The organism is Actinomadura sp. SCN-SB (genome assembly GCF_043906805.1).
Lineage (GTDB): Bacteria > Actinomycetota > Actinomycetes > Streptosporangiales > Streptosporangiaceae > Spirillospora.
Genome location: NZ_JBIMPP010000008.1, coordinates 114062 through 170921, shown reverse-complemented (window position 1 = coordinate 170921; position 56860 = coordinate 114062). Strand labels below are relative to the sequence as shown.

The 56860-nt window shown below is 73.3% G+C and carries 49 protein-coding genes and 1 pseudogene (2 of these 50 cut by a window edge); 27 read left to right on the top strand and 23 right to left on the bottom strand.

Annotated elements, in window-relative coordinates:
* Positions 1-252, top strand: partial view of a hypothetical protein gene (locus ACGWYJ_RS07890; protein WP_395105003.1) — the end only. 1281 nt of this gene lie to the left of the window's left edge; 252 of the gene's 1533 nt are visible here — the last part of the coding sequence; its start codon lies off the left edge, out of view; it ends in the stop codon at positions 250-252.
* A gap of 218 nt (positions 253-470) precedes the next feature.
* Here ACGWYJ_RS07890 and ACGWYJ_RS07885 read toward each other — a convergent pair whose 3' ends face one another.
* A complete protein-coding gene (locus ACGWYJ_RS07885; RefSeq protein WP_395105014.1) occupies positions 471-884 on the bottom strand; it encodes an organic hydroperoxide resistance protein in 414 nt (137 codons plus the stop codon).
* A gap of 135 nt (positions 885-1019) precedes the next feature.
* Between ACGWYJ_RS07885 and ACGWYJ_RS07880 the strand changes: the two genes are divergently transcribed.
* On the top strand, positions 1020-1943 hold the full coding sequence (locus ACGWYJ_RS07880; RefSeq protein ID WP_395105002.1) for an ATP-binding protein: 924 nt from the start codon (positions 1020-1022) through the stop codon (positions 1941-1943).
* A gap of 10 nt (positions 1944-1953) precedes the next feature.
* On the opposite strand, the gene ACGWYJ_RS07875 is transcribed toward ACGWYJ_RS07880, so the two are convergent.
* A complete protein-coding gene (locus ACGWYJ_RS07875; protein ID WP_395105001.1) occupies positions 1954-3024 on the bottom strand; it encodes a mechanosensitive ion channel family protein in 1071 nt (356 codons plus the stop codon).
* A gap of 238 nt (positions 3025-3262) precedes the next feature.
* Between ACGWYJ_RS07875 and ACGWYJ_RS07870 the strand changes: the two genes are divergently transcribed.
* Complete coding sequence (locus ACGWYJ_RS07870; protein ID WP_395105000.1) at positions 3263-4924, top strand: CocE/NonD family hydrolase; 1662 nt, start codon at positions 3263-3265, stop codon at positions 4922-4924.
* On the opposite strand, the gene ACGWYJ_RS07865 is transcribed toward ACGWYJ_RS07870, so the two are convergent.
* Together ACGWYJ_RS07865 and ACGWYJ_RS07860 are read right to left on the bottom strand one after the other, a co-directional pair.
* Positions 4921-5385 carry a peroxiredoxin gene (locus tag ACGWYJ_RS07865; protein ID WP_395104999.1) on the bottom strand — a complete coding sequence of 155 codons (465 nt, stop codon included), beginning with the start codon at positions 5383-5385 and terminating at the stop codon, positions 4921-4923. The two genes, ACGWYJ_RS07870 and ACGWYJ_RS07865, sit on opposite strands and share 4 nt — an antisense overlap.
* Positions 5386-5425: 40 nt before the next feature.
* Entirely contained in the window at positions 5426-6100 is a 675-nt protein-coding gene (locus ACGWYJ_RS07860) for a histone deacetylase (protein ID WP_395104998.1), read from the bottom strand.
* 188 nt (positions 6101-6288) lie between these two features.
* On the opposite strand from ACGWYJ_RS07860, the gene ACGWYJ_RS07855 reads away from it, so the two are divergent.
* Both ACGWYJ_RS07855 and ACGWYJ_RS07850 read left to right on the top strand, forming a co-directional pair.
* Positions 6289-7557, top strand: coding sequence for a glycosyltransferase (locus ACGWYJ_RS07855; protein WP_395104997.1), 1269 nt, complete (start codon positions 6289-6291; stop codon positions 7555-7557).
* A gap of 130 nt (positions 7558-7687) precedes the next feature.
* Positions 7688-10651: a BREX system ATP-binding domain-containing protein gene (locus tag ACGWYJ_RS07850; protein ID WP_395104996.1), complete on the top strand. Its 2964-nt coding sequence runs from the start codon at positions 7688-7690 to the stop codon at positions 10649-10651.
* Here ACGWYJ_RS07850 and ACGWYJ_RS07845 read toward each other — a convergent pair.
* The 5 genes from ACGWYJ_RS07845 to ACGWYJ_RS07825 form a co-directional block, all read right to left on the bottom strand.
* Positions 10623-11690, bottom strand: coding sequence for a dihydrodipicolinate reductase (locus ACGWYJ_RS07845; protein ID WP_395104995.1), 1068 nt, complete (start codon positions 11688-11690; stop codon positions 10623-10625). The genes ACGWYJ_RS07850 and ACGWYJ_RS07845 overlap by 29 nt on opposite strands.
* A 66-nt stretch (positions 11691-11756) precedes the next feature.
* A complete protein-coding gene (locus ACGWYJ_RS07840; protein ID WP_395104994.1) occupies positions 11757-12557 on the bottom strand; it encodes an SDR family oxidoreductase in 801 nt (266 codons plus the stop codon).
* A 91-nt stretch (positions 12558-12648) separates the two neighbouring features.
* Positions 12649-13602 carry an ornithine cyclodeaminase family protein gene (locus tag ACGWYJ_RS07835; RefSeq protein WP_395104993.1) on the bottom strand — a complete coding sequence of 318 codons (954 nt, stop codon included), beginning with the start codon at positions 13600-13602 and terminating at the stop codon, positions 12649-12651.
* Positions 13603-13660: 58 nt separating this feature from the next.
* On the bottom strand, positions 13661-14824 hold the full coding sequence (gene chrA / locus ACGWYJ_RS07830) for a chromate efflux transporter (RefSeq protein ID WP_395104992.1): 1164 nt from the start codon (positions 14822-14824) through the stop codon (positions 13661-13663).
* Between the two features lie 115 nt (positions 14825-14939).
* A complete protein-coding gene (locus tag ACGWYJ_RS07825) occupies positions 14940-15680 on the bottom strand; it encodes a thioesterase II family protein (protein WP_395104991.1) in 741 nt (246 codons plus the stop codon).
* Positions 15681-15761: 81 nt separating this feature from the next.
* Here ACGWYJ_RS07825 and ACGWYJ_RS07820 point away from each other — a divergent pair, with 81 nt between their 5' ends.
* The 4 genes and pseudogenes from ACGWYJ_RS07820 to ACGWYJ_RS07805 all read left to right on the top strand — a co-directional run bounded on the left by ACGWYJ_RS07820 (position 15762) and on the right by ACGWYJ_RS07805 (position 18180).
* Positions 15762-15995, top strand: coding sequence for a hypothetical protein (locus tag ACGWYJ_RS07820; RefSeq protein ID WP_395104990.1), 234 nt, complete (start codon positions 15762-15764; stop codon positions 15993-15995).
* Between the two features lie 45 nt (positions 15996-16040).
* The gene (locus ACGWYJ_RS07815; protein WP_395104989.1) at positions 16041-17153 is read left to right on the top strand and encodes an acyl-CoA dehydrogenase family protein; all 1113 of its coding nucleotides are present in this window, start codon (positions 16041-16043) and stop codon (positions 17151-17153) included.
* A 21-nt stretch (positions 17154-17174) separates the two neighbouring features.
* Positions 17175-17735 (top strand): annotated as a pseudogene (locus ACGWYJ_RS07810) (ADP-ribosylglycohydrolase family protein); the annotation flags it as partial.
* The gene (locus ACGWYJ_RS07805) at positions 17710-18180 is read left to right on the top strand and encodes an ADP-ribosylglycohydrolase family protein (protein ID WP_395104988.1); all 471 of its coding nucleotides are present in this window, start codon (positions 17710-17712) and stop codon (positions 18178-18180) included. The pseudogene ACGWYJ_RS07810 and the gene ACGWYJ_RS07805, both read left to right, overlap by 26 nt.
* Here ACGWYJ_RS07805 and ACGWYJ_RS07800 read toward each other — a convergent pair.
* The 4 genes from ACGWYJ_RS07800 to ACGWYJ_RS07785 all read right to left on the bottom strand — a co-directional run bounded on the left by ACGWYJ_RS07800 (position 18177) and on the right by ACGWYJ_RS07785 (position 21695).
* The gene (locus ACGWYJ_RS07800; protein ID WP_395104987.1) at positions 18177-18596 is read right to left on the bottom strand and encodes a TIGR03668 family PPOX class F420-dependent oxidoreductase; all 420 of its coding nucleotides are present in this window, start codon (positions 18594-18596) and stop codon (positions 18177-18179) included. The genes ACGWYJ_RS07805 and ACGWYJ_RS07800 overlap by 4 nt on opposite strands.
* 9 nt (positions 18597-18605) lie before the next feature.
* Positions 18606-19259: a class II aldolase/adducin family protein gene (locus ACGWYJ_RS07795; RefSeq protein ID WP_395104986.1), complete on the bottom strand. Its 654-nt coding sequence runs from the start codon at positions 19257-19259 to the stop codon at positions 18606-18608.
* Between the two features lie 9 nt (positions 19260-19268).
* Entirely contained in the window at positions 19269-20819 is a 1551-nt protein-coding gene (locus ACGWYJ_RS07790; protein WP_395104985.1) for an AMP-binding protein, read from the bottom strand.
* Between the two features lie 186 nt (positions 20820-21005).
* A complete protein-coding gene (locus ACGWYJ_RS07785) occupies positions 21006-21695 on the bottom strand; it encodes an amino acid-binding protein (protein WP_395104984.1) in 690 nt (229 codons plus the stop codon).
* A gap of 170 nt (positions 21696-21865) precedes the next feature.
* Here ACGWYJ_RS07785 and ACGWYJ_RS07780 point away from each other — a divergent pair, with 170 nt between their 5' ends.
* The 9 genes from ACGWYJ_RS07780 (at position 21866) to ACGWYJ_RS07740 (ending at position 35129) form a co-directional block, all read left to right on the top strand.
* Positions 21866-22564 carry a nucleotide exchange factor GrpE gene (locus tag ACGWYJ_RS07780; RefSeq protein ID WP_395104983.1) on the top strand — a complete coding sequence of 233 codons (699 nt, stop codon included), beginning with the start codon at positions 21866-21868 and terminating at the stop codon, positions 22562-22564.
* A 126-nt stretch (positions 22565-22690) separates the two neighbouring features.
* Positions 22691-24274 (top strand): Hsp70 family protein, encoded by a 1584-nt coding sequence (locus ACGWYJ_RS07775; RefSeq protein WP_395104982.1) that lies wholly within the window; start codon positions 22691-22693, stop codon positions 24272-24274.
* Positions 24275-24286: 12 nt separating this feature from the next.
* Positions 24287-26932, top strand: coding sequence for a hypothetical protein (locus ACGWYJ_RS07770; protein WP_395104981.1), 2646 nt, complete (start codon positions 24287-24289; stop codon positions 26930-26932).
* 28 nt (positions 26933-26960) lie between these two features.
* A complete protein-coding gene (locus ACGWYJ_RS07765; protein ID WP_395104980.1) occupies positions 26961-28271 on the top strand; it encodes a hypothetical protein in 1311 nt (436 codons plus the stop codon).
* A gap of 10 nt (positions 28272-28281) precedes the next feature.
* Positions 28282-30471 carry a hypothetical protein gene (locus tag ACGWYJ_RS07760; protein WP_395104979.1) on the top strand — a complete coding sequence of 730 codons (2190 nt, stop codon included), beginning with the start codon at positions 28282-28284 and terminating at the stop codon, positions 30469-30471.
* Positions 30472-30474: 3 nt separating this feature from the next.
* Positions 30475-32220, top strand: a complete 1746-nt coding sequence (locus ACGWYJ_RS07755; protein WP_395104978.1) for a hypothetical protein — start codon at positions 30475-30477, stop codon at positions 32218-32220.
* A 128-nt stretch (positions 32221-32348) separates the two neighbouring features.
* Positions 32349-32951 (top strand): malonic semialdehyde reductase, encoded by a 603-nt coding sequence (locus tag ACGWYJ_RS07750; protein ID WP_395104977.1) that lies wholly within the window; start codon positions 32349-32351, stop codon positions 32949-32951.
* Complete coding sequence (locus ACGWYJ_RS07745) at positions 32951-34198, top strand: multidrug effflux MFS transporter (RefSeq protein ID WP_395104976.1); 1248 nt, start codon at positions 32951-32953, stop codon at positions 34196-34198. The genes ACGWYJ_RS07750 and ACGWYJ_RS07745 overlap by 1 nt, the downstream gene beginning before the upstream one ends.
* Before the next feature lie 19 nt (positions 34199-34217).
* A complete protein-coding gene (locus ACGWYJ_RS07740; protein ID WP_395104975.1) occupies positions 34218-35129 on the top strand; it encodes an LLM class flavin-dependent oxidoreductase in 912 nt (303 codons plus the stop codon).
* Between the two features lie 9 nt (positions 35130-35138).
* On the opposite strand, the gene ACGWYJ_RS07735 is transcribed toward ACGWYJ_RS07740, so the two are convergent.
* Positions 35139-35774, bottom strand: a complete 636-nt coding sequence (locus ACGWYJ_RS07735; protein ID WP_395104974.1) for a TetR/AcrR family transcriptional regulator — start codon at positions 35772-35774, stop codon at positions 35139-35141.
* Between the two features lie 60 nt (positions 35775-35834).
* Here ACGWYJ_RS07735 and ACGWYJ_RS07730 point away from each other — a divergent pair, with 60 nt between their 5' ends.
* Positions 35835-36812: a phosphotriesterase gene (locus ACGWYJ_RS07730; protein WP_395104973.1), complete on the top strand. Its 978-nt coding sequence runs from the start codon at positions 35835-35837 to the stop codon at positions 36810-36812.
* A gap of 120 nt (positions 36813-36932) precedes the next feature.
* Positions 36933-38063 (top strand): S1C family serine protease, encoded by a 1131-nt coding sequence (locus tag ACGWYJ_RS07725; protein ID WP_395104972.1) that lies wholly within the window; start codon positions 36933-36935, stop codon positions 38061-38063.
* A 4-nt stretch (positions 38064-38067) separates the two neighbouring features.
* Here the strand turns inward: ACGWYJ_RS07725 and ACGWYJ_RS07720 are convergent, their stop codons facing one another.
* Genes ACGWYJ_RS07720 through ACGWYJ_RS07705 form a run of 4 tightly spaced genes read right to left on the bottom strand, consistent with a single transcriptional unit; the run spans position 38068 to position 41909 of the window.
* Positions 38068-38877, bottom strand: coding sequence for an SDR family NAD(P)-dependent oxidoreductase (locus ACGWYJ_RS07720; RefSeq protein ID WP_395104971.1), 810 nt, complete (start codon positions 38875-38877; stop codon positions 38068-38070).
* On the bottom strand, positions 38862-40091 hold the full coding sequence (locus tag ACGWYJ_RS07715) for a cytochrome P450 (RefSeq protein WP_395104970.1): 1230 nt from the start codon (positions 40089-40091) through the stop codon (positions 38862-38864). Before ACGWYJ_RS07715 ends, ACGWYJ_RS07720 begins: the two co-directional genes overlap by 16 nt.
* Positions 40088-41071 carry a phosphotriesterase gene (locus tag ACGWYJ_RS07710; protein ID WP_395104969.1) on the bottom strand — a complete coding sequence of 328 codons (984 nt, stop codon included), beginning with the start codon at positions 41069-41071 and terminating at the stop codon, positions 40088-40090. Before ACGWYJ_RS07710 ends, ACGWYJ_RS07715 begins: the two co-directional genes overlap by 4 nt.
* A gap of 40 nt (positions 41072-41111) precedes the next feature.
* Positions 41112-41909 carry a phytanoyl-CoA dioxygenase family protein gene (locus ACGWYJ_RS07705; protein WP_395104968.1) on the bottom strand — a complete coding sequence of 266 codons (798 nt, stop codon included), beginning with the start codon at positions 41907-41909 and terminating at the stop codon, positions 41112-41114.
* A 149-nt stretch (positions 41910-42058) separates the two neighbouring features.
* On the opposite strand from ACGWYJ_RS07705, the gene ACGWYJ_RS07700 reads away from it, so the two are divergent.
* The gene (locus ACGWYJ_RS07700; RefSeq protein WP_395104967.1) at positions 42059-42745 is read left to right on the top strand and encodes a DUF1707 domain-containing protein; all 687 of its coding nucleotides are present in this window, start codon (positions 42059-42061) and stop codon (positions 42743-42745) included.
* On the opposite strand, the gene ACGWYJ_RS07695 is transcribed toward ACGWYJ_RS07700, so the two are convergent.
* Genes ACGWYJ_RS07695 through ACGWYJ_RS07685 form a run of 3 tightly spaced genes read right to left on the bottom strand, consistent with a single transcriptional unit; the run spans position 42742 to position 46006 of the window.
* Entirely contained in the window at positions 42742-43512 is a 771-nt protein-coding gene (locus tag ACGWYJ_RS07695; RefSeq protein ID WP_395104966.1) for a hypothetical protein, read from the bottom strand. The two genes, ACGWYJ_RS07700 and ACGWYJ_RS07695, sit on opposite strands and share 4 nt — an antisense overlap.
* 57 nt (positions 43513-43569) lie before the next feature.
* Positions 43570-44985, bottom strand: a complete 1416-nt coding sequence (locus ACGWYJ_RS07690; RefSeq protein ID WP_395104965.1) for an amidase — start codon at positions 44983-44985, stop codon at positions 43570-43572.
* 25 nt (positions 44986-45010) lie between these two features.
* On the bottom strand, positions 45011-46006 hold the full coding sequence (locus ACGWYJ_RS07685; protein WP_395104964.1) for a D-2-hydroxyacid dehydrogenase: 996 nt from the start codon (positions 46004-46006) through the stop codon (positions 45011-45013).
* Between the two features lie 269 nt (positions 46007-46275).
* Here ACGWYJ_RS07685 and ACGWYJ_RS07680 point away from each other — a divergent pair, with 269 nt between their 5' ends.
* The 6 genes from ACGWYJ_RS07680 to ACGWYJ_RS07655 all read left to right on the top strand — a co-directional run bounded on the left by ACGWYJ_RS07680 (position 46276) and on the right by ACGWYJ_RS07655 (position 52145).
* Entirely contained in the window at positions 46276-46758 is a 483-nt protein-coding gene (locus ACGWYJ_RS07680) for a DUF3830 family protein (RefSeq protein ID WP_395105013.1), read from the top strand.
* 13 nt (positions 46759-46771) lie between these two features.
* Positions 46772-47533 carry an Asp/Glu racemase gene (locus ACGWYJ_RS07675; protein WP_395104963.1) on the top strand — a complete coding sequence of 254 codons (762 nt, stop codon included), beginning with the start codon at positions 46772-46774 and terminating at the stop codon, positions 47531-47533.
* 35 nt (positions 47534-47568) lie between these two features.
* Positions 47569-48351: a maleate cis-trans isomerase gene (locus ACGWYJ_RS07670; RefSeq protein WP_395104962.1), complete on the top strand. Its 783-nt coding sequence runs from the start codon at positions 47569-47571 to the stop codon at positions 48349-48351.
* Between the two features lie 63 nt (positions 48352-48414).
* Positions 48415-49068 (top strand): GntR family transcriptional regulator, encoded by a 654-nt coding sequence (locus ACGWYJ_RS07665; RefSeq protein ID WP_395104961.1) that lies wholly within the window; start codon positions 48415-48417, stop codon positions 49066-49068.
* 54 nt (positions 49069-49122) lie between these two features.
* Positions 49123-50361 carry an aspartate aminotransferase family protein gene (locus ACGWYJ_RS07660; protein WP_395104960.1) on the top strand — a complete coding sequence of 413 codons (1239 nt, stop codon included), beginning with the start codon at positions 49123-49125 and terminating at the stop codon, positions 50359-50361.
* Between the two features lie 644 nt (positions 50362-51005).
* Positions 51006-52145, top strand: coding sequence for an acyl-CoA dehydrogenase family protein (locus ACGWYJ_RS07655; protein ID WP_395104959.1), 1140 nt, complete (start codon positions 51006-51008; stop codon positions 52143-52145).
* On the opposite strand, the gene ACGWYJ_RS07650 is transcribed toward ACGWYJ_RS07655, so the two are convergent.
* Together ACGWYJ_RS07650 and ACGWYJ_RS07645 are read right to left on the bottom strand one after the other, a co-directional pair.
* Positions 52142-56689, bottom strand: a complete 4548-nt coding sequence (locus ACGWYJ_RS07650; RefSeq protein WP_395104958.1) for an HAD-IC family P-type ATPase — start codon at positions 56687-56689, stop codon at positions 52142-52144. The genes ACGWYJ_RS07655 and ACGWYJ_RS07650 overlap by 4 nt on opposite strands.
* A 107-nt stretch (positions 56690-56796) precedes the next feature.
* Positions 56797-56860, bottom strand: partial view of a CaiB/BaiF CoA transferase family protein gene (locus ACGWYJ_RS07645; protein ID WP_395104957.1) — the end only. Its footprint extends 1097 nt past the window's final position; the window shows 64 of its 1161 coding nt (coding positions 1098-1161); its start codon lies beyond the right edge, outside the window; its stop codon occupies positions 56797-56799.

Here is a 56860-nt window from a genome sequence, read left to right as displayed (position 1 = left end):
CACACCTGCCTCGACTTCCTCCTGCCCGAGCTGGGCAAGTGGCCGGGACGCGGCGTACCGCTGGTGCTGGCCGGGCTGGCGAGCCCGGTCGTCCGCAACCGCAACATGGCCATCCGCGCGCTGGACGGATGGGGCCGCGACGCCTGGCCCGCCGAGATCCGGGAGGCGGTCGCCACCGCCCTGACCCGCGAGCCGGACGACGACGTCCGCACCCGCCTCCAAGCCCTCCTGGACGGCCACAGCTTGGACTGACCTGCCTATTGCAAGCAAGAGCTGCGCTCCTCGCCTGGCGGCTCGTCGCTTGTCTCGCTTGCGGCGATCGCTGCATCGCTCCGACTCGCCTTGGCGGCTCGCTACGCGATCAGGTTCCTCGCAAGCTCGGAACCTGCCTTCGGACGCGATCGCAACGCTCGGCCGACCGTTCGTGGCTGAGCAGGGTGGCTGAGTTGTGGGGGGCGGCCCGCGCTCAGCTACTCAAGGACTAGTTCGACGGGGATGTTGCCTCGGGTGGCGTTGGAGTACGGGCACACCTTGTGGGCCTGTTCGACCAGGTCGCGTCCGAGGTCGCCGAACAGGGCGTCGGGCAGTTCGATGCGCAGCACGACGCTGAGGCCGAAGCCGGATTCCAGGTCGCCGCCGATGCCGACCTCGGCGGTGACCGACACGTCCTTGACGTCGTGCTTGCCCGCGCGTGCCACGGCGCCCAGGGCGCTGGCGAAACAGGCCGCGTAGCCGGCGGCGAACAACTGCTCGGGGTTGGTGCCCTCGCCGGTGCCGCCCATCTCGCGCGGCACCGCCAGGTTCACGTCGATCCGGCCGTCGGAGCTGACCGCCCGCCCGTCCCTGCCGTTGGCCGTCGCGACCGCCGTGTAGTGCGTCGACATCTCCTGCCGCCCTTCTGGCTCGCTCATCGGACGTCAAGTAGCGTACAACTTAGTTGCGCACAACTCAATAGCGGGGTCGCATCTCACCCTGGCGAGGCGATTTGACCGCCCTACAAGGGGCAGACACCGACATAAGTGGACAAGCCGCGCTACGGAGACGATGTGGAGATCAGTATTGATCTTCGATTCCCACGGGACGCCGCCAGCGTGCCGGCGATCCGCCGGCTCCTGGACGCGTCACTGGACGTGCTCGGCGTCGAGGAGCGCACGCGCGGCGACATCCGGCTGATGCTCACCGAGGCATGCGGGAACGTGGTCCAGCACGCCGGCTCGTCCGGCTCCTACACGGTGCGCGTGCTGATCCTGGACGAGCGCTGCGTGATCAAGGTGATCGACCATGGCCGGGGGTTCGACCCGGCCACGATCACCGTCACCCGCGCCGCCGCCACCGAGATCGTCTCCGAGCACGAGCCCGAGCACGGCCGCGGCATCCTGATCATGGAGAGCCTGGCGGACGTGGTACGGCTCAGCTCGCTGCCCGACCACGGCGCCCTGGTCGCCCTGGAGAAGCGGCTGAGCTTCGGCGGCGACACGCTGGGGCGGCGGCTGGCCGACGCCGCCTCGGCGGACGTTCCGCGAGACGGCGTGACACCGCTGACCAGCGACGCCGACGTGGAGCTCAAGCAGTTCGCGGCCACGCTCTTCGAGATGGCCAGGCGGGGGCGGACCGAGCAGCTCGTCACCTACGTCGGCGCGGGCGTCCCGGTCAACCTCAACAACGAGATGGGCGACACGCTGCTCATGCTGGCCGCCGTCCACGGGCACGCGGGCACCGTGCGGGCGCTCGCGGCGCGCGGCGCCGACCCCGGGCGCGAGAACGACGACGGCCGGTGCCCCCTCACCGGCGCCGTCTTCGCGAACGAGCCCGAGGTCGTCCGGGCCCTGCTGGACGCGGGGGCGGACCCGAGGTGCGGGCATCCCTCGCCCTACGAGACGGCCCGGATGCTCGGCCACGCCGAGTACGTGTCCTGGTTCGAGGAGGCCGCGCCGTCCGCCTGAGGGCGCGGGGTCAGCCTTCGAGCTTGGTCAGGTCGGGCGCGCGCCCGTTGTGGCGGGCCGACGGCGGCAGCATCCGCAGGTGGGGGTAGGGGATCTCGATGTTCTCCATTTGGAAGCGCCGGTGCAGGCGCTTGAGGAACTCGTGCTTGATGCGGAACTGCTCACCGAACTCGGTGATCCGCAGGATCACGGTGAACTCGATGCCCGAGTCGGCGAAGGTGTGGAAGCGCACCAGGGTCTCGGCGTCCCGCACCGCCCCCTCGACCTCGCTCATGATCTCGGTGCCGGTCTCGATCAGCACCTTCTCCACGTGCTCCAGGTCGCTGTCGTAGGCGACGCGCCCCTGGATGAGCAGCGACATGTCCTGCGCGGGACGGTGGTAGTTGGTCAGGATCGTGTCGGAGAACCGCTGGTTGGGGATCACCTCGACGTTGCCGGACAGCGTCGTGATCGAGGTGTTGCGCCAGTTGATGTCGACGACGTACCCCTCCTGGCCGCTGCTCAGCTTGATGTAGTCGCCGGGCTCGATGGTCTTGGACGCCAGCACGTGCACGCCCGCGAACAGGTTGGCCAGGGTGTCCTGCAAGGCCAGCGCGACCGCCAGGCCGCCGACGCCCAGGGCGCCCAGCAGCGGCGTGATCGCCACGCCGAGGCTCTGCAGCATGATGAGGATGCCGATGCCCAGCACCACCACCCGGGTGATGTTGGCGAAGATGGTGACGCTGGCCGCCATCCCCTGCTTGGCCGAGGCCACCTGGCTGACGATGCCCGCGAACAGCCGGGCGCAGGCCAGGGAGATGACGATGACCGTGAGCGCGGTCAGCACCCGCCCGGTGATCTCCAGCGGCCGCGGCTTGAGGGACAGCACGTTGGCGGCCACCCAGACGCCGCCGACCAGCGCGAGCGGCACCGCCACGTCGTAGACCAGCCGGGCGGCCAGGTCGTCCCAGGCGGCGCGGGTGTCACCGGCGCGCCGGTGCAGCCGGCCGACCAGCGTGCGCAGGACGAACGCGACCACCAGGGCCGCCACGATCACGATCGCGGCGGTGAGGACCCGGCCCCAGTCCAGCGACTCAGGCATCCGTGAATCTCTCCTTCCGGAACTTTCCGGAGATGACGTGCATGTGAGGTACTCGGCTTATGTCAGCTCTGCTGATCTCATCCCGATCTCGCCCGATCGTAGTGAACGAGCACCGAGCGGGGACCGCTATCGCCCGGACGTCACCGCCCGGCACCCGGGCATGGCCGCGCCGCGAGTGTGACCCGTCCCTCGCGGGCCGGTCCGCGGACCCGCGGCTCCGCCGATTACGATCGATCGAATGGTGGGTCTGAGTCTCCTGCGCCGGCTGGGGACCACGGCGCTCGGGCTTCCCAACGGTCCCCACCGCGTGTCGGTCGAACGCGACCTGAAGGTCCCGGCCGCCGACGGCGTCACGCTGCTGGCGGACCGATACGCCCCCGTGGACGTGGACCGCCCGCCGACCGTGCTGGTCCGCTCCCCCTACGGAAGGCGCGGCCCGTTCGGGCTGATGTGCGGGCAGACCTTCGCCTCGCACGGCTTCCAGGCGGTGGTGCAGAGCGTGCGCGGCGGCTTCGGCTCCGGCGGCGTCTTCGAGGCCCTGGACGAGCGCGAGGACGGCCTGGCCACCATCGCCTGGCTCAAGGAGCAGCCGTGGTTCGGCGGCACCTTCGCGATGCACGGCCCGAGCTACCTGGGCTACGTGCAGTGGGCGGTGGCCGCCGAGGCGGGCCCCGAGCTCAGGGCGCTGTCCATGCAGGTCACCGCCTCGCAGTTCCGGGACGCCATCAACGTGGGCGGTACGTTCGCGCTGGAGTCCACGCTGATCTGGGTGGACCTCACCGCCCGGATGAAGCACCCGCTGTCGGGCCTGACCACCGGGATCATGTCCCCGCGCCGCGCCCGCCGCGCCGCGCTGTCCGGCCGCCCGCCGGCCGAGCTGGACGTGCTGGCGACCGGCGAGCAGCAGCGGTTCTTCCAGGACCTGCTGGTCAACGGCCCCGACACCCCGTTCTGGGACAAGCGCGACTTCAGCCCGACGGTGTCGAAGGTCACCGCGCCGGTGAACATGACCGGCGGCTGGTACGACATCTTCCTGCCCTGGCAGCTCAAGGACTACGCGGCGCTGCGCGCCGCCGGTCGGAGGCCCTACCTCACCATCGGCCCCTGGACGCACGCCGACCAGCGGATGATGCGCGGGTCGATCGGCGAGTCGCTGGCCTGGTTCCGCGCCCACCTCCTGGACGACCCCGGCGGCCTGCGCGACCAGCCCGTCCGGCTGTACGTGACGGGCGCGCCGGGCGCGGCGGGCGGAGAGTGGCGGGAGTTCCCCGAGTGGCCGGTGCCCGGCATGCGGGAGCGCCGCTGGCACCTGCGGCCGGGCGGCGGGCTCGGCCACGACCGCGCCCCCGAGTCCGAGCCCGACGCCTACCGGTACGACCCGGAGCACCCCACGCCGTTCCTGGGCGGGCCGACGCTGATGGGCGACAACAAGCCGGTGACCGACCAGCGGCGGCTGGAGCGGCGCCGCGACGTGCTGACGTACACCTCCGACGAGCTGACCGAGGACCTGGAGATCATCGGGCCGGTCGCCGCCGAGCTGTTCATCCGCTCCGATCGCGAGCACACCGACTTCGTCGTCCGCCTGTGCGACGTGACACCGGACGGCGAGTCGCTCAACCTGTGCGAGGGCATGCGGCGCCTCGTCCCGGGAACGCCCGAGGCCGACCGGGACGGCGTGCGGAAGGTCGCGCTGGAGCTGTGGCCCGCCGGGCACCGGTTCAAGGCGGGGCACCGCATCCGCGTGCAGGTGTGCAGCGGCGCCTACCCGCGGGTGGCCCGCAACCCCGGGACGGGCGAGCCGATCGGCACCGCGTCCCGGATGCTGCCCGCCGCCCAGGAGATCTTCCACGACCCCCGGCGCCCCTCGGCGATCATCCTGCCGGAGATGCCGCCCGCCTAGCCCTTCTCGGTCGCGCGGGCGCGCAGCGCCTCCAGCGCGCGGTCCGCGTGGACGTTCATGCGGATCTCGCTCTTCACCACGGCCAGCACCCGGCGGTCGGTGTCGATGACGAACGTCTGCCGCTTGGTCGGCACAAGCGCCACGCCGCGCTTCACCCCGAAGCGCTCCCGCACCGTTCCCTCCGGGTCCGACAGCAGCGGGAAGCCCAGCCGGTGCGTGTCGGCGAACTCCTTCTGCTTGCCGACCTCGTCCCCGCTGATCCCGACCGGCCGCGCGCCCACCTCGGCCAGCTCACCGGCCAGGTCGCGGAAGTGGCACGCCTCGGCGGTGCAGCCCTTGGTCATCGCGGCCGGGTAGAAGAACAGGACCACCGGCCCCTCTTCCAGGAGCCCGCTCAGCGTGCGCGGGGTTCCCGTCTCGTCCGGCAGTTCGAAGTCGTCCACCACATCGCCCACGTTCATGAGCCGAATCTAAGGGACCGCCCGTCCCCGCGACAGGGGCTCATCCCCGCAAAAGAGCCTCGATCCGCGATGCCGACCACGCCTCGCGTGCCCCGGGACAGGTGCTGAGGTACCCGGCGGCGCGTCCCGCGGTCCAGCCGTGCGCCTCGCGCAGGCCGTTGCCGACCATGGTCAGGTACGGGGCGGAGGGCGCGTTGAGGCCGGCGCCGTCCGAGCCGTCCGGGGAGGTGAACGTGAGCATCGGGTGCCCGCCGTGCTCCCCCACCTTGATCAGCGTCTCGTACCGGCCGGGGCCGATCACCTGGCGTCCGGTGGCCAGGACCCGCGACAGGTCGAGGTCCTCCCCCACCTCCCTGCGCATCTCCTGGGACACCACGTCGCAAAACTGCGCCCGGCTGAGCAGGTACGCGCGGGCGGCGGCGCGCCCTGGCAGGGCCGGATCGTAGAAGGCCATGCCTCCGCCCCACGTCAGCGACTCCAGGGCGAAGTAGATGCCGCCCGGCAGGGTGACCGATCGCACATCCCTGGCGGGACGGGTGTCGCGGCACCCGGTGTAGACGCGCCGCCCGCCCCGCGGCCGGCCACCCGACAGGTAGCAGGCGAATCGCTCGCCGCAGAGGTTCGACCCGTACGCGACGTACCAGACCGCCTGGTCGGCGGCGTTTACCCGGTCGGGCGCCTCACCGCAACCCTGGCGGACATATCGCCCCTCCAAGCTCACCTCCATCGCCGCTTATGGCGGGTCAGTCTAAGTATCAGCGCGGTCAGGTTTCCCCCAGTCGGGCGCCTACTTCCGAAGACGGGTGTTTCAGCGGCGCTCCGCCGGAAACACAAAAGATCGAGCAGGTGTCTACGACGCAGATACCTCCAGGTTTCTCCTTTGCTGAACCCGGAGGTTCTGGTATGGCCCGTCGTTCCCTGCACATCGCTCTGGTATCCGCCTCCAACGTCGAGGGCGAGCACGTCCAGGCGATCCACACCCGAGAGCTCGCCAGGGCTCTCGCCGGGCCCAGGCCCGGCGAGGCCGAAGGCCACCAGGTCACGCTGTACGTGCGCCGCCACGACGACGCGGCGCGCGGGCGCAGCAGGCTGGGGCCCGGCGCGGTCCTGCACCAGCTCGACGCGGGCCCTGCCCGTCCCCTGCCGGAGGCGGAGCTGCTGCGGCATGTGCGCGACTTCGCCGAAGAGCTGCGCGCACGCTGGTCGGGCGCCGGACGCCCCGACATCGTGCACGCCCACGGCTGGATCGGCGGGCTCGCCGCCTGCGCGGTCGCGCGGGAACTGGACATCCCGTTCGTGCAGAGCCCGCACGGCCTCGGCGCCGCCGAGCAGCGCGCCGGCCGCCGCGCGCACCCCGCCCGCCTCCGGCTGGAGAAGGCCATCGGGCGCGAGGCCGCCGCCGTCATCAGCGCCTGCGACGATGAGGTCGGGACGCTGGTCCGGATGGGCGTGCCCCGCCGGAACATCACCGTCGTGCCCTACGGCGTGGACGGCGAGCAGTTCTCGCAGGTCGGCCCGGCGATGCCGCGCGGCGACCGGCACCGTCTCGTCACCATCAGCAAGGACCTGGAGGACGGTGGGGTGGCCACCGCGATCCGCGCGCTCGCCCACGTGCCCCATGCCGAGCTGGCCGTGGCCGGCGGCCCGCCACGCGAGGAGCTGGAGAACGACGGCACCGTCCACCGGCTGCGGCTGCTGGCCAAGGAGCTGCACGTCGCCGACCGCGTGATCTTCCTGGGCCGGATGCCGCGCAAGTCGCTGCCGCGGCTGCTGCGCACCGCCAAGCTCGCGCTGTGCCTGTCCCCGCACCAGCCCTCCCCCATGGTCCCGCTGGAGGCCATGGCCTGCGGCGTCCCCGTGGTCGCGTCCCGGACCGGCGGGAACGTCGAGAGCGTCCTGGACGGGATCACCGGGCTGCACGTGCCCGCCGGCCGTCCGGTCGTGATCGGCCGCACGATCCGGAAGCTGCTCACGGAGGAGACCACCCTGCACGGGTACGCGATCGCCGCCGCCGACCGCGCCCACTCCCGCTACGCCTGGGAACGGATCGCCGCCGAGACCCTCCGCGCGTACGCCAAGGTCCTGCCCCCCGAGCCCGAGCCGGAGCCGGAGCCGGCGCCCGAAGCGGCATCCGCGCCCGAGGAAACGCAGGAGGCCGCCCTCGCGCACTGACCATCAGTGACGCCGTGGCGGACCCGTCCACGTCACGGAAGGGCCCCCGGTTCCCGCCCGGCACGGGACCGGGGGCCCGCGCATGCGCGGCCGTCCGGCGCAGCCCATCGCGGGTGCCATACTCGGCGGTGTGGGGGATGGCGAGCGTTCCGGAATGCTGATCGGCCGCCGGTCCGAGCTGAGCGCGCTCACCGGAGCGCTCGACAGGGCCGCCGCCGGATCGGCCTCCGTCGTGCTGGTCGGCGGCGACGCGGGCGCCGGCAAGTCCCACCTGGTGGGGGCGCTCACCCGGACCGCCCGGGAGCGGGGATGCGCCGTCCTGATCGGGCAGTGCGCCGAGCTCGGCGAGTCCATGCCGTACCTGCCGCTGGCCGACGCGCTGTGGGCCGGGGCCGCCTCGGGCGACCCCGCGCTGCGCTCGGCCCTGGAGAGCCGGCCGGTGCTCCGCCGCCTCCTCCCCGACGGCGACGGGGCCGGTGGCGACCTCACCGGCGAACTCGTCCAGCAGCGGCTCTTCGGCGCGGTGCTCGGGCTGCTCGGCGAGCTGGGACGGGACCAGCCGGTCGTCCTCGTCCTGGAGGACCTGCACTGGGCCGACCGCTCCACCCGCCACCTGCTGACCTTCCTCAGCAGGGTCCTCCAGCGCGAGCGCGTCTGCCTCATCGGCACCTACCGCTCCGACGACCTGCACCGGCGGCACCCCCTCCGGCCCATCATCGCCGAGCTGCTGCGGCTCCCCGACGTGCGCGCCATCGAGGTCGCGCCGTTCGGGCTGAGCGAGACCGCCGAGTTCCTCACCGCGCTGTCCGCCGCGTCCCGCGACGTCCCGCCCACCGCCGAGGAGATCGGGCGGGTCCACCGCCGCTCCGAGGGGAACCCGTTCTACGCCGCCGAGCTCTACACCGCGTCCCGTTCGGGCGAGGACCTGCCGTCCGGGCTCGCCGACCTGCTCCTCGCCCGCGTCGAACGGCTCTCCGAGCCGGCGTCCCTCGTCGTGCGGGCCGCGTCGGTGGCCGGCGACCGCGTCCGCGACGCGCTGCTCCGCCAGGTCTCCGGGCTGGACGAGGCCACCGCCGACGAGGCCCTCCGGGAGGTCGTCTCGCACCGGCTGCTCGTCCCCGACGGCACCGAGGGCTACCGGTTCAGGCACGCGCTGCTCCGCGAGGCCGTCTACGCCGACCTGCTCCCCGGTGAGCGGACCCGGCTGCACGCCACCTACGCCTCGCTGCTGTCCGCCGCCGCGGGGCGCACCAGGGCCGCCGCCGCGCTCGCCCACCACTCCTTCGCCGCCCACGACATCCCCACCGCGTTCGCCGCGTCCGTCGAGGCGGGCCGCGAAGCCGAGCGGATGGGCGCCCCGCACGAGGCCCACGAGCACTACGACCGCGCCCTCTCCCTCTGGGACGCCGTCCCCGACCCCGAGAAGGCCACCGGGACCACCCGGCTACGGCTCCAGCTCGACGCCGTCCGCGCGTCCGGCCGCTCCGGCGACGCCCGCCGCGCCGTCACCCGCCTCCGCCGCCTCCTCGCGGAAGCCGACCCCGCCGACGCCCGCCTGGGCGCCCTGCTGCGGGGCGGCCTGGCCCACTACCTGAGCGACCTGGACCATCTCGAAGAGGCCAAGGCGGTCAGCCGGGAGGCCATCGCCATGCTCCCCGCCGGCCCGCCCACCTACGAGCGCGCGAACGCCCTCGCCACGTACGCGCGCATCCTCCTGGCCGTCGGGGAGGACGAGGGCGTCTCGCTGCCCGCCGTCGCCGAGGAGGCCATCGCCATCGCCCGCGCCGCGGGCGCCACCGAGCCCGAGGCCAGCGCGCTCGTCTCGCTCGGCGTCCACCGCGAGTCCCGCGAGGCCGACCCCGAGGTCGGCGCGCTGTTCGCCCGTGCCGGCGATCTGGCCATCAGCGGGGGCGACTATCAGGTGGGGCTGCGCGCCGCCTTCCACCGCGCCCGCATGCTCTTCGACCACGGCGACCTCCAGGGCGCCGCCGCCTCCGCCGCCGAGAGCGTCCGGTTCACCCTCGCCCACGGCCTCGGCTGGAGCATGTTCGGCGCCACCCTGCGCTGCCTGGAGTTCCTCATCCATTACGCCCTCGGCGACTGGGACAAGGCCGGCCGGCTGTCCGCCGACTTCCCGGTGCAGGTCGTCCGTCCCACCGAGGCGCAGATCTCCGCGTACGCCCTGTTCGTCGAGGTCGCCCGCGGCGAGGACGTCACCGAACGGCGGCGCTGGCTCGAATCCGTCTGGGACGAGGACGCCCTCGTCGCCTACATCGCCCGCGGGCTCCTCGCCGAACGGGCCCTCTGGCACGGCGACACCGAGACCGCGCTCGGCCACACCACCGCCGTCCTGGACGAGCTGCCGCCCTTCGAGACCCAGGCCATCCGGATCATCGCCACGGCGCTGTGGGCCCATGCCGACCGCGCCGTCCAGGCCCGCGCCGCGGGCGACACCGCCACCGCCGAGGCCGCCGTCCGGGCCGCCGGTCCGCTGCTGGAACGGGCCCGCACCGACGCCTCCACGATGGCCGGCGGACGGCCGCGGGCATGGCTCGGCCTCGAAGGACACGCCTGGCTCGCGCGCGCCGAGGCCGAGCACGCACGGGTGCTGGGCAAGAACGACCCCTCGCTGTGGCGGGCGGCGCTCGACGCGTTCTCCTACGGGTTCACCTACGAGGTGGCCCGGTCCCGGTGGCGGCTGGCCGAGGCCCTGGCGGAGCAGGGTGATCGCGAGGCCGCGCAGAAGGAGTGGCGCACCGCCCTGGAGGAGGCGACGTCGCTGGGGGCGGCGCCGCTGGTCTCGGCCCTGACCGACCTCGGGACGCGGGCCCGGCTGGAGTCCCGCGACCAGGCTCCCGCCGGCGCGGGTCTCACCACGCGGGAACGGGAGGTGCTGAGGCTCGTCGCCGAGGGCCGCAACAACAGGGAGATCGCCGCCGCCCTGTTCATCTCCCCCAAGACGGCGAGCGTCCACGTCTCCAACATCCTCACCAAGCTGAACGTGGCGAGCCGGACCGCCGCGGCGGCCAAGGCGCGCACCGAGGGCCTGCTCGCGGATCAGGGGCCTAGCGCAGGAGGCCGCGGCCGGGGATGAGGGGCAGGTCCATGGCCGTGAGGAGGCCGGGCGGGGCCTGGACGACGGCGGGGATCGCGTTGACGAGGCGCATCGCGGTGGCCTTGAGGCCGGCGGTGTTGTGGTCGCCGTCCGACCCCAGCAGCCGCAGGTCGATCATGTAGTCGGGCTCGCCGCGGACCTCGACGCGGTAGCAGCCGACGCCGGCGGGCTGGGGCCAGCCGGGGGCGAGGTCGTCGCGGAGCCGGGTGACGTGTTCGAGGACGATGACGGGCTTGCCGCCGCGCAGGCCGCGGACCTCGAAGTGGAGGGCGGCGGCGGTGCCCTTCTCGATGGTGCCGGAGGTGACCTGGAAGGTCTCGGGCGCGGGGTGGCGCTGGTGCCATTCGCCGATCTCGTCCAGCTCGACGTCCAGGGCGGCGGCGAGCTGGCGGACCACGCTGCCCCAGGCCATGGTGAGCACGCCGGGCTGGAGGAGCAGGGGTGTCTCGTCCATGGGGCGGCCGAAGCCCATGATGTCGAACAGGACGGTGGGCTGGTCGTAGGTGGCGTAGTTGAGGATCTCCAGGCAGCGGACCTCGTCGATGCGCTCGCTGATGCCGGTGAGGGCGAGCGGCAGGACGTCGTTGGCGAAGCCGGGGTCGATGCCGTTGACGAAGAGGGAGGCGCCGCCCTCGGCCGCGGCCTCGTGAACCGGATCCGACATCTCCGGCGGGACGACGCCGTCCGGGAACTGGAGGAAGACGGGGCTGCTGGAGACGACGTTGGCGCCGGTGCGCAGGATGCGGCACAGGTCGTCGACCGCCTCCATGACGCGGACGTCGGCCATGGACGTGTAGACGACGCAGTCGGGACGCAGCGCGAGAAGGGCGTCGGCGTCGTCGGTGGCCGTCACGCCGAGGGAACGGCCCAGGCCCGCGAGGTCGCCGGCGTCCCGGCCCACCTTGGCGGGGTTGGAGACCCAGACCCCGGCGAGTTCGAGGTCGGGGTGGGCGTCGATGCCGATCAGCGCGTTGCGGCCCACGTTGCCGGTGCTCCACTGGACGACGCGGTAGGTCACGGGGGTCTCCCTTCTCTTCGTGGGGGCGACCCCACACCCCGGCGAAGGCCGGTGCTCATGCTCTCGTCACGCTCCGTCTGGCCGCAGGTCCGGCAGGCCGAGGTCGAGGGTGGGGGTCTCGGTGCCGCCGTCGACCTGGAGGACGCCGCCGGTGACGAACGCGGCGGCCGGTGAGGACAGGTAGAGGACGGCGGCGGCGACGTCCTCGGGGTCGCCGATGCGGCCGAGCGGCGTGTTGGCTTCCATCCGGGCGCGCAGGTCGTCGTCGGACAGGACGATGTCCAGGGCCGATGTGGCGACGGAGCCGACGGCGATGGCGTTGACGCGGATCCGCGGGGCGAGGTCGAGCGCGGCCAGGCGGGTGTAGTGGGCGAGCGCGGCCTTGGCCGTGCCGTAGGCGAGGAAGCCGCGCCCGGTGATGCGTCCCATCACCGACGAGATGTTGACGACCGCGCCGCCGTGCTCCAGGAGGCGCGGTACGGCGGCGCGGGTCAGCGCGTGCGCGGTGCTGACATTGAACTGGAACGCGTTCTCAAGGTGGCGGGGAGCGGTGTCCATGAAGGGGCGCGGCATGGCGCCGCCCATGTTGTTCACCACGATGTCGAGGTGGCCGAAGGCGTCCGCGGCGCGGTCGGCGAGCGCGGCGGCGGCCTCGGGGTCGCTCAGGTCGGACGCGACGACGAGCGCGCGCCGCCCGGCGGCCTCGATGTCGGCGGCGACCTTGCGCAACTGGTCCTCGGTACGGGAGGACACGACGACGTCGGCGCCGGCCTGCGCCAGCGCGACGGCGCTCGCGGCGCCGATGCCGCGGCCCGCGCCGGTCACCACCGCGACCCGCCCGTCCACGCGAAAGCGCTCCATGATCATGGCCGCCCCACCTCCGGCGGCCAGCGTAACCGCAACTAGAACCTGTTTCAATGCGGGGCGGGGCGGCCTGGGGCGGCCGGGCGAGCGGCACTCAGCCGAGGAAGTCGAACTCGGCGCCGATGCCCGCGTCCAGCGCGGCGCGGTACGCGGTCCAGGACAGCGCCAGGTCCTGCCAGGGCAGGCCGACCGGCGCGTACACCGTGATCTCGCTGTCCTTCACCCGGCCGGGGACATCGCCGCGCAGCAGGTCGCGCAGGGTCCCGGACGCGTCGCCGACGCCGAGCCCCGCGGTCGCGAGCGCGCCCATCTCGACCGCGAGGGGGATGTCGTCCACGACGACGCGGGCGCCGCGCAGCAGGTCGGCCGACAGCTCGGTCTTGCCGTGCTCGTCGGCGCCCAGCGACGTGACCTGGGTGCCGGGGGCGATGTCGGCGACGCCCAGCAACGGCCGCCGCGACCAGGTCGCCACCACCACGATCTCCGCGCCCTTGACGGCGGTGCGGGGATCGGGCGCCACCGAGGACGGCACGCCGAGCCGCTCGCCGTGCCGCCGCGCGAAGTCCGCCGCCCGCCGGTCGTCCAGGTCCGTCACGGTCAGCGAGCGCGGGGCGCGCAGCACCGACAGCCCGCGCAGCACCAGCTCCGATTGCGCGCCCGCGCCGATCACGGTGACCGCCTCCGCGTCCCTGCGGGCCAGCGCGTGCGTGCCCAGAGCGGCGGCAAGGCCCGTGCGCCAGGCGGTGACGGTGGCCGAGTCCAGGACCGCCAGCAGCTCACCGCCGTCCAGGTCGTGCAGGCACACCACGCCGCGCAGCGCGGGACGCATGCCGGGGAACTTGGCGTTCACCTTGACGGTGTACGCGGGGACGCCCTCGACCATGCCGGGCAGCAGGGCCGTGGCGCTGCCGGTGCCGGGGAGCCTGGTGACCATCCGCCGCGCCGTGACCTCCGCGGGTTCGGCGGTGAAGCCGCGCCGCAGCGCGTCCATGCAGTCGTCCGGATCCAGCAGGCTCTCGAGGTCGGAGCGTTTCAGGAGCAAGGTCACCAAAGTATTCTCGTGGTGTTCCGCGGCCCTCGTCGAGCGAAACTCTCAGGGAGCCGGGTCAAACCGTCAGACCCGCCAGCGCGGCGATGACGCCCAGACCCCCCGCTCCGAGCAGGGTGGAGACCACGCCCCTGCGGAAGGCGAGCAGGGCCAGGGCCGCGGCGCCGAGCACGGCGAACTGCCAGGGGTGTGCGAGCGCCCGCGCCAGGGGGATCGCCGACCCGGCGATGGCGCCGATCACCGCCGGGCCCGCACCGTCGAAGAAGCCCTGGACGGCCCGGCTGGAGCGGAGCCGCCCGAAGTGCGGCGCGGCGGCCAGCACCACCACGAAGGACGGGACGAACGCGACCAGCGTCGCCAGCAGCGCGCCCCCGAGGCCACCGGCCGCGTAGCCGACGACCGCGACGGTCTGCACGACCGGGCCCGGGGTGATCTGGCCCAGCGCCACCGCGGTGGTGAACTCGCCCGTGGTCATCCAGCCCTGGCCGATCGCCTCGGACTGCATCAGCGGAACGATCACGAAGCCGCCGCCGTACGAGAGCGCCCCCACCTTGAACGCGAGCCAGGAGAGCGCGACCAGTCCGCCGCCCAGGCTGAGGCCGCCCAGGGCGAGCGGCAGGCCGGGGGGCAGGCCGAGCGGCAGAGCGGCGCGGCGCGGCGCGAGCGGGACCCGGCGGACCGCCATCTCCACGAAGCCGCACGCCACCAGCACGAGGACCAGGTACGGGCCGATCGCCACCGTGGCGGCGCCCCCTGCCAGCAGGTAGGCGTACCAGCGGGCGCGGTGTGCCCGGCCCCGCGCGCGTGCCCGGCTGGACGGGACGAGGTCGAGCGCGGCCCGCACCGCGACGGCGGCCACGGCCGCGCCCGCACCGGCCGCCGCGCCGCGTATCCAGGCCGGTGCCTCGCCGGACAGGAACAGGACCGCGAGCAGCAGGATCAGCACCAGGCCGGGGACGATGAAGCACGTCCCGCCGACCACCGCCCCGGGCAGGCCGCGCAGCCGCCACGCGCACAGGATCGCCAACTGGGTGGAGGCGGGGCCGGGAAGCAGGTTGGTCGCGGCGATGCCGTCCTCGAACTCGTCGGGGTCCATCCATTCCCGGTCGCGCACGCACAGCCGGCGCAGCAGCGTGATGTGGGCGGGCGGCCCGCCGAAACCCACGCACCCGATGCGGCCCCATTCACGGGCGATGGTGCCCAGACCGACGCGCTCGCTCACGGGCCCCATCCTGCCGGATGACCACATGGCTCCCGGCGACCGCTCTGGTCGCCGTCCCGGTCGCCCAGGCCGCCGCCGGCTCCCCGGCCGGGTCGGCGGTACCGCGCGCGGGAGGTCAGGGGCCGGCGGGCATCCGCAGGATCCGCAGCACCTCGGCGGTCACCTCGGTCCGCCGCGGGACGAGATAGAAGTGATCGCCCGGCCACGAGCGCACCTGGAACGGCTCGCCGTCGGTCACCTCGCGCCACCGCTCCGCCAGATCCCGGTCGACATGGGGGTCGGCGTCGCCGAGCAGGACGGTCACCGGCGTCCTCAGCCGCGGCCCGGGACGGTGCCGGTAGGCTTCGATGAGCGCGAAGTCGTTGCGCACGTACGGCAGGACCAGCTCGCGCATCTCCTCGTCCTGGAGGATCGCGGCGTCGGTCCCGCCCAGCTCGGCCAGCTTCTCCACCAGCCCGTCGTCGTCGCGTTCGGCGATGCGCTCGTCATCGCGGTCGTGCGGTGGCCTGGCGCCCGACGCGAACAGGTGGACGGGCGGCGTGCCGCGCTCCTCCAGCAGCCGCGCCACCTCGTACGCCAGCACGGCGCCCATGCTGTGCCCGAAGAACGCGGCGGAACGGTCCAGCAGCGGCTCCATCGCCGCGGCGACCTGCCGGGCGAGCTCGTGGGCGTCGGTGATGAACGGATCGCTCATCCGGTCGGCGCGCCCCGGGTACTGGACGGTTCGCAGCTCGACGGCCGGTCCGAGCGCGTCCGCCCACGTCCGGTAGAAGACGGCGGACCCGCCCGCGTGCGGGAAGCAGAACAGCCGTAGCGGCGCCAGCGGGCGCTCCTGTGCACACCGGAACCAGTTCACCCGCGCGAGGCTACTGGCCTCCTGCCCCGGCCCGGTACCCGCGCCTGCCATGATCCCCGCCATAGCGGGCATCGTCCGGGGATGAAGGAGAAGCGCGACGACGTCCAGGAGCTCAGCGACTTCGACCTCGTGGTGTACGAGACGGTCGCGGAGATCGACAAGGCGGGCGGCGCGGCCGACATCGGCACCCTGACCAGGCTGATCGGGCGTCCCGAAGAGGACATCCGGGCCGCGCTCGGCCATCTGGTGTCGGCCAACCATCTGCGCCCGGCCGACGGAGGGTTCGTCCTGGGGCCGCACGACTGGGCGCCGTGACCCTATTATCTAACAAGCATCTGCTTGGTAGAAGGGACGCGCCGGATGGACCTCGTGGTGTCGGAGGAGCAGGAGGAGCTGCGGGCCGCCCTGCGGCGGTTCTTCGCCGACAAGTCGCCATCGGCCGAGGTGCGGCGCCTCATGGAGACCTCAGAAGGCTACGACCCGGCGGTCTGGGAGCAGATGGCCGGGCAGCTCGGCCTGCAAGGGCTCGCGATCCCCGAGGAGTACGGCGGCGCGGGCTTCGGCATGCGCGAGGTGGCCGTGGTGATGGAGGAGATGGGGCGGAGCCTGGTGTGCGCGCCCTACCTCTCCAGCGCGGTCATGGCGGCGGGCGCGCTGCTGGGGTGCCGGGACGAGGAGGCCAAGCGCGAGTTCCTGCCCGGCATCGCGGACGGGAGCACGCTGGCCACGCTCGCCTGGATGGACGGGGACTCCTGGGACCCCGGCTCCATCGAGATGCGGGCCAGGCGCGACGGCGATGGCTGGCTCCTGGACGGGGCCAAGACGTACGTGCTCGACGGGCACATCGCGGGGCTCGTCCTGGTCGCCGCGTGGGCGGAGGGGGAACTGGGACTGTTCGCCGTGGACGGGGACGCCCAGGGCTTGAGCAGAACCGCCTATACGACCCTCGACCAGACCCGGCGGCTGGCCCGCCTCGAACTCACCGGCGTACGGGCCCGCCTGATCGAACCCGACGCGCGTCCCGTCCTGGAGAGGGCGGTGGACCTCGCGGTGGTCGCACTGGCCGCCGAGCAACTGGGCGGAGCCCAGCGGACCCTGGACATGACCGTCGGCTACCTCAAGGTGCGGCACCAGTTCGGGCGTCCCATCGGAAGCTTCCAGGCGCTCAAGCACCGGTGCGCGGACATGTTCGTGATGGTGGAGTCGGCGCGGTCGGCGGTCTTGCAGGCGGCGGCGGTGGCCGGCGACCGGCCGGACGAGCTGCCCGCCGCCGCGGCCCTGGTCAAGGCGTACTGCTCGGACGCCTGCTTCCATGTGGCGGCCGAGACCATCCAGCTCCACGGCGGGATCGGGTTCACCTGGGAGCACGACGCCCACCTGTACTTCAAGCGCGCCAAGGCGTCCCAGGAACTGTTCGGCCCGCCCGCGCGCCACCGCGAACGGCTGGCCCGCCTCGTCGGCATCGCCCCCTGATCCTCGCCTAGGATTTCGCGAATGCGGACATCCCCGGCCAGCGGCAGCATGTTCGGCCTCGCGTACGGCGACGCGCTGGGCGCCCCCACCGAGTTCCTGACCATGGAGCAGATCCGGCGCCGGTACGGCGAGGACGGCCCGCGCGAGCCCGCCGGGAACCCGGCCCTGGTCACCGACGACACTCAGATGGGGATCGCGGTCGCGCTCGCCCTGCTGGACGCCTTGGAGACCCCGCCGTTCACCCCCGAGCTGGTCACGCCGATGTGGCGCCGCCGGTTCATCGACTGGCTGGTCAGCCCCGACAACAACCGGGCGCCCGGCAACACCTGCCTGACGGCCTGCCACGGTCTGCGGAACGGACGGCCCTGGCTTGAGGCCACCCAGCGCGACTCCAAGGGGTGCGGCGCCAACATGCGCGTCACACCGGTGGGCCTGGCGCCCGGCCTCACCGACGAGCAGCGCGCGGGGGCGGCGCAGCTCCAGGCCGCGATGACGCACGGGCACCCGACCGGGCTGGCGGCCAGCGAGCTGACCGCGTTCACCGTGTGGTGGCTGCGTGAGGGGATGTCCCCCGCCGACCTGCCCGCGGCCCTGCGCGAACGCGCCAACGCCCAGCGCACCACGTATCACGGCCGCTGGCTCGGCGACCTGTGGTCGGCGGCCCGGGGTCACCAGCCCGGAGGAGTTCATCGCCCGTGGCTGGGACGAATGCCTCGGCGTCCTCGACCGGCTGGACCTCGCGCTGGCACGTCCCGACAGGACGGCCGACCCGTGCGAGGCCACGGGCGCGGGCTGGGTCGCGGAGGAGGCGTTCGGCACCGCGCTGCTGTGCTTCCTGCTGTTCCCGGACGATCCCGTCGCGGCGATAGGGCGCGGCGCGGCCAGCTCGGGCGACTCCGACTCGATCGCCTGCCTGGCGGGCGCCTTCGCCGGGGCGCACCTGGGCATGGACGCCTGGCCCGCGGAATGGGCGGACCGGATCGAGTACGCGGACGTCCTCGCCAGGATCGGGGCCGCCTGGGACTAGGTGGCGGTCCAGCCCGTCCAGTCGTCGATGAGGATGGCGATGACCGGTCCCTCGGGCGGGCGCTCACGGTACTGCCGGTAGCGGTCGGCCAGCAGGGCGATGGGCCCGGCCATGTCGCGCTCGTCCTCGACGATGCGGGCGTGGCCGTCCACGCGGACCCACCACAGCCGGTCCCAGTCGTCCTCGTAGTGGTCGGCCAGCAGGCTCACCCGCGGGTTGGCGCGGATGTTGGCCAGGCGCTTGAGGTCCCGGGTCGACTTCGGCTTGTGGTCGATCGCGGTGTAGACGGTGCCCCTGCTCGCGGCGAAGGTGATCGTGACCAGGTGCGGTCGGCCGCGCTCGTCGGCCGTCGCCAGCCGGACGACCGGGACGGTCATCAGCCGGCGGAGCGCGTCATCGGGTGCGAGCCGGGGCACGGCATCAGCCTAGGCCCGATAGCCGGGCGGGGTCAGGCCGCGCTCCACGACCCGCTGGAGTTCCTCCTCGGTCAGCACGCGGGGTTCGCCGATCGCGCGGGCCTGGACGTAGACGGAGCAAAGCCATTCCAGGAGGCGGGCGTTCTCGTAGGCGTGCTCCAGGTCGTGGCCGAGCGTCACGCCGCCATGGTTGGCCATCAGCGCGGCGTACATGTCCCCCCACTTGCCGCCTTGCAGCGCGGCACGCACGTTGGCGGCGAGTTCGGGCGTCCCGTACGTGGCGTAGGCGGCGACCTTGACCACGCCGCCGAGCGCCAGGGTGTTGTAGTGGACGGGCGGCAGCTCCGTCATGGTGGTCGCGACGACCGCGCCGTAGGTCGAGTGCGTGTGCACGATGGCGGTGGCGTCGCTGACCTCGTACACCGCCAGGTGCATCGGGGTCTCGGACGAGGGAGCGCGTGCGCCGTCCACCACACGCCCGTGCTTGTCCAGGACGGGGCAGTCCTCCGGGGCCATCCGGTCCAGCATCATTCCGCCGGGCGAGACCGCCACCAGTTCACCGGCGCGCACGCTGATATTGCCACTCGATCCCATGACCAGGCCGGACGCCACCATTTTCCGGCCGGTCTCGCACAGCGCCGCCCGCTCGCGTTCCAAGAGCATGCGCTCACGCTAGATCTTCTGGTGGCGGTCCTCCCAATAGGGGTCGCGCAGGAGGCGCTTGTAGAGCTTGCCGGTGGGCGTGCGCGGCATCGCGTCCACGTAGTCCACCGTGCGGGGCGCCTTGAAACCGGCCAGGGACGCCCGGCTGTGCGCGATCAGCTCCTCGGTGAGCTCGTCGGACGGCTCGTAGCCCTCGTTCAGCTCCACCGCGGCCTTGACCTGCTCGCCGAACTCCTCGTCCGGGATGCCGAACACCGCCACGTCCCGGACCGCCGGGTGGGTGATCAGCACGCCCTCGATCTCCGCCGGGTAGATGTTCACGCCGCCGCTGATGATCATGTCGATGGCGCGGTCGGCGAGGAACAGGTAGCCCTCCTCGTCCATGTAGCCGATGTCGCCGGTGGTGAACAGGCCGCCGGGGCGGTGCACCGCGCGGGTCTTCTCCTCGTCGCCCCAGTACTCCACGTCGTCGCCGCTGGTGTAGCGGAACCAGATCTGCCCGCGCTCGCCCGTCGGGACCGGCTTGCCCTCGTCGTCCAGGACATGCAGCTCGGTCAGCGGCAGCGGGCGCCCCACGCTGCCCGGCCGCTCCAGCCACTCCGGCGCGGTGATCACGCTGTTGATGGACGCCTCGGTGGAGCCGTAGTACTCGTGCACGATCGGGCCGAGCCAATCGATCATCTGCCGCTTGACCGCCGGGGAGCAGGGCGCGGCGCCGTGCCACACGCACACCAGGCTGCCTCCGTCGAACGCGTCGCGGGTGGCCTGGTCCAGCCTCAGCAGGCGGACGAACTGGGTGGGCACCAGGTGCAGGTGGGTGATCTGGTGCTCGTCGATCAGGCGCAGCGTCTCGGCCGGGTCGAACGAGCGGCGCATCACCACCGGCCGGCCCATCAGCAGCAGCACCAGCGACCACAGCCACTGCGCCGAGTGGTACACCGGCCCGACCAGCAGCGACCGCCCGTTCTCGGGGATCAGCAGGATCTCGGCGAACACCGCGCCGATCAGCGCGCCCGTCTCGATGGGGATGCCGGGCGCGAGCTGCTTGCGGCTGACGCCCTTGGGCCGCCCGGTGGTGCCCGAGGTGTAGAACATCGGGAAGCCCATCGTCTGGTCGTCCGGCTCGCCGTCCGGGCCGGACGCCAGGAACTCCTCGTACGCCGTGAACCCGTCGATGCCGTCGCCGATCGCGACCTTGGCCAGCAGGTCCACGCCCTTGACCGCCTCCCCGGCGACGCCGCCGAAGGCGTCCTCGGAGAACAGCGCCTTCACCTCGCCGTCCCGGAGGACGTAGCGCAGCTCGTCGGCCGTCCAGTGCCAGTTGACCATCACGTAGCGCAGGCCGATGTGGCCCGCGGCGCACATCAGCTCGAAGTGCTCGCGGCGGTTGGCGGAGTGGATCGCGATCGCGTCGCCGGTGACCAGGCCCAGGCCGCGCAGCGCGCCGGCGAGCCGGTCGGTCCGTTCGTTCAGCTCGCGCCAGGACGTGGCGCCGCGCTCATCGGTGATCGCGGGTTCGTCGGGACGGGCCTCGGCATGCGGTCGGAGCAGCTCGGCCATGTGCGGACCTCCTGGAATGCCGCGGGCGTTCAGAACCCGGACTCTAAGCGGCGATCAACCGGAAGACCACATCAACGAGAAAATTGGAATAAAACGCGGAATGGCCCCCGATGCGACCGCGCCGCCACATCAAGGGCCATGTCCATCACCGTAGACGCTCTCCGCGTCCGGCCGGTTTCCCGTTTGTTACGTGTTTCGCACCAGATATGCCTCAGTCGCCCCGTCCGCCCCACTGCTTCGCCTGGTTCCCAGAACCGCCTCGGCCGCGCCGACCAGCTCGGCGAGGCGCAGCACCTCGGTGCGGTGGAACGGCGGCGCGCCGGTGCGGGCGACCACCAGGACCAGCCCAGAGCCGGGAGCCGCCTCGATCGGGCACAGCGCGTACTGCGTCCCGTCCTCGGCGGTGAACGCGCGGGCGCGCAACGGCTCCAACGGGGGCAAAATCAGCTCGCCCAGGCCGCCCACGCTGACGTGGACGAGCGCGGGCTTGCCCCCGCCATCGGGCGCGGGCTCGGCCAGGACGGCCCAGTCGGCGCTCAGCAGCGCGGAGACCGCGTCGGCCAGCGTCACCGCGCCGCGCTCGGGGTCGGCGGCGAGCTGCCCGATCAGCGCCGCGTCCGGGTAGGCGCCCTGCGGCTCCTCGGTCGGCCAGATGCCCACGATGTCCACGCCGGGGACGGACGCCAGGCCCTCCAGCAGGCGGTCGATCCCCGCACCGGCGGACCAGGCGACCGTGAAGTCGTCCAGCGCCCGGCCGTTGTCGCGCTCCAGCACCGTCATCTGCGCCACGTTGGCGCCGGCCACGCCCAGGATCCGCGCCACCTTGCCCAGCGACCCCGGGCGGTCCGGCAACCTGACGCGAATCCGCAGCAACATTTGCGCCCCTCCTGATGGTTCACTCGCTCTCGCACCAGATGTCCCACGCTCCGACACCGGCGTTTCCATCGTGTTACCCCCTCATGTCAAGGCGGAGAAACCGAAGACTGGCGCTCGAAGCGCGTTTCCGGGCTATCCCGGCAGGGGGCGGGACGTTAGGGTTACTGCACGTGTCGAGCGCCCCGGAAAGCCGAGTAAGCGAGGAACCCACCTCTGGCGGCGAACCACCGCCCGCCCCCGGTGACGGCCCCGCCCCCGTTGCCGATGGGGAGCCCGCGCCCGCCGGCACCGCCGAGATCATGGCGGCGCTGGCCGAGCTGACCCGGCGGCTGGACCGCGAGCACGAGCGCGCCGCCCACCGCGAGCGCGTCATCGACCGGCTGCACGAGGAGAACCAGGCGCTGCGCCGCGGCGAGCTGCAATCCGCGCTCGAACCCGTCCGCGCCTCCCTGTACCGGCTGCACGACCTGGTCAGGCGCGAGGCCCGCCGCTGGGCCGAGCTGCTGGACCGTCCCGAACCCCCCGACCCCGCGCACGCCGCCGCGCTGCTGGCGGCCCTGGCCGACGAGGTCGCCGACGCCCTGGAGCGCACCGGCGTCCGGCGGTTCACCGTGGAGCCCGGCGAGCCGCACGACCCGGCGCGGCACCGGCCCGTCGCCGCCGAGCCGGTCACCGATCCCGCCGCCGCGGGCACCGTCCTGGCCGTCCGCCGCGACGGCTTCGAACGCGACGGCCGGGTCGTCCGCAAGGCCGAGACGGTCGTCGGGCAGGTCCCCGGCGACCCCCCGATCGCCGATCCCCTCCCGCCGGGAGGGTCAAGTGGCCTGCGCGAGAACGGCCGAGGCGAGACGATGAAACCCAGGCCGTAAAGCCTGGCACCCCCGCTGAGCCATGATCAGGTGAGAGGGAGGGCCCCTCCCCCCGCCGCCCACCGAGAGCAGGAAGGGAGCGAGCGCGAGCACCGCCGGCCGCGGGCCGGGCGCCGCGCGACTCTGATGGCCGTCTACGGGATCGACCTGGGAACCACCTACTCCTGCATCGCCTCGATCGACGAGGTCGGGCGTCCCACGGTCCTGCGCAACCTGGAGGGCACCGACACCACCCCGTCGGTGATCTACTTCGAGAGCGCCGACAACGTCGTCGTCGGCGCCACCGCCAAGGACACCGCCGTGCTGGAGCCCGACCGGGTGGTGAGCCTGATCAAGCGGGACATGGGCCGCGACGTCAAGCGCACGATCGGCGGGTTCGACTACACGCCCGAGGAGCTGTCGGCGTTCATCCTGCTGAAGCTGGCGACCGACGCCCGCACCAGCGACGGCGAGGAGGCGCGCGACGTGGTGATCACGGTGCCCGCCTACTTCGGCGCCGCCGAGCGCGACGCCACCCGCAAGGCGGGGCGGATCGCCGGGCTGAACGTCATCGACATCATCTCCGAGCCGATCGCCGCCGCCATCACCTACGGGGTGCTCAACCCCGAGACCGACCGCACCATCCTGGTGTACGACCTGGGCGGCGGGACCTTCGACACCACCGTGATCGCGCTGCGCGGCGGGCACATCGAGGTGGTGTGCACCGACGGCGACCACGAGCTGGGCGGGGCCGACTGGGACGCGCAGATCGTGCTGTACCTGGCCGAGCGGTTCCGCGCCGAGCACCCGGACGTGAGCGACCCGCTCGACGACAAGCAGACCGAGCAGCAGCTCCGCCGGGACGCCGAGGACGCCAAGAAGGCCCTCACCACCCGTACCTCGCACACGGTCCGGGTGATGCACGACGGCCGGGTCGCGGCGGTCGAGCTGACCAGGGAGAAGCTGGAGGAGCTGACCAAGGACCTGCTCGACCGCACCATCGAGATCACCGGCCGCACCCTGGCGACGGCCGCCGACAAGGGCGTCCACGACTACGACGACCTGGTGCTGGTCGGCGGGTCCACCAAGATGCCGGTGGTGGCGGCGCGGCTGGAGACCGAGCTGGGGCTGCGCCCCCGGCTCCAGGACCCCGACCTCGCCGTGGCCAAGGGCGCGGCGCTGTACGCGTTCGAGGAGACCTACCGGCGGCTGCTGGCGGCGGGCGACGCCGACCGCGCCGAGCGGATGGCGGGCAAGGCGGGGCTGTCGGAGCGGCAGCAGAAGCAGATCGCCGCCCGCAAGATCAAGACGGTGGCCTCACACGCCTTCGGGATCGTGGTGGTGGACCGCGAGACCGCCGCCGAGCACGTCGCGCACCTGGTGCACGCCAACGACGAGCTGCCCGCCGCCCGCACCGAGGACTTCTTCACCGTCTACGACGACCAGACCTCGGCCGACATCCGGGTGATGGAGCAGGCCGGCAGCGTGGAGTCCATCGAGCTGATCGACAACACCGAGATCGCCACCGGGGAGATCCGCGTCCCGCCCGGCAAGAAGGCGGGCTGGCCGATCGAGGTGACCTTCGCGCTGGACGCCTCGGGGCTGCTGAACGTGACCGCCGTGGAGAAGGAGACCGGCGAGCGGCTGGAGCTGAAGGTCGACGTGGGCGGGATGTCGGAGGAGGAGGTCGAGAAGTCCCGCAAGGCCCTCTCCCGGGTCCAGGTCACCTGATCCCCTCTCCCCATGAATGACCGCGACGCTCTCTACCAGGCGGAGGTGCTGGAGCCCGCGCGGGCGGCGGGGGACCAGCCGCCGGAGGATCTGCGGGTGCGGTACGCGCTGCCCGATCCGCTGACCGCGGCGGAGGTGGCCGCGCGGGTGAAGGAGGTGCGGCAGTGCTGGCGGCGGGCGCGCGGCCAGCTGAAGTACCGCAAGCTGATCGACCGGCTGGAGGCCGAGCACCGGGAGCTGGCGCCGCTGTTCGCGGCGGCGGAGCGGGGCGACCTGGGGCCGCTGAACGAGCGGCTGCGCGGCGCCGAGGAGCGGATCCGGGCGCGGCTGGCGCAGGCGCGGGCGCGGCTGGCGGACGCGGCGGGCATGCTGCGGATGGTCACGCCGGGCGAGGTGGACGCCATCGCGCGCACGTCGGGGGTGACGCGGGCCGAGCTGGAGGACCTGGCCCGGTCGGACCGCATCGACGTGCGGGAGCCCGATCCGCTGCCGGCGTCGTCCCCGTACCCGGCGTACCGGAAGGTGCGGGAGTCGCTGGACGTGCTCGGCCGCCGCCATCTGGCGCACTTCATCTTCGGGGGGCGGCTGCGCGGCCCGATGCGGGTGGTGCGCGGCTTCGCGGCGCCGGGGCCGGGCGGCGAGCCGCTGCGGCTGGACGAGGCGGCGGTGAAGGCGACGGCGGCGGCGTGGGCCAAGCGCAGCCGCGACACGAGCACCACGCACGCGGACACCGTCCTGGCGGCGCTGCGGTCGGGCGCGGACCTGCACGAGCTGGTGCGGTACGACCTGGTCGAGCGGTTGCGGGAGCGGCTCAGGCAGCGCGCCTCGGAACGGGCGCTGCTGAGGCACGCCCTGGAGGACTTGGACGTCGACCGCGATGACGGCCTGCGGCTGGTGTTCGCCGTCCTGCGCGAGACCGGCCCGGACGGCGGCCTGGCGGGGCGCCTGCGCGCGCTGCTGGACGCGGGCGAGGTGTACGCGGCGGCGGAGCTGGCGGAGGCGGCGCAGGTCCCGTCCCCGCAGGCGGGCGAGGAGCCGGACGACACGCAGATCCTGGCGGCGGAGGCGCGGCGCCGGGTCGACACGGCGGTGCGGCTGCGCGAGCACGCCGTGGCCGCGGCCGACCCGGACAAGGCGTGGCTGCTGCTGGCGGACGCGCTCAAGCTGGTCCGCGACCTGCCCGGGGCGCGCGATCACATGTCGCGGCTGCCTCCGCGCCCGGTGCCGTCCGTGCACGCGGAGGTGGACGGCCCGGTGGTACGGCTGACGTGGGAGCCGTCCCCGTCGACGGCCGGTGAGGTGGGCTACCAGGTGGTGCGGCGGCGCGAGCGGGCGCCGCGCGGCGCAGGCGACGGCGAGGCCGTGGCGGGGCGGCGGGACGACCGGCCGCCCGTGAACGTCCCGCTGTACTACGGGGTGGTGGCCTTCCGTGGCGAGGCCGCGGCGGCCCCGGCGGTGGCGGGGCCGGTCGTGGTACGGCCGGAGCCGCGCGAGATCGAGCTGATCCCAGGGAACGGCCAGGTCACGGGGCGGTGGCGGTGCCCGGCCGAGGCGGTGCGGGTCGAGGTCGTCCGGGACGGGCGCCCGGTCGCGGCGACCCGTGAGGGCTTCCAGGAGAAGGTCCCCAACGGCACGACGCACCACTACCGGATCTCGGCGGTGTACCTGGACGCCGACGGCCGCGAGGTGACGACGCCGGGGGTGCGGTTGCCGGCGCGGCCGAGCGCTCCGCCCGTCCCGGTGTACGAGCTGGACGCCGAGCCCGACCCGTCCGATCCCGGCCTGCTGCGGGTGCGGTTCGAGCGTCCACGGCACGGCATGCCCGAGCTGGTGATGCTGGACCGGTCGCCGCCCTGGCCGCGCAGCGCGGTCGTTCCGCTGGAGGAGGTGCGCGCGGCGAGCCGGCGTCTGGGAGGCGCGCCCACGGAGGACGGCCTGTCCGTACGCCCGGGGTCCGGTGGCTGGCTGCTGGCGGTGACGGTCGCGGAGGGCTTGGCCGCGATCGGCGCGTACCACCGGCACGTGCATCTGCCGCCGCCACGGCGGCTGGTGGTCGAGCGGCGGGGCGCGTACGTGCACCTCGGGTTCGACTGGCCGCGGGACGTGGCCGAGGTCGAGCTGACCTACCGGATCGGGGCGGGGCGGCCCGATGAAGAGGGCACGGTGGAGCGGGAGGTCGTCAGCCGCGCCGCCTACGACACCCAGGGCGGGATCCGGGTCCCCGTGCCGGAGGAGCTGCCGGTCGAGCTGTCGGTCGCGTCCGCCGGAACGGTCGGCGGGGCGCCGGTCAGGGGCCGCGCGGTGACGGCCGAGGTGGGCGCGCGGGTCCTCGTCCACTACGACGTGGAACGCACCGGCCCGCCGTGGCGGCGTGCCCTCACCATCCGGCTGACGTGCGCGCGCCCGGTCCGGGTGCGGCGGCTGACACTGGTACGGCGGGACGGGCGGATCATGCCGCACGGGCCCGGCGACGGTGAGACCATCGCCGACTGGGAGCAGGTGCCGGTGCCGGGCGAGCTGTCGGTGTCCCTGCCGAGGTCACAGGCCGGAGGCGCGGGCGGCTATTGGCTGCGGTGCTTCGCCGAGGATGATGTCATCGAGCTCCGCGACCCGCCGGTACGCCGCTTGCGGGTCGCGAGATCACGGACGGGGACATGACGGAGCGGCGCGGGAGGGGGTGGTCGCGATGTCGCTGACGTCACGGGTCCCGCTGCCTCGCGTGCGCGCCCGGCACGGGCTGACCTGCCCGTACTGCTTCGCGGTCGTGGCGCCGCAGCGGATCCCGTTCCGCTGCCGTGGGCGCGCGGGCCGCCGTCTGGGCTGCGAGCCGGAGCTCGACCAGAAGCTCGCCGAGTACCTGGGGTCGGCGGCGGGCGCGTCGCTGCCGCCGGTGTTCGAGGCGCGCGTACGGCGGGGCACGGCCCGGGTGTCCCGCCCGCTGGGGAGGGCCGACTGCCCCGGCTGCGGGCAGGTGACGGGCAACCGGGTCTGCCCCGAATGCCACAACCCGCTGCCCTCGGCGTACGTGGACTCCCCCGGCCGGATCGTCGCGCTGGTCGGCGCCAAGAACGCGGGCAAGAGCACCTACATCGCCGTGCTGCTGCACGAGCTGATGAACCGGGTCGGCACCGAGCTGGACGCCTCGCTGGTGGCCTGCGACGACCGGACGATCGAGCGTTACAAGCGCGACTTCGCCCGTCCCCTGCTGGAGGAGCGGCGGCTGCTGCCCACCACCGCCAGCGCCGCGACCGGCCCGCGCGAGCCGCTGGTCTACCTGCTCACCCGCACACGCCGCTCCCGGGGGCTGCCGGGGCGGACGCGCGCCCGCACCGACTCCCTCGCGCTGGTGCTGTTCGACACCGCGGGCGAGGACCTGCGCAGCCGCGAGGTCCGCGACCTGCACCTGCGCTACCTGGAGGCGGCGGACGCGATCATCTTCCTGGTGGACCCGCTGGAGCTGCCGGGCGCCGCGCCCGCGCTGGCGGACACCGTCCGGCCCGGCCCCGGGGCCGACGATCCGGACAGCGAGCCGATCAACATCATCGCGCGGGTCACCGAGGCGCTGCGGCAGCGGCACGGCACCCGTCCCGGCGACCCGCTGGCGGTGCCGGTCGCGGTGGCGCTGACCAAGATCGACGTGCTGCGCCCGGCGCTGACGCGGCAGTCGGCGCTGCACCGCTCGCGGGACGGCTCGGGCGTGCTGGACCTGGACGACAGGGAGGCCGTGGACGCGCAGGTGCGGGCCCTGCTGCACGAGTGGCAGGCCGGGCAGCTCGACACCTACCTCGGCCAGCAGTACGCCGACCACGCCCTGTTCGGCATCTCCGCGCTGGGCGGCGTACCGGAGGACGGGCGCGTGGGCGCCGGGGGCGTGCGGCCGTACCGGGCCGAGGACCCGCTGCTCTGGCTGCTCTACAAGTTCGGGATGCTCGACGGGGTCAGGCCCGGCACGGGCACCGGCGGCAGGGGAGCGGCGTCTCCCCTCCAGGGAAGGTGAGGGCGGCGGCGTGGCCTGGCAGCTCCACTACACCTCGACGCGCAGGGGTCCCACGGGCCGGGCGGGGTTCCAGTTCGTCGCCGAGACGCCGGGGCTGCCGGAGGGCGCGCGTGCCGGGGTGACGCCGTACCTGTCGTACCGTCCCCCGCCCGGCGCACCGCTCTCCCCCGAGGCGCACGAGCTGGACCGCTTCCCCGTGGCCCTGCTGTACGACCGGGTCGCGGGACGGCCGTTGCTGCTGCGCTGCCGCTATCTGGGGCGTGACTACTCGGGACGGTACGGCAACTTCTTCGCGCACGCGGTCGTGGCGGAAGAGGAGGAGCTGGAGGGCCTGCGTCCCGCCGAGCTGTGGCACGCCCCGCTCTGGAACGACGGCCCCCTGGAGGGGAACGGCGCCGCGCTTCCCCTGCTGGAGGAGTTCGCTCCCGGCGCGGAGTCGGATCCCGAGTTCCTCGCCGAATGGCTGGCGGGGCAGGGAAAGGATCCTTACGGGCTGCTCGCCGGGCTGATGGACGCGGTCACCGAGGTGCTGAGGGACGGCCATGGCCGGGTCGTGCTGGTCGCCGACGACGTGGAGCCGATCGCCCGCTGGATCGCGGTGGTGTCGTACTCGCTGCCGGTCGCCGCGGCGGCGGGGATGTCGTTCGTCACCTACAGCGCCGATCCGGACGCCGCCGCCCAGCGCCTGGTCGGCACGACACCGGACGTGTGGGCCTCGTCCCAGCGGCAGGCGGGGCACGCCTTCCACCTGGACGAGGGCGGCCCCGGCGGGCACGCGCCGAGCCGCCACGCCCGGACGGTCGCGGCCTGCTGGCGCGCGTTCGACTTCGCGGGCCTGGACGCCCTCGCCGAACTGGGCGAGCTGGGCGAGCCCGGGGAGGCGGCCACGCTGCTGTCGCTGTGCCGGGGCGACCGGACGGTGACGGCCGCCGAGGAGGCCGCCGTCGTCCGGCTGGTCGAGCGGTACGGCGAGCGGATCCCCGGCTGGGTGTGGCGGGAACTGGCCGGGAGCGGCGCGCCGATGGGCCTCGACCTGGCGCTGGCCGTGCACGCGAGGGTGGACGACGGCACGTCCCTCGCCGCGGCGCTGGAGTCGGCGCCGGACCTGACCGCGGTCGCCCGGATCGCCGAAGCGGGAGCCGACCCTTCCGGGATCCGGGCCGCCGCCGCGCGATGCGTGCGCGAAGGCGGGGCCGGCGACCTCCCCTCCGCTCTGGCGCGCGTCTCCGGCCCCTCGCGCGGGCCGCTGCTGGAGGGTGTGCTGTCGGGCCTCGCGGAGGCGGACCCGGGCGTGCGGCGGGCCACCCTCACCGGTCCCGCCTGCGACGCGCTCTACGCGGAACGCGGGCCGCTCTTGGCCGTCCCGGTCGTGGCGCTGCCCGTGCTGGTGACCGTCGCCTCCCGCCATCCGGGACGCAGGGTCGCGGTGACCGCGGACCTCCTCGCCCTGCCCACCGATTCGGCCGCCGACGAGCCGGCACGCGCGCTGGCACGGATCTGGACGGAGCCGCCGTCAGCGGCCGGCTGCCTGGCGCTGATGGACGCCCATCCCGGTGCCTTCGGGCCGGGAGCCGCCCTCGCCGGGCTGCCGTCCCGCACGTTCGGACGCATCGCCGCCGGAGGGCACGCGGCGCTCTGCGCGCCCGAGACGCAGCGGCTTGTCGCGCGGGTCCGTACCGTGCGTCCCGACCCCGGAGGCGAATCCGCGCGGGCCGCCGTGGCGGTCGGCGCCTACACCGACGCGGTCACGGCGGAACGCCCGGAGCGCGCCGCCGAGGCGCTGGCCGCCCTCACCGGCTCCGGCGCCGCCGACGAGCTGGTCGAGGACGTGCTGTCCACCGCCGCGCGCCGCCTCGCCGCCTCACGCGAGCCGCCCTTCCGCGCGGCGCTGCTGGCGGCCGTGCCGGGCGGAGTGCGGTCGCGGCTGGGCGCGCTGTGGGCCGCCGGGCTTCCGGGACGCGCCCGCTCCGGCCGCTCCCCGGTGCGCACGGCCGAGCTGGCGCAACGCAACGGGCTCATCGAGGTCGTGCTGCGCCTGCGGCTGCTGGGCGTCTCCGAACCGGCGCTGGAGACCTGGGCGCGGTCGGCCGCGGGGCGCCGGCTGTCGGCCCGCATGCTGGACGCGCACTTCTCAGGCGATCCGAGGCTGCGCACCGCGCTCAAGGAACTCATCGCCGAGGCGCGAGGGCGGGGTGAGTGACCGATGCACCCCGTCATCATCCTCGTCCTCGCCGCCGCCTGGGTCGCCGCGATGTGGCTCGGATTCACGGTGGTGTTCCCCGTCCTGTTCCCCGCGACGCTGGTCGTGGCGGGCGCCGCCGCCCTCGGCCTGTACTACGTGCACGCGTGCCGCACGCTCGCGCCGTCCACGGTCAAGGGCCCCTCCCCCGTGGCCGAGCCCGAGATCTCCTACCGCCACTACCTCATCTCGCAGGTCTGGCGTGACTGGTGGACCATCACCCGTACCGTCGTCCCCCGCGTCTGGACGACCGCCTCCGGAATCGTCGTCGCCCTCACCCGGACGCTTCTCGGCGGACTCTGGGGGTTCTTCACCTTCCCCCTCTGGGCGGCCCTGTGCGCGGGCATCGCCGCCGCCGCGATCCCGGCCGCCGTCATCGGGGCGGCGCTCACCGTCCTGTACGGGGCGGTCGCCGCCATCGGCCTCGCCGCCTGGCTGGTCTGCGTGCTCGTCCTGGCCGCCGTGGAGCGCCTCTTCATGGCGTACGGGCGCATCCTGCAAACCTGCCCGCACCCCTTCTGCTACGAGAAGATCGCCCTTCCCGTCTACGAGTGCCCGCAATGCGGGGCGCACCACCCGCGCCTCACCCCCGGCCCCGCGGGCGCGTTCCGGCACGTCTGCCGCTGCGGCGCGCGCCTGCCCACCACGGTCTTCCTCGGCCGTTTCCGGCTGGCCGCGTACTGCCCCCACTGCCAGGGCCGCCTGCCCGAGCGGATCGGGCGCGTGCGCGTGGAACCCCTGCCGATCGTCGGCGGCCCGGCCGCGGGCAAGACCACGTTCATGGTGCTCGGGATCCGCGCCCTGCACGCGCGTGCGCACTCGCTGGACGGACGCCTGACCTTCGTCGAGAAACGGCACGCCGACGCGTACGCGAGGCTCATCCAGGAGTTCCAGCACGGCGGCCGTCCCGCCAAGACGGGTCCCGAGCTGCCCCTGGCCACCATGGTCGACCTGGACCTGCCCGGCCGCGCCCGCCGCATCCTCTACTTCTTCGACCCGGCCGGAGAGCACTACACCGGCGCGACCGAGGTCGAATCGCTCCGCTACCTGGACCACGGCGAAGCGCTCCTGTTCGTGGTCGACCCGTTCGCCCTCCCCCAGGTGCGCCGCTCCCTCACCACGGAGGAACGGGTGGAGGTGGACGAGGCCGCCGCGTCCTCCGAGGAGGACCCCGCCGACACCCTGCAGCGCGTCCTGAACGAACTGCGCTCCCGCCCGGACAAGGGCCACCAGAAGCGCGTCGCGGTCGTCGTCACCAAGACCGACCTGCTCACCGGCACCGAGATCGGCCATCTGCCGCCCGACCCGTCCGAGGACGACCTGCGCGCCTGGCTCGACGGCACCGGTCTCGGCAACGCCGTCCGCGCCCTGGACCAGACCGCCGGAGAGGTCCGCTACTTCGCCTCGGGCCTGACCACCAGCCCGTGCGCGGTGGCCGACCTGCTCATCTGGATCTCCGGGCTGCCGCCCGAGCCCCGTCAGGACGACGCCGAGCCGGCCTTCGAGGACCTTCCGGGCACGGCCCCGCTGCGCGCCCCCTGGCCGGTGCGCGGGCGCGACGCCACCCGCGTCCCCGCCGGGTACCAGGCGGGCCGCTGGGCGGTGCTGGCGGGCCTGTCGGTCCTCACCATCGCCACGCTCACGGGCGCCATCGTCACCGCGGCGACCCGCTTCCACCCCCCGTCCCTTCCGACCTTCCCGCCGTTCTAGCCGCTCACTCAGCGTGATGTGACGCACCCCACTGCCTCAGGCGGCAGATAATCGATCACCATCCTGTTGCGCGGAATGGATTTCTGTCGACATTTCGGGCGACCCTTCGGGTGACAGAGAGGGGCGGGATGGTGGCACCCCCAGGGGGCGTCCTGGACGACGCGGGCATGGACCTGCTGTTCCGGGAGGCCCACACCGCCAACGCCTTCACCGGCGAGCCGGTGACCGACGAGCAGCTACGAGCGATCCACGACCTGGTCAAGTGGGGTCCCACCGCGATGAACAGCCAGCCGCTGCGGCTGGTGGCGGTGCGTTCACCGGAGGCCCGGCGGCGGCTGGTGCCGCTGATGTCCGAGAACAACCGGGAGAAGACCGCCAAGGCGCCGCTCACGCTCATCGCCGCCGCCGACAGCGACTTCCACGAGCATCTGCCGGTCACGTTCCCGCACCGGCGGCAGGCGCGCGACTCGCTGGCCGCGTTCCCGGGACGGGAGGGCATCGCCCGCTTCAACGCCAGCATCCAGCTCGGCTACCTGATCGTCGGCATCCGGGCCGTCGGGCTGGCGGCCGGCCCGATGGCGGGCTTCGACGCGGAAGGCGTGAAGAAGGAGTTCCTGGCCGACACCAACCAGCACCCGATGGCCGTGGTGAACATCGGCCGGCCCGCCCCCGGAGCGTTCGCGCCCCGCAACCCCCGCCTGGAGTACGACCAGGTCGTCACCACGATCTGATGACACAGGCCGTTCCCCGCGCCGTCTCCGAGGCCGCGCCCGCCGAGCCGGGACGGCGGCTCCGGCTGATCCTGATGCTGGGCTCGCTGGCCGCAGTGGCGCCGCTGTCGATCGACCTGTACCTGCCGGCGCTGCCCGAGCTGACCTCCGATCTCTCGACCACCGCCGTGCGGACGCAGCTCACGCTCACCGCCTGCGTCGTCGGGCTCGCGGTGGGACAGGTGATCGCCGGGCCGCTGAGCGACACGTTCGGGCGGCGGCGCCCGCTGCTCATCGGGCTCGGCGCGTACGCGGTCGCGTCACTGCTGTGCGCGTTCGCGCCCACCGTCGAGGTGCTGATCGCCCTGCGGGCCGTGCAGGGCGCGACGGGCGCGGCCGGGGTGGTGATCGGGCGCGCGATCGTCCGGGACCGGTACGAGGGCGTCGCCGCGGCCCGGTTCTTCGCGCTGCTGATGCTGGTGTCCGGGCTCGCGCCGATCCTGGCCCCGGCACTGGGCGGCCAACTGCTGCGGTTCATCCCATGGCCCGGGTTGTTCGTGGTGCTGGCCGCGTTCGGAGCCGTGGTGCTGGTGGCGGCGCTGCTGGGGCTGCGGGAGACGTTGCCGCCGGAGGCGCGGGCCAAGGGCGGCGTGCCGACGACGCTGCGGACGTTCGGGACGCTGCTCGCCGACCGCGTGTTCTGCGGGTACGCCCTGGCCATCGGGCTGTCGTTCGGGGCGATGTTCACCTACATCTCCGGCTCCCCGTTCGTCCTCCAGGAGCTGTACGGGCTGTCGCCGCAGGCGTACAGCCTGGCGTTCGGTGTCAACGCGGTGGGGCTCGTCGCCGCGGGCCAGCTCGGCGGGCGGCTGGCCGGACGGGTGCGGCTGCGCCGCCTGCTGACGGCCGGGCTGGGCGTGGCCGTGCTCGGCGGCGCCCTGCTGCTGACCGCCGTGCTCAGCGGGGCGGGACTGCCGCTGGTGCTGCCCGCGCTGTTCCTGGTGGCGGCCGCGCAGGGGATCATCCTGCCGCAGATCACCGCGCTGGCCCTCTCGGGACGGCCGCCGCGCGTCGCTGGCAGCGCGTCCGCGCTGCTGGGCGTGACTCAGTTCACCTTGGGCGGTGCCGCCGCGCCGCTGGCCGGGATCGGCGGGCCGGGCACGGCCGTGCCGATGGCCGCCGCGATCGCCGCGCTGACCGTCGCCGCCGTCCTGGCCGTGACCCTCCTCGCGCGCCGGGGCACCGCAAAGGTTGCTTCACAAGACTGACTCGCCGTACGGTCGTGAGGTGATCGTCAGAATCGGCCTGGCGCCGGCGCTCGGCACCGCCCCCGACGGTGAACGGCTCGCCGAGCTGGCGCAGGGGCTGGAACGCGAGGAGTTCGACTCGCTGTGGGTGACCGAACGCGCCACCGGGCCCATGGGGGATCCCGTCGTGACGCTGACCTACGCGGCGGCGCTCACCCGGCGGATCAAGTTCGGCACCGCCGTGATGGCCCTGCCCGGCCGCCCGCCCGCGCTGCTCGCCAAGGAGCTGGCCACCCTCGACCTGCTGTCCGGCGGGCGGCTGCTGCCCGCGTTCGGCCTCGGCATCCGGGACCCGGGTGAGCAGCAGGCGTTCGGGGTGCGCAGGGAGGAGCGCGCGGCCATGTTCGAGGAGGCGCTCCCCCTGCTGCGGCGCCTCTGGGCGGAGGACGAGGTCACCCACCACGGCACGTACTACCACTACGACGGGCTGCGGCTGCGTCCCAAGCCGGCCGAGCGCGGGTTCGACGTGTGGATGGGCGGCTCGTCCGACGCCGAGCTGCGCCGCACCGGGCGGCTGTCGGACGGCTGGCTGGCCTCGCTGACCACCCCCGCCGAGGCCGACCGCGGCCGGCGACTGGTCCAGGAGGCGGCGGCCGGGGCCGGACGCGAGATCGAGGAAGAGCACTTCGGCGCGGTCGTCTCGTACCGGCGCGGCCCCCTCACGCCCGAGGCGGAGCGGCGGTTCGCCCGGGTGCGCCGGGTGCTCGGCCCCGCCCCGCCGGACGAGGTCATCCCGAGCCTGGAGAACCTGGACAGGCACCTCAAGCGGCTGATGGAGGCCGGGCTGTCGAAGTTCGTGCTGGTGCCACCGGGTCCGCCGGACGACTGGGCGCGGGAGCTCGCCGAGCTCCGCGACGCCGTGCTGTACCTCCAGACGCGGAGGAACAGGTAGAGCGCAGACTCAGCGTGGGTCCAGGGCCGCCAGCAGGAAGGCGGTCACCTCGTCCGACAGGTCCTCGGCGCTCTTGGGGCCGTCGGCGCGGTACCAGTGCGGTAGCTGGTTGACCATGCCCAGCGCGACGATGGTGACCGTGTCGGCGGACGCCTCCGTCGCGAACACGCCGTCCTTCTGGGCCTGCTCCACGAGGCCGCGGAAGCGGACGTGGTAGCGGCGGCGGTCGGCGCGGACGGCGTGCATGTGCTCGTGGTCGAGGCGGTGCATCTCGCGGACGAACACCTTGGCCTCGTCGATGTGCTCGGCGGTGCTCTGGATCAGCCCGGAGACGATCTCGCGGACGGCGTCGCGGGGCGGCAGCCCGGCGGCCAGGATCCGGTCGAGATCGGCGAGCTGGCGGGCGATCAGCGAGCGGTAGATCTCGTAGAGCAGGTCGTCCTTGGAGTCGAAGTAGTGGTAGAGGGCCCCCTTGGTGACCTCCGCCGCGGCCACGATCTCCTGCACCGAGGTGCCGTCGAAGCCACGCTCGGCGAACAGCCGCAGCGCCGCGTCCAGGATCCGCCGCTCGACCGGGCTGCGCCGGGGGTGACCGCCCCGCCTCGCACCCGAGACCATCGCCTGGACCTCCATTGACGCGTGCATGGACCTGGTCATAGCTTGCCAGAAAACCGACCAGTCGGTATGCCCGGAGAGGACCACCCCATGCCCTCAGTCGAGACCGCCCGCGGGCCCGTGGACACCGCGGCGCTGGGCCGGACCCTGATGCACGAGCACGTCTTCTTCCTGAACACCGAGAACGTCCAGAACTACGGCATCGGCGCCTGGTGGGACGAGCAGGAGCGGGTCGCCGACGCGGTCGCCAAGCTGAAGGAGCTGGCGGGCCGGGGCATCACCACCATCGCCGACCCCACCGTGTGGGGACTGGGACGCTACATCCCGCGCATCAAGCGGATCGCCGAACTGGTGCCCGAGCTGAACATCATCGTCGCGACCGGGGTGTACACCTACAACGACCTCCCCTTCCAGTTCATCTACCGGGGCCCGGAGACCCTGCTCGGCGGGCCCGACCCGATGATCGACAACTTCTGCCGCGACCTGATGGAGGGCATCGCCGACACCGGCGTGCGGGCGGCGTTCCTCAAGTGCGCCGTGCACACCCAGGGCCTCACGCCCGGCGTGCGGCGCGTGCTGCTCGCGGTCGCCGCCACGCACCGCGAGACGGGAGCGCCGATCACCGTCCACACCGACGCCGAGACCCGGAACGGCCGCCAGGTCGTGGAGGTGCTCGCCAAGGAGGGCGTGGACCTCGGCAAGGTCGTCATCGGCCACGTCGGCGACAGCAACGACCTGGACTACCTCAAGTCGCTGGCCGACACCGGCGCGATCCTCGGGATGGACAGGTTCGGGCTGGACCTCCTCAACCCGATGGCCGACCGCGTCGCCACCATCGCGGCGCTGTGCGAGCAGGGTTACGCCGACCGGATGGTGCTCAGCCACGACACCAGTTGCTACTCCGACTGGTTCGGCCCCGACCCGGAGACGGCGCGCGGGGTGGCCCCCAACTGGGTCTACACCCACATCAGCGACGACGTCCTGCCGGCCCTGCGGGAGAAGGGCGTCACCGAGGCGCAGATCGACCAGATGCTCGTGGAGAACCCGCGCCGGTACTTCACCTGGTAGCCCCCCGCGGCCGTCGGGGGTCACCACGGATCATTAGTGATCGGGAGCGCGAAACCGGGGTAGAGCGTTCAAAAGGGCGATCATGTCCGTGGGGCGGCCCGGGCCGGAGGAGGGCGCGAGGTGTACGAGATCCCCGACGGCCGCCGCTCGGGCGGCGGGGCGGGCGGCGGCTGTGTGGTGGTCCTGGGCGTCCTCGCCGCCCTGGCGGTACTGCTGCTCGGCCTGAACTTCCTGGACGAGCCCAGCCGGAACGTCCCGCCGCCGCAGACCACGTCCAGCGCGCCCGCGTTACCGCCGCGGACGCCCAGCGGGCGCAGCCCCGGCGTCGTCATCATCGACACGGTGCAGGGGCTGCGCAACACCCGCGCGGCCGGGACGGGCATCCTGATGGACGCCTCCGGCCATGTGCTGACCAACAACCATGTCATCCAGGGCGCCACGTCCATCCGCGGGACGGTCGCCGACAACGGGCGCCGGTTCATCGCGGACGTGCTCGGCTACCAGCGGTCCGGCGACATCGCGGTGGTGCGGCTGCGCGGCGCCTCCCGGCTGCGGCCCGCGGTGTTCGGCGACTCCTCCCGGGTGTCGCTGGACGACCCGGTCACCGCCATCGGCAACGCGGGCGGGAAGGGCGGGACGCCCAGCGTCGTCACCGGCACGGTCACCGCGCTGGACCAGGTGGTGACGGCCACCGACGAGTCCAACGGCACCTCCGAGCGGCTCACCGGGATGATCGAGACCAACGCCCCGATCCGTCCGGGCGACTCCGGCGGCCCGCTGCTGAACGCCGCGGGCCAGGTCATCGGCATGAACACGGCCGCGTCGGCGGGGTACCGCCTGGAGGAGGGAGGCGCGGAACGCGGCTTCGCCATCCCGTCCAACCGGGCGCTGACGGTGGCCCGGCAGATCCAGCGCGGCGAGGCGTCCGCGACCGTCCACATCGGCGACACCGCGATGCTGGGCGTGCAGGTGCGCCCGGTCGGCGGCACCGTGCCAGGCAGCCCGCCGCCGCCCAGCCCCACCGGCGCCCTCATCGCCGGGCTGCTGCCCGACACGCCCGCCGAGGCGGCCGGCCTGCCCCGTGGCGGCGTCATCGTGTCCCTGAACGGCCAGCGGGTCGACTCCCCGGGGAAGCTCACCGACCTGCTGCTCCTCTATCACCCGGGCGACACCGTGAGCGTGGGCTGGGTCGATCCGTCGGGGCAGCGCTTCACCACCAGCGTCACCCTCGCCAAGGGCCCGCCCCAGTAGCCGCTCAGCCCGCCTCCCTCGCCTGCCGGATGGCGTGCTCGGGGCGGTGCGCCAGCGTCCCCCCGTCGATGACGATGGTCTGGCCGGTGATGCAGCGCGCCTCCGACGAGGCGAGGAACGCGACCAGCGCGGCGACGTCCTCCGGCTCGCACGGGTCGGGCAGCAGCCGTTCGGCGGCCTTCTCGGCGAGCCGTTCCGGGGTCATCGCCCGCCGGGCGGCCTCGGTGAGGACGAGCGCGGGCGCCACGGCGTTGCAGCGGATGCCGCGCCGGCCGTACATGGTGGCGACATAGCGGGTGAACGAGATCAGCGCCGCCTTCGCCGCCCCGTACGCGGCATGGTCGGTGTCACCGACCAGGGCGGACACGGAGGTGGTGTTGACGATCGCGGCGCCCGCGCCCATGCGCGGGACGGCGTGCTTGACGCAGAGCATCGCGCCGCGCAGGTCGACGGCGAGGGTGCGGTCCCACACCTCCACGTCCATCTCGGTCAGGTCGAGGTCGCGCCCGTACACCTCGCGGGACAGCACGGCGGCGTTGCTGTGCAGGACGTCCAGGCGGCCGCCGTCGCCGGCCGCCGTCTCCACCATGGCGCGGACGTCGTCCTCCACGCTGACGTCGCCGGTGACGGGCCGGGCGGCGCCGCCCTCCTTGACGATCAGCTCGGCGGTCTCGGCCGCCGCCGCCGGGTCGATGTCGGCGACCGTCACCGTGGCGCCCTCGGCGGCCAGGCGGCGGGCGCAGGCGCGGCCGATGCCGGAGCCCGCGCCCGTCACCAGGGCGGTACGGCGGGCGAACCTCACCGCTCGTCCCATTCCACCAGCAGGCTCGCCAGTCCACGCCCGACCATGCTCTTGCGGTACTCGGGCGCGGCCCCCGGCGCCAGGCGCAGGCTGGGCAGCCGGGCGGTGAGCCGCTGGAAGGCGATCTCCATCTTCAGCCGGCTCAGGGCCGCGCCGACGCAGTGGTGGACGCCGTACCCGAACACCATGTGGTCGCGGGCGTTCTCGCGGCGGATGTCGAACCGCTCGGGGTCGGGGAAGACGGTCTCGTCGTGCCCGGCCGAGTCGGTGTGCAGCAGGATCTGGGTGCCCGGCTCGATCGTGGTGCCGTGCAGGGTGACCTCGCGGGTGGTCGTGCGGAAGCTGCCGAGGCTGGCGCCGTCGATGCGGAGCGTCTCCTCGGCCATGCCGGGGATCAGCGACGGGTCGGCGACGATCTCCTCCCAGACCTCGCGCTCGCGCAGCAGCCGGTAGACCGCGTTGGACAGCGCGTTGGGCACGGTGTCGTTGCCGCCGAGCAGCAGCGCGCTGATGGTCTCCACGACCTCGCGGTGCGAGAGCCCGTTGTCGATGTGCTCGGCCATGAGGGAGACGAAGTCCTCGCGGGGCTCGGCGCGGCGGTCGCTGACCAGCCGGTCCACGTAGTCGAGGTACTTGAGGAAGTCCTGGGCCAGCTCGCGCTGGCGCTCGGGCGCCTGGGGCGAGAGGAACAGCTGGAACCAGGAGGTCACCCAGTGCTTGACCCTGTCCTCGTCCTCGGGCGGGACCCCGATGAAGTGGGCGGCCAGGCGCGCGGACGGCCGGTGCGCCAGCTCGACGGTGAAGTCGGCCCGCCCGGCGGGCAGGATCTCGTCCAGGACGCGGTCCACCTCGGCCTGGAACCGGTCGCCGAGGCGCTTGACGGCGCGGGGCGTGAAGGCCCGGGAGATCGCCCGGCGCATCCGCGTGTGCTGGGGCGGGTCCACGTTGGCCGAGAAGTTGTCCAGGAAGGAGCGGTGCTCGCCGAGCGTCTCCTTCACCTCGTCGGTGAGGGTGCGGGAGATGGTGAGCGAGCCGACGCTGGAGAAGGTCTCGTGGTCGCGGTAGGCGTTGCGGACGTCCTCGTACCGTGTCAGCACCCACATGCCGAAGTGGTCGCTCCAGAAGACGGGGTGCTCGTGGCGGAGGCGCCTCAGGAACGGGTACGGGTTGGCGACGTGCCAGTCGGAGGTGATGTCGAAGTCCGTTGCGGTCTCCGGGGTGGTCACGGACGGCCTCCGGTCTCGGTCGGGGTGAGGATGTCGTGAGGGTTGGTGACGAGCATCTGCCGTATCTGCTCCTCGGTGACGCCCCGGGCGCGCAGGGCGGGCAGCACGTCCCGGGAGATGTGCAGCAGGTGGTAGTTGGGATGCCGCTGCTTGATGACCTCGGGTTCGAAACGGTCGTTGAAGCAGTAGGAGTCGTGCGAGAGCACCATGCGGTTCGCGTGGCCGCGCTCGCACATCGCGACGACGGTGGCGACCCGGTCCTCGAACGAGGTGAACTCGATGCCGAAGCGGTCCATGCCGATATAGGACCCGTTGGCGATCAGTTCTTCGAGGTAGCCGAGGTCGGTGGAGTCGCCCGCGTGCCCGATCACCACGCGGGACAGGTCCACGCCCTCTTCGGCCAGGAGTTTCTGCTGGTCGAGCCCGTTGCGGGTGGCCGACTCGCTGTGCGTGGTGATCGGCACCCCGGTCTCGCGGTGGGCCTGGGCGACGGCGCGCATCACCCGTTCGACGCCGGGCGTGAGGCCCTGCCTGCCGGTGGCGCACTTGAGCATGCCCGCCTTGACGCCGGTGCGCCCGATGCCCTCGGTGATGTCGCGGACGAAGAACTCGGCCAGCCGGTCGGGCCCGCCGAACAGCGAGCCGGGGCCGCGGTTGCCGAAGTACGGGGGCAGCGCGTCGTAGGTGTAGAGGCCGGTGGCGGCGACGATGTTGACGGAGGTCAGCTCGGCGACCCGCTGGACGGCCGGGACGTACCGGCCGAGCCCGATCACCGTGAGGTCGACGATCGTGTCGATTCCGGCGGCCTTGAGCTCGTCCAGCTTGGCGGCGGCCTCGCGGGCGCGCTTCTCCAGGTCCCAGCCCTCGGGGATGTCGGGCCAGTTCCACAGGATCTCCGGGCTCAGCCCGAAGACGTGCTCGTGCATCAGCGTGGCGCCGGTGTCGCTCACCGGCCCGCGTACCGTCTCGATGGAGGTCATGGCGCCGCCTTGGCCGGACCGGGGAGGGTGGAACGACACGTCATGAGGTGGGCACCACCGGGAACAGCGGGTGGTCGAAGGGCTCGTTGACCTTGAGGCCCAGGTCGTCGGTCTGCCCGTACGGGGCGCCGGTGTAGAGGCTGGCGGCGTCGAAGTAGGTGACGGTGAACGACAGCCGGGGCCGGTCGCGGCGGTTGGCCGGCGCGCCGTGGATGACCAGGGCGCTGTGCACGGTGGCGTCGCCGGGCGCCATGTCGATCGGCGGGGAGACCTCCAGGTCCTTCAGCCAGGGGTGCTGGCTGAGCGCGTCGTCGCCTTCGCGGACGAAGCTGCGGCCCAGCGGCCCGTACAGGTGGGAACGGTCGTAGAAGCGCAGCGTGCCCATGTCGGCGGAGACGTCGTCCAGCGCGAGCCAGATCGTGAGCATCGCGGAGCGGTCCATCGGCATCCACGGGAAGTCCTGGTGGAAGACCGTGGCGCCGTGGCCGTTGCCGTCCTCCGGCTCCTTGATCAGCAGGTTGGTGACCTGGAGCCGGACGTTCTGGACGCCGAGCAGCAGCCGGGTGGCGTTGCGGCCCAGGCCGGGCGACAGGGCGAGCGCGCGGAACGCCTCGTCGTGCTCGGCGATGTCGCGGTCCTGGCCGAACGCCTGGTCGACGAAGCTGTTGCGGAACGCCTCGCGCCTGGCCGCCAGACGTTCCAGCGCCCGGTCGCGCAGCCCGGCCACGAAGCCGGGGTCCACCAGGCCGGGCAGCCGGGCCCAGCCGTGCTCGCGGTAATGCGCGATCTCCTCTTCGGTCACATCGCGAACGGGAGCCTGCACTATCGGTACACCCATGGGCGCTGTTCCTTTACGCCGGTTACCTGCAAGGACCTTCAGGTGGACGGTAACGCCAACCTGGCATATCAAGCAAGCGCTTGGTATAACCACGGGCGGCCTCCGGCGCCTCGATCGTGATCCGGGGCGAACCGGCATAGGCTTCGTCCATGACGTCTTCTCCGCCACCCGCCGGACAGGAGCGCGGGAGCTCCTCCCCCTACCCGCCGGAGATGCGGGCGTCCGACGCCGACCGCGACCGGGTCGCGGAGGTGCTGCGCGAGGCCGCGGGTGACGGCCGGCTCACGCTCGAGGAACTCCAGGAGCGGCTCAACCAGGTCTACATGGCCAAGACCTACGCCGAACTGGAGCCGATCACCCGGGACCTGCCGAGCCCCGGAAACCGTGGCGACCTGGCGCCGTACACGCCGCCGTTCGCCGACGCGCCCGCCGCCGACCCGCCGAGCTGGTGGACGGGCCTCGCCATCATGAGCGGGTTCAGGCACGAGGGCCGCTGGACGGTCCCGAGGCTGTTCACCACGTTCGCCTTCTGGGGCGGCGGCAGGCTCGACCTGCGCGAGGCGCGGTTCGCCGAGCCCGAGGTGAGGATCCGCGCCTTCGCGATCATGGGCGGGGTCGAGGTGATCGTGCCCGAGGACATCGCCGTCCGGGTCAACGGAATCGGCATCATGGGCGGCTTCGACCACCACGCGAGCGGTCCCGGGGTGCCGGGAGCGCCGCGCGTGGTGATCTCCGGCCTGGCGTTCTGGGGAGGCGTGAACGTCAAGCGCAAGCCCCGCAAGCACGCCAGGAGGCTCCGCGAGGGGCGGGACTGCCGCGGCGAGCTCGAAGACTAGGGCTGGTTCGGAGCCAGCTTCGAGCCCGGGTACGGGCTGAGCAGGTTCTCCCGCCAGGGCCCTTCGAGGTAGGCGCGGGCGCGCTTGCGCCAGCTCAGCAGGCGGTGGTCGGCGGGCACGCCGTCATCGAGCCCGAGCGCCGCGTCCCTCGACCTTTGCAGCTCCAGATGCGAGTCGATGTCGGTGCCCCAGAGCGTGACCACCTCGCTGTCGCAGAACTGGACCTCGTACGCGCCGACCAGCCGGTGTCCATGATCGGCCAGTATCGGCGCGCGCTCCTCCTGGACGGCGGCCAGGTAGTCCAGCGCCGCGCCCGGCCTCACCTGCGCGCTCTCGAACAGGTACAGCGGCGCCGCGTACCCCTCGGAGAGCAGGTCCGCCACCGCGGGCGAGCCCGGGGCCGCGCCCAGCGGCCGGGAGTAGGCGGAGAACCGCAGGTCGTCGATGTCCGACAGGAAGAGGTTCTGCTGGACGTCGTCGTAGATCTCCACCATCTGCCGCCAGCCGCCGTCCCAGCCGCCGTGGCAGTCCCAGAGGGTGACGACCTTGAACTGCGGGTGGCCGCTGATGCCGACGGCGTAGAACGCCCCGACCAGGTCGATCTCCTTGGAGCGGATGGACAGGCCCTCGGTGAGCCTCGGTGCCCCCGCCTCCATGCGGTCGTCCTCCCGCTTGTAGCCGGTGAGCCAGCGCAGGTACTCCAGGGGCCTGCGCGAGTTCATCGGGTGGAACTCGACCTCTTCGAGCAGGTAGATGCCGCGGCGCATGGAGCCTCCAGTCGTTAACCAAGCAATTGCTTGGTTAGGACCGTACTGCGCTCCCGATCAGCCGTCCAGTGGCGGGCGGCGCTCGTGCCAGGGACGGGCCCGCTCGTAGGCCAGCGCGGCGTTCATCACCCGCGCGTCGGCATGCCTCGGCCCGATGATCTGGAGCCCGGCCGGAAGCCCATCCGGGGTGAAACCGCACGGGACGCTCGCGGCCGGCTGCTGGGTCATGTTGAACGGATAGGTGAACGGCGTCCAGGCCGTCCAGCGCCCCACCCCGCCGTACAGGCCGCCGGCCGGGGTCTCGCGTCCGGCCTCGAACGCGGGGATCGGCACGGTCGGGGTGAGCAGCAGGTCGCACTCCTCGTGGAACAGGCCCATGATCCGGCCCAGCTCCCGGCGGCGCGCGACGGCGTCCAGGTAGACGCTGAGCGAGTACTGCTCGCCCTTGTCGCAGATCTCGCGCAGGCCGGGGTCGAGCTTGGCCCGCTCCTCCTCGGTGAGGTTCTCCACGACCTTCGCGGCCCCGGCGAACCACAGCACCTCGAAGTCCTCGACCGGATCGGCGAAGCCCGGATCGGCCCGCTCCACCTTGGCGCCCAGCTCGGCGAACACCCCGGCGGCCGCGTCCACGAGCGCGGCGACCTCCGGATCCACCGAGGCGAAGCCCAGCTCGGGGCTGAAGGCGACGCGCAGCCCCGACACGTCCCCGGCCAGCGTGGAGAACGGCTCGCGCGGCGGCGGCAGCGCCGACCAGTCCCGGCCGTCGAACCCGGTGATCACGTCCAGCAGCAGCGCGGCGTCCCGCACGGTACGGGTCATCGGGCCGACGTGCGCCAGCGTCCCGAACGGGCTGGCCGGGTAGTGCGGCACCAGACCGTAGGTCGGCTTGAGCGTGAACGTGCCGGTGAACGCGGCCGGGATGCGCACCGAGCCGCCGCCGTCGGTGCCCAGCGCCAGCGGGGCCAGGCCCGCCGCCACCGCGGCCGCCGCTCCCCCGCTGGAGCCGCCGGGGGTACGGGCGGTGTCCCACGGGTTGCGGGTGACCCCGGTGAGCGGCGAATCGGTGACGCCCTTCCACGCGAACTCCGGCGTCGTGGTCTTGCCGATCGGCACCGCGCCGTGCTCGTACAGGCGGGCCACCGAGGGCGCGTCCTCCGGCCAGTCCAGGCCGGGATCGATCGTACGCGAGCCGCGCAGCGTCGGACGGCCCTTGGTGATCAGGATGTCCTTGATCGAGACGGGCACCCCGTCCAGCAGGCCCGCGGGCTCGCCGCGCCGCCACCGCTCCGCCGAGGCCCGCGCCGCCTCCAGCGACCACTCCGGGTCGACCAGGCAGAACGCGTTCAGCCGCGGATCGATCCGCTCGATCCGTTCCAGGACGGCCTCGGTGGCCTCCACCGGGGTCAGCTCCTTGCGCCCGTAGGCGTCCAGCAGCTCGGTCGCGGTCAGGCCGGTCGGATCGGTGCCGGTCATGAGACCTCCTGGTTCGGTGCGGCGGTCAGCCGGACGCGGTCGGCGTCCCGGAGCTGACATACCCGAGGCGCTTGTCCACCACGTTCAGCAGGGGGCGGCCGGCGACGTACCGGCCGAGGTTGTCGGCGAACAGGCGGACCAGCTCCGTCCTCCACCCCACCACGTCCCCGGACATGTGCGGGGAGACGATCACATTGGGCAGGTCCCAGAGCGGGGACGGCTCCGGCAGCGGCTCGTCCTCGAAGACGTCCAGGGCGGCCCCCGCGATCCGGCCCGCCCGCAGGGCCTCGATCAGGTCGTCCTCCACCACCAGCGCGCCCCGGCCCACGTTGATCAGCCGGGCGGTCGGCCGCATCCGCTCCAGCGCGGCGCCGTCGATCATGCCGCGGGTGCGGTCGGTGAGCGGCGCCGCCAGCACCACCCAGTCGGCCTCGCCCAGCGCCTCGTGCAGCCGGTCGTCGGGCAGCACCTCGCCCAAATCGGGATCGCCGGCGCGGGCGGTGCGCCCCATCCCGGTCACCACGATCCCGGCCGCGGCCAGCGCGCGGCCGATCGCCCGCCCGATCGGGCCGGTGCCGATCACCAGCGCGCGGGTGCCCTCGATCCGCTCGCTCTCGCGGTGCCGCCACACCCGCCGCTCTTGCAGCCTCAGCGTGGTCCGCAGGTCCTTGGCGAAGCACAGCACCAGGCCCAGCACGTACTCGGCGATCGGGCCATCGAAGACCCCGCGCGAGTTGGTGACGACCGTGTCGCTCTCGACCAGCCCGGGGAACAGCAGGCTGTCCACCCCGGCGCTCGCGACATGCACCCAGCCCGGCGCCCCTTCCCTCGGCCATACGCGGGAGGGTGCCCGGGAGAAGAAGTCGTACACGAACAGCACGTCGGAACCCGGAAGCGCCTCGGCGAGCCCTGCCCCGTCCACGTAGCGCACGCGGGCGAGACGCTCGACCGGCTCCATGGCCGGCGGCGGATCGGCCTCGTCGCGCAGCACGACCACCCGCGGCCTGCCCTCTGGCTCCATGGCCTCACTCTCTGGGGTCGGCAATTAACGAGAACGCAACGCATGGGGGCATTGACACGCTAGGAAGCCCTCGTAGGATTGTCAACAATCAGCGCGGGTACCTCGACATCCAAGAACGAGCAGGTGACCGTGCTGGTCGTGCTGCAAGACCGTCGCAACCGTTCCACAGGCCAGGGCGGATCCCAAGGCGCTCTATTCGTCAAGAGTCCTCTCGGGTGAGCGACGCGTCACTCACCCCTGTGCCCGGGGAGGCCGGCATGCCCAAGCTCATGACCATCACGCTCGAGCGCCGCGGCGTCTCCTGCATCGCCGAACTGCTCGAAAAGGACGCGCCCCGGACGTGCGAGGCGGTCTGGCGGGCCCTGCCGCAGGGCGGCGACGCGTACCACGCCAAGTACGCGCGCAACGAGGTCTACACCATGGTCGAGCGGTTCAGCGACGAGGAGATCGGCTTGGAGAACCCCACGGTGACCCCCATCTCGGGCGACGTGGTGTATTTCGACTTCCATGGCGGGATGCTGGACAGGGGCTTCAAGGAGGAGAAGGGCATCGACGGCCTGCCCGGCGTCGTCGACCTGGCCATCTTCTACGGGCGCAACAACCTGCTGCTGAACGGGGACGTCGGCTGGGTGCCCGGCAACGTCTACGCCACCATCGTGGACGGGCTCGACCGCATGGCCGAGGCGTGCAACGACGTATGGCGGTCCGGCGGCGTCGGCGAACGCCTCGTCTACGCCAGGCACGACGGCTGAACGGGCGGCGGTGATGGCATTCGACCCCAAGCTCATCGTCGGCCCGGAACTGCCGGCACAGCGCGGCATCGGCGTCGTGGCCCCGTTCGACTTCGCGCTCGACCGGGAGCTGTGGCGCTGGACGCCCGACGACGTCTCGCTCTTCATGACCAGGCTGCCCTACGTCCCGGTGCCGGTGACGGTGGAGATGGCCTCGGCCCTGTCCGACCACTCGATCGTGCGGCAGGCGACCCGGGACGTGCTGGCCCCCGAGCCGCTGGCGGTGGCCTACGCCTGCGCCTCGGGCAGCTTCATCCGCGGCGCGGAGGGCGAGCGGGAGCTCCAGCAGGCCATGCTCAAGGCCGGGGCCCCGTCCGCCACGACCACCTCGGGCGCCCTGGTGGAGTCGCTGTCCCTGCTCGGCATCGGCCGGATCGCGGTGGTGACCCCGTACATCGACAGCGTCACCGACCGGCTGGTGTCCTTCCTCGGCGCGCACGGCGTCGCGGTGGTGTCCTCGGTCGGGATGGGGCTGCTCAACCACATCTGGAAGGTCGGCTACCAGGAGGTGGTCAACGCCGTCTCGGCGGTCGACCGGCCCGAGGCGGAGGCGGTGTTCATCAGCTGCACCAACGTCCCGACGTACGACATCATCGCGCCGCTGGAACGCATGATCGGCAAGCCCGTGCTCACCGCCAACCAGGTGACCATGTGCTCCGCGCTGCGGGCGATGGGGCTCCAGGCCGCGGGCGAGGGGCAGTGGCTGGTCCAGGTGAGCCAGGCCCCGGCGGCCTAGCGCGGCATGATTGATCGAAAGGGAGGCGGAAGTTGGTGCCCAGCGTCGGATTCCTCTACCCGGGCCACAGCGCCGAGGACGACTACCCGGTGATCGAACGGATCCTCGGTGACGTGCGGCTGCCCGTCGTCCACACGCTCATGCGGGAGGACGCGCACCGGGTGGACGCCCTGCTGGACGTGGGCGGAGCCGACGTCCTGTCCGAGGGGGCCAGGACGCTGCGCGGGCTTGAGGTATCGGCCGCCGTGTGGGCCTGCACCAGCGGCAGCTTCGTCTTCGGCTGGGACGGCGCCGCCGCGCAGGTCGACGGCGTCAGCGCTGCCGCCGGGGTGCCCGCGTCCAGCACCTCCTTCGCCTTCGTCAACGCGGCCCGGCACCTGGGCGTGACCAGGGTCGCGGTGGCCGCCACCTACCCGGCGGACGTGGCGGAGCGGTTCGCCGCCTTCCTCGCGCACGCCGGCATCGAGGTCGTCGCGCTGACCAGCCGCGGCATCATCACCGCCGCCGAGGTCGGCACGCTGGGGCGCGACGACGTCCTGGACTTCGTCGCCGCCAACGACCATCCCGGCGCCGAGGCCGTCCTGGTCCCCGACACCGCGCTGCACACGGTCGCCTGGCTGGACGACCTGGAGGCGCGGCTGGGCAAGCCCGTCCTCACCGCCAACCAGGTGAGCGTCTGGGAGGGCCTGCGCCTGGCGGCGGAGAGCGGCGCCGGGGCGGAGGGCGTGCTGCGCCCCCGTCCCGGCCTGGGCACGCTGTTCGCCAAGGAACCGGCCGGAGCGGCGGCTCCGGACGCGATCCAGACGGCGCGCCTATGAGACACGAGCGAGTAGCCCTCGGTATGGGCCGAGGTGAACTGAATAAAGAGAGGAACCCTCGGCATGGGCCGACTGGGTGAGCTTGAACCCGTCCCCCGCAGATCCACCGTGGAGATCGTCTACGACGAGCTGAGAACGGCGATCCTGTACGGCCAGCTGGAACCCGGCGAGCAGCTCGGCGAGGCCGATCTGGCGGGACGGCTGGGCATCAGCCGCGGCCCGCTGCGCGAGGCCATGCAGCGGCTCGTCCAGGAGGGGCTGCTGCACAGCGAGCCGCACCGCGGCCTGTTCGTGGTCACGCTGGACCAGAGCGACGTGGAGGACGTCTACCGAGCCAGGCTCGCCATCGAGCGGGCGGCGTGCGTCCTGGTGATGGAGCGCAACCGCGGCGAGGCGGTGGCCCGGCTCACCGAGGCGCTGGACCACCTGGTCGAGGCCGCCAGGGAACGCGACCGGGTGAAGATGAGCGACGCCGACCAGGCGTTCCACGAGGTGCTGGTCAGCTCGTCCGGCAGCCCCCGGCTGGAGCGCATGGCACAGACCCTGCTGGTGGAGACCCGCATGTGCCTGAACGCGCTCCAGGACACCTACCCCGAGCCCGAGGAGCTGGTGGAGGAGCACCGGCGGCTCGTCGACGCCATCTCCGACGGCGAGGAGGAGCGGCTGCTGCGCCTGATCGAAGAGCACATGCTCGACTCCATCGAGCGACTGTCGTAGGATTGTCGACAATCTTACGACGCTTGTTCCGAGCCTTCCGAGAGGGTCGTGCCCATGGCTCAGCTGTCCCCCGCTCTCAAGCAGGCCACTCCCGTGCTGGCGGAGCGCGGCGAGGGCGTCTACCTCTACGACGAGGCCGGGCGCCGCCATCTCGACTTCACCGCCGGCATCGGCGTCACCAGCACCGGGCACTGCCACCCCCGGGTCGTCGAGGCCGCGCAGCGGCAGGTCGCCACGCTGATCCACGGCCAGTACACGACCGTGATGCACCGCCCCCTGCTGCGGCTCACCGAACGGCTCGGCGACGTGCTGCCCGACGGGCTCGACTCGCTGTTCTACATGAACAGCGGCAGCGAGGCCGTCGAAGCCGCCGTCCGGCTCGCCCGGCACGTCACCGGGCGGCACAACATCGTGGTCTTCCAAGGCGGCTTCCATGGCCGCACCATGGGCGCCGCCGCCCTGACCACGGCCGGCACTAAATTCCGCGCCGGCATCGGCCCCGTCATGCCCGGCGCCATCGTGTCCCCGTTCCCGACCGCCTACCGGTACGGGTGGGACGAGGAAGAGGCCACCAGGTTCGCCCTCCGGGAACTGGACTACGCCCTCACCACCCTCGTCTCCCCCAAGGACACCGCCGCACTCCTGGTCGAGCCCGTCCTCGGCGAAGGCGGCTACATCCCGGCGCCGCCCGCGTTCCTCCAGGGCCTCCGCGAACGCGCCGACCGCCACGGCCTCCTGCTCATCGTGGACGAGGTCCAGACCGGCTTCGGACGCACCGGCCGCTTCTGGGGCCACGAACACGCCGGGATCCGACCCGATGTCGTCATCACCGCCAAGGGCCTCGCCAGCGGCTTCCCGCTGTCCGCCATCGCCGCCCCCGCCGCCCTCATGGAGAAAGCCTGGCCCGGCTCCCAGGGCGGCACCTACGGAGGCAACGCCGTCGCCTGCGCCGCCGCCCTCGCCACCCTCGACGTCATCCAAGACGAGGGCCTGGTCGACAACGCCGCCGAAATGGGCGCCCGCCTCCAAGACGGCCTCCGCAAGGTCGCCGCCGACCACCCCCAGATCGGCGACGTACGCGGCCTGGGCCTCATGCAGGCCAGCGAATTCACCGGCGCCGACGGCCAACCCGACCCGGCCGCCGCCCAACGCGCCCAGAAGGCCGCCGCCGACCGCGGCCTGCTCCTCCTCACCTGCGGCGCCGCGGGCAACGTGGTCCGCTTCATCCCACCCCTGATCGTCAACGCCCCCCAAATCGACGAAGCCCTCACCCTTTGGGCCGGCTGTTTCTAAGCTGTGTTTATTGGCAAGCACGAGCTGCGCTCGTCTTTTTGGCAAGCACGAGCTGCGCTCCTCGCCTGGCGGCTCGTCGCTTGTCGTGCTTGCGGCGATCGCTGCATCGCTTCGACTCGCCCAGGGGCTCGCTGCGCGATCAGGTCCTCGCAAGCTCGGACCTGCCTTCGGACGCGATCGCAGCGCTTGGGCGCCGTTCGGGGCTGGGGTTGGGGTTGCGGTGGGTGCGGATGTGTTTATTGGCAAGCACGAGCTGCGCTCGCGTGCGATCGCTGCATCGCTCCGACTCGCCCTAGGGGCTCGCTACGCGATCAGGTCCTCGCAAGCTCGGACCTGCCTTCGGACGCGATCGCAGCGCTTGGGCACCGTTCGGGGCTGGGGTTGGGGTTGCGGTGGGTACGGATGTGTTTATTGGCAAGCACGAGCTGCGCTCGCGTGCGATCGCTGCATCGCTCCGACTCGCCCTAGGGGGCTCGCTGCGCGATCAGGTCCTCGCAAGCTCGGACCTGCCTTCGGTCGCGATCGCGGCGCCTGGGCGACCGTTCGGGGCTGGGGGTGCGGGCTGGGGTGGGTGGGTTGTGTTCAGGGTGCGGCGTGATTAGATCCGAATCACGTTCTGTTGGTTCGGGTTGAGGAGCCGGTGCATGGGCCCGTGGAAGACGGCTGAGCGTGTCGCGTTGCGGCGGCTCGTGCGGGACTTTACCGAGCGGGAGATCGTTCCCTACCTGGGCGGGTGGGAGGACGCCGGGGAGCTGCCGCGTGAGCTGCATCGGAAGGCGGCGAAGGCCGGGCTGCTCGGGGTGGCCTTCCCAGAGTCCGCGGGCGGGGGCGGCGGCGAGCTGTTCGACTCGATGATCGTGACCGAGGAGCTGATCCAGGCGGGCGGCTCCGGTGGGGTCGTGGCCTCCCTGTTCACGCATGGGATCGCGCTGCCGCACATCGTCGCGTCCGGGGACGAGGGGCTGATCGAGCGGTTCGCGCGGCCGACCCTGGCCGGGGAGATGATCGGGGCGCTGGGCATCACCGAGCCGGAGACCGGGTCCGACGTCGCGGGGATCCGGACCACGGCGGTGCGCGACGGCGACCACTACGTGGTGAACGGGGCCAAGCTGTTCATCACCTCGGGCGTACGCGCGGACTTCGTGACCACGGCGGTGCGGACGGGCGGGCCCGGCGCCGGGGGGATCTCGCTGCTGGTGATCGAGAAGGGCACGCCGGGGTTCGCGGTGTCGCGGTCGCTGCGGAAGATGGGCTGGCTGTGCTCGGACACCGCCGAGCTGTCGTTCACCGACGTGCGGGTGCCCGCGGCCAATCTGGTCGGTGCGGAGAACTCCGGGTTCCTGCAGATCGTCCAGAACTTCGTGACCGAGCGGCTGGGGCTGGCCGTGCAGGCGTACGCGACGGCGCAGCGCTGCCTGGACCTGACGATCCAGTGGGTGCGGGACCGCGAGACGTTCGGGCGTCCGCTGGCGTCCCGGCAGCTCGTCCGGCACAAGATCGCCGAGATGGCCCGGCAGGTGGACGTGGCCCGCGCGTACACCAGGAGCGTCGCCGAGCGGTACGCGGCGGGTGAGGACGTGCTGACCGAGACGGCGTTCGCCAAGAACACGGCCGTGTACGCGGCCGAGCACGTCGTCCACGAGGCCGTCCAGTTGCACGGCGGGATGGGCTACATGCGCGAGTCGGAGGTCGAGCGGCACTACCGCGACGCCCGCATCCTGGGCATCGGCGGCGGCACCAACGAGATCATGAACGAGATCGTGGGCAAGCGGCTCGGGTTCTAGCGCAGCCTCTCGACGAGGCGCGGTCCCAGTACGGACGCGACCGTGGCCGCCGCGGCGGCGCCGAGGACGACCGACCAGGCCACCGGGCCCAGCGGGACGCTGCCGAAGAAGTGGCTCACGCCCGGCGTCTCGATCACCAGCGCCAGGACGAGCAGCGAGGCCGCGCAGGTGGCCAGGACGGCGGGGCTGCGCCAGCCGGTCTGCAAGGTCTGCGCGAGCTGCGTGATGACCAGCGCGGCCAGGCCCATCGTCCCGGCGCGGCGGCCACGACCGGTGAACCGCCCGATCTGCCAGGCGAGGATGGCGCCGAGCGCGGTCACCACGCCGCGCGCCACGATCGCGTCGTGCAGCGGGTCACCGAGCACGCCGGGACGGGACGGGCGTCCGGCGCGGTCGCTCCGGTCCTCGCCGGGCGGGGCGAGCGCGACGGCCAGCGCGGGCATCATGTCGGTGAGCATGTTCACCAGCAGGAGCTGGCGGGTGGTCAGCGGAGCCCGCCCGCCGCCCAGCGTGGTGCCGTACAGGGTGAACGCGACCTCCCCCACGTTGCCGCCGACCAGGATCGACACGGCGTTGCGGACGCTCTCCCACAGCGCGCGCCCCTCCAGGAGAGCCGCGACGATGCCGGGCAGGTCGCCGCCGCGCAGGATCAGGTCGGCGGCGGACGGCGCGGCCCGCGAATCGCCCGCGGTCAGGCCGATGCCCACGTCGGCGAGCCGGATCGCGGCGGCGTCGTTGGCGCCGTCGCCGGTCATCGCCACCACCCGTCCCGCGCGCCGCAGCGCCTGCACGATGCGCACCTTGTGCTCGGGCGTGACGCGGGCGAACACCGAGGTCTCGGCGATCCGCCGGGTACGGTCGCGGTCGCCGAGCCGGTCCAGCTCGGCGCCGGTCATGGTGCGCTCGGGATTCGGGACGCCCAGCTCGGCGGCCACGGCGCGGGCGGTGTCCGGATGGTCCCCGGTGATCATCGTGACCCGGATCCCGGCGGCGGTGAGCGTGCCGATCGCGTCCGCGGCGTCCGGGCGGACCGGGTCGGCGATCCCCACGAAGCCCAGCAGCGCGAGCCCGGCGAGGATCTCCTCGTCGCCGTCCAGGGCGTCGGGCTCGGCGTGGCCGACGGCGAGGACGCGCAGCCCGCGGCCCGCCAGGCGGCGCACCGTCGCCTCCGCCTGGGCGCGCCGCTCGTCGGTCATCGGCTCGGTGCCCCGGCCCGACACGACCCGGCCGCAGTGGGGCAGCAGGACCTCGGGCGCGCCCTTGACGGCGACGTAGGGCACGCCGTCGGCCCGTCCGAGCGCGGCCGAGTAGCCCCGGCTCGGCTCGAACGGGATCGTGCGCAGCGCCTCCCAGCCGGTGTCGCCGCCGAGTCCGGCGGCGGCGTCCAGGACGGCGCGGTCGGTCGCGTGCCGGGCGGGGCCGGCACCGCCGTTCGGGTCGGGGCAGGCACGGGCGGCGGTGGCCAGGACGCGGCGCCACGCGGCGCCGCCGGGCTCAAGGTCGCGGCGCGGCCCGCTGATCGTGGTGACCTTCAGCCGGCCGTCGGTGAGCGTGCCGGTCTTGTCGAAGCACACCACGTCCGCGCGGCCGAGCGTGCCCAGCGTCCGGGACGAGCGGACCAGCACGTCGCGGCGGGACAGGCGGCGGGCGGCGGCGAGCTGGGCGACGGTCGCGACCAGCGTCAGGCCCTCGGGCACCGCCGCCACCGCGACCGCCACGCCCGAGGAGATCGCCTGCCTGGCGGACATGCCGCGCAGCATGCCGAGCGCGCTGACCAGCGCGCCGCTGAACCCGGACACCGGCAGCGAGACCCGCGTCAGCTCGTTCAGCCGTGCCTGCACCCCCGTCGGCGCGGCGCCTACGCCCGCCAGGGCGGCGGCGCGTCCCGCCTGGGTGCTCGAACCCGTGGCGACCACGACGGCGTAGGCGCGCCCGGTCAGCACGGTGGTCTCCTCGTACAGCATGCAGGCGCGCTCGGCCAGGTCCGCGCCGGGGACGGCGGCGACCGACTTGGGCACCGGGGTGGACTCGCCGGTCAGCGTGGCCTCGTCCACCTCCAGGTCCTCGGCCACCAGCAGGCGGGCGTCCGCGGGCACCACGTCGGACGCGCGGACGGCGATGACGTCGCCGGGGCGCAGCTCGGCCGCCGGGATGTCGTCGTGCGGCGCCCACCCGACGCCGTTGTCCAGCCGCAGATCCCAGTCGCCGGGCCCGCCCCGCACGCGGACGCGGCGGGCGGGCGCGCGCTGCCCCAGCAGCAGGCCGCGGAGCGCGCGTTCCGCACGGGACCGCTGGACGCCGCTGATCAGCGCGTTCCCCGCCATCACCCCGCCGACCAGCGCCGCGTCGATACCGGACCCGACGACGGCGGACGCCGCCGCGCCCAGGACGAGCACCGGTGTGAGCGGGTCGCGCAGCTCGTGCCATACCGCGCCCGCGACCTCGGCGACCGCGCGCACGGGCGGCGCGGAGCGGATCCCTTCCGGGAGGCGATGCGATGGGGCACGGGCTTGGGCGCTCTCATCGCGCAGCCGCAGCGCGCGTTCGGCGGCGGCCTGCGGATCCAGGGCGTGCCAGGGTACGCGCGGCACCGGCACGGGCACGGGACGCGCGGCGAGGCGGCGCGCGGACAGGAACCCGCTGACGAGCGCGACCAGCGCGGCGCCGTGCACGGGGGTCAGGTCGAGCCGGGACCTCGAACGGTCCCCGGTCAGCACCAGCAGCGTGCCCAGCGCCGAGCCGCCGATGGCCAGCCGTACCGCGCGCTCGCTCGCGGCCCTGGTCGCGCCCACGGCCACCATGAGCCGCCAGACCTGTTCGAGCCCGCCCGTGCAGACCAGGTCGGAGCTCCAGCAGATCGGGGGCGCGGACTCGTCCAGCCCCATCACGGACACGCTCACGCCCACGTCGGCGGCCAGCGCGGCGTCCTCGTCGCCGGTGGTGACGACGAGCACGCCCTCCCCGTCCCGCTGGAGCGCGCGGACGTGCTCGACGAGCGGGACGGACGCGTCCAGCGCCTCGTCCACCAGCGGCAGCAGCTCGGCGGTGGCGGCGTGCTCGGTCAGCAGGATCCGGACGCCGCTATCGCGGGCGGCCGACAGCGCCGCCTCGGCCCGCGGATCGAGACGGCGCCCGATCACGGCCTCGCCGATCGTGTCACCGGCCGGATCCATCACCTGGACCCTCAGGCCGCGCGGGTCGCCGGAGTCGCCGGAGCCGCCGGGGGCCCCGGTGCCGTTCAGTAAGGGGTCGGTGGAGGCCGCGGACACGCGGTGGAGGCACCAGCCGTCGCGGTCCCGGACGCCCTCGATGCCGGGGTCGACGGTGAGGAGCCGCGCCGCCGCCTCCCACACCTCGGGCCCGTCGGCGGAGACGATCTCGTGTTCGGTCCCGCACAGCGCCGACGAGTCCACCACGACGGCCGTCACCCGGTCGAGCCTGCGGTACGCGGCGCCGTCCAGCGGCACCACGCCCTGCCCGGCCAGCTCGCGTCCCAGCGTGGAGGCGAAGCCCGAGCGGCCGATCCGGGCGGCGCGCGGCACCGTCGCCAGCAGCAGGCCGGACGCGGCACGGGGGTCGCGCCCGAAGGCCACGACCCCGGCGGCGCCGATGAGCGCGGCGATCGAGGAACGGTCGGCCCACTTCTCCACCGGGCCGGGCGGCAGCGGGCAGGGCCGTTCGGCGCGTTCAGGGGCGTCGGCGGGCAGGCCGGGCGCGCACAACGCGGTCTCCCAGCGCGACCAGGCGGCGCGGCGCGCCCTCAGCTCCGCGACCTGCACGCCACGGTGCAGCGCGTCCAGCGCGAGCCCCGACGGCTCCTGGGTGAGCCCGTGCAGCACGGCGCTGCCCACCGACAGCACCAGGTCGGCGCCGTGATGCCCCAGCCTGGTCTCCAGCTCGCGCCGCAGCCGCGGCTGGCTGTCCATCCACGCCAGGGCGATCCGCACGGCGGGCGGCAGCCGCGGCAGGCGCACGAACCGTCCCGCCGAGGCCAGCGCGAAGGCGGCGCAGTCGGACGCCAGCGCGATCGCCTCGGCGGTGACCGGCGCGGTGTCGGCCGGATGCCCTTCCATGGGGAACGCCTCGTCCCCGACCTGCCGCGCGTCCTCCACCGCCGCGATGGCGTCGACGATGCCGTCCACATCGACCCGGTCCTCGTCGAAGAGGCACAGGATCTCCCCCGTGACGGCGTTGACCTGGGCCCAGTGGACGCCCTTCAGCCGTCTCACCGCGGCCGACACCGAGTCGCGCAGCTCGCGTGCCGACCGGGTGCGGGCGGTCGGGTGCCCGCGGATCTCGATGTAGGCGCGGCCCTTCCGCGACCAGGTCCGCCGCCGCGCCCGATGGCCGATCAGGTTCCCCAGCTCGGCGCGCTCCGCCATGCCGGCGAGGTCGGGAAGCTTGGGCTTGGGCAACGGCGGCTTGGGCACGGGCAGCGAGCCCGCCAGCCCCGCCGCGCCCGACACCGCACCCGACACCACGCTCGAAACCGAGCGCGGCACTGAGCGCGGCACCAGTCCGGCCACCGATCGGAGCACTCCCACCCTTGTCACCTTCGCTCTGGGACGACGGTGAGTGCGCTACCCGTGGGCGGGCGGACGACACCGGACGGCTCGGGCAAAATATCACCGCGCCGCCGTAAACCCCCAGGTCAGCTCTGTGCCACGGCCCCCTCGGCGAGCAGCGCGTCCACGTCCTCGAAGCCCAGTTCGGTG

What these genes read in the sequence shown, in the direction of transcription:
- ACGWYJ_RS07820 (WP_395104990.1), top strand. Translation starts at nt 15,762, where the DNA reads ATGAAGGAGAAGCGCGACGACGTCCAGGAGCTCAGCGACTTCGACCTC.
- ACGWYJ_RS07785 (WP_395104984.1), bottom strand. Translation starts at nt 21,695, where the DNA reads ATGTTGCTGCGGATTCGCGTCAGGTTGCCGGACCGCCCGGGGTCGCTG.
- ACGWYJ_RS07665 (WP_395104961.1), top strand. Translation starts at nt 48,415, where the DNA reads ATGGGCCGACTGGGTGAGCTTGAACCCGTCCCCCGCAGATCCACCGTG.
- ACGWYJ_RS07775 (WP_395104982.1), top strand. Translation starts at nt 22,691, where the DNA reads ATGGCCGTCTACGGGATCGACCTGGGAACCACCTACTCCTGCATCGCC.
- ACGWYJ_RS07840 (WP_395104994.1), bottom strand. Translation starts at nt 12,557, where the DNA reads ATGATCATGGAGCGCTTTCGCGTGGACGGGCGGGTCGCGGTGGTGACC.
- ACGWYJ_RS07870 (WP_395105000.1), top strand. Translation starts at nt 3,263, where the DNA reads ATGGTGGGTCTGAGTCTCCTGCGCCGGCTGGGGACCACGGCGCTCGGG.
- ACGWYJ_RS07795 (WP_395104986.1), bottom strand. Translation starts at nt 19,259, where the DNA reads ATGCTCTTGGAACGCGAGCGGGCGGCGCTGTGCGAGACCGGCCGGAAA.
- ACGWYJ_RS07815 (WP_395104989.1), top strand. Translation starts at nt 16,041, where the DNA reads ATGGACCTCGTGGTGTCGGAGGAGCAGGAGGAGCTGCGGGCCGCCCTG.
- ACGWYJ_RS07720 (WP_395104971.1), bottom strand. Translation starts at nt 38,877, where the DNA reads ATGGGACGAGCGGTGAGGTTCGCCCGCCGTACCGCCCTGGTGACGGGC.
- ACGWYJ_RS07765 (WP_395104980.1), top strand. Translation starts at nt 26,961, where the DNA reads ATGTCGCTGACGTCACGGGTCCCGCTGCCTCGCGTGCGCGCCCGGCAC.
- ACGWYJ_RS07750 (WP_395104977.1), top strand. Translation starts at nt 32,349, where the DNA reads ATGGTGGCACCCCCAGGGGGCGTCCTGGACGACGCGGGCATGGACCTG.
- ACGWYJ_RS07685 (WP_395104964.1), bottom strand. Translation starts at nt 46,006, where the DNA reads ATGGAGCCAGAGGGCAGGCCGCGGGTGGTCGTGCTGCGCGACGAGGCC.
- ACGWYJ_RS07885 (WP_395105014.1), bottom strand. Translation starts at nt 884, where the DNA reads ATGTCGACGCACTACACGGCGGTCGCGACGGCCAACGGCAGGGACGGG.
- ACGWYJ_RS07710 (WP_395104969.1), bottom strand. Translation starts at nt 41,071, where the DNA reads ATGACCTCCATCGAGACGGTACGCGGGCCGGTGAGCGACACCGGCGCC.
- ACGWYJ_RS07755 (WP_395104978.1), top strand. Translation starts at nt 30,475, where the DNA reads ATGCACCCCGTCATCATCCTCGTCCTCGCCGCCGCCTGGGTCGCCGCG.
- ACGWYJ_RS07730 (WP_395104973.1), top strand. Translation starts at nt 35,835, where the DNA reads ATGCCCTCAGTCGAGACCGCCCGCGGGCCCGTGGACACCGCGGCGCTG.
- ACGWYJ_RS07705 (WP_395104968.1), bottom strand. Translation starts at nt 41,909, where the DNA reads ATGGGTGTACCGATAGTGCAGGCTCCCGTTCGCGATGTGACCGAAGAG.
- ACGWYJ_RS07675 (WP_395104963.1), top strand. Translation starts at nt 46,772, where the DNA reads ATGGCATTCGACCCCAAGCTCATCGTCGGCCCGGAACTGCCGGCACAG.
- ACGWYJ_RS07660 (WP_395104960.1), top strand. Translation starts at nt 49,123, where the DNA reads ATGGCTCAGCTGTCCCCCGCTCTCAAGCAGGCCACTCCCGTGCTGGCG.
- ACGWYJ_RS07745 (WP_395104976.1), top strand. Translation starts at nt 32,951, where the DNA reads ATGACACAGGCCGTTCCCCGCGCCGTCTCCGAGGCCGCGCCCGCCGAG.
- ACGWYJ_RS07680 (WP_395105013.1), top strand. Translation starts at nt 46,276, where the DNA reads ATGACCATCACGCTCGAGCGCCGCGGCGTCTCCTGCATCGCCGAACTG.
- ACGWYJ_RS07790 (WP_395104985.1), bottom strand. Translation starts at nt 20,819, where the DNA reads ATGGCCGAGCTGCTCCGACCGCATGCCGAGGCCCGTCCCGACGAACCC.
- ACGWYJ_RS07695 (WP_395104966.1), bottom strand. Translation starts at nt 43,512, where the DNA reads ATGCGCCGCGGCATCTACCTGCTCGAAGAGGTCGAGTTCCACCCGATG.
- ACGWYJ_RS07770 (WP_395104981.1), top strand. Translation starts at nt 24,287, where the DNA reads ATGAATGACCGCGACGCTCTCTACCAGGCGGAGGTGCTGGAGCCCGCG.
- ACGWYJ_RS07690 (WP_395104965.1), bottom strand. Translation starts at nt 44,985, where the DNA reads ATGACCGGCACCGATCCGACCGGCCTGACCGCGACCGAGCTGCTGGAC.
- ACGWYJ_RS07865 (WP_395104999.1), bottom strand. Translation starts at nt 5,385, where the DNA reads ATGAACGTGGGCGATGTGGTGGACGACTTCGAACTGCCGGACGAGACG.
- ACGWYJ_RS07655 (WP_395104959.1), top strand. Translation starts at nt 51,006, where the DNA reads ATGGGCCCGTGGAAGACGGCTGAGCGTGTCGCGTTGCGGCGGCTCGTG.
- ACGWYJ_RS07735 (WP_395104974.1), bottom strand. Translation starts at nt 35,774, where the DNA reads ATGCACGCGTCAATGGAGGTCCAGGCGATGGTCTCGGGTGCGAGGCGG.
- ACGWYJ_RS07700 (WP_395104967.1), top strand. Translation starts at nt 42,059, where the DNA reads ATGACGTCTTCTCCGCCACCCGCCGGACAGGAGCGCGGGAGCTCCTCC.
- ACGWYJ_RS07855 (WP_395104997.1), top strand. Translation starts at nt 6,289, where the DNA reads ATGGCCCGTCGTTCCCTGCACATCGCTCTGGTATCCGCCTCCAACGTC.
- ACGWYJ_RS07875 (WP_395105001.1), bottom strand. Translation starts at nt 3,024, where the DNA reads ATGCCTGAGTCGCTGGACTGGGGCCGGGTCCTCACCGCCGCGATCGTG.